The sequence below is a fragment of the Desulfomicrobium escambiense DSM 10707 genome (assembly GCF_000428825.1).
GTDB lineage: Bacteria > Desulfobacterota > Desulfovibrionia > Desulfovibrionales > Desulfomicrobiaceae > Desulfomicrobium > Desulfomicrobium escambiense.
The window spans coordinates 1-55455 of the sequence record NZ_KE386803.1; the positions used below are offsets into that span (position 1 = coordinate 1).

Genomic DNA, 55455 nt, shown 5'->3' on the forward strand with positions numbered 1-55455 from the left:
CCGACGAGCTCTGGGTGGGCCCATTCTCGGTCGCCAGCTGCTTGAGGTTACCCATCATGTCGTGGAAGAATTTGCAGAACTTGACGCACACAACTGATTAAAATAAAAAAGCCCGGAAATTCCGGGCATTTTTGTTGCGATGGTGGGCCAACCAGGGGTCGAACCTGGGACCATCCGGTTATGAGCCGGGGGCTCTACCAACTGAGCTATTGGCCCGCCTGTGACGGTTTGGAGTTGTTATGTTTCCGCGGCCTTATTTGTCAAGGTTGGCGCGTCGGCTTTCCTTGACGTGGCTGATGGCCGCTCGGCCGGCCAGGGCGCCTTCGCCCACGGCCACGCTGATCTGCAGGAAGCGGCCCACGCAGTCGCCGGCGGCGAAGACTCCGGGGATGTTGGTGCGCTGTTCGCGGTCCGTGTCGATGAACTGGCCGTTGCGCACGAGGCCCAGGCTGTAGGCGAAGTCGTTGGACGAGGCCTGGCCCATGGCGATGAAGAGCCCCTGGGCGTCGATCTGTTCCCCGCCGTCCATGACCACCTGCTCCAGACCGCCGTTTCCGGCCAGGCTCGTGATCTTCGACTGCAGCACGGGTATGCCGCTTTCACGCAGGCGCCAGAGGAATTCCTCGCTCATTTCCGGGGCCTTGCCCTGAGTGCAGACCTGCACGCTCGGCGTGTACTGCAGCAGTTCGAGGGCCTGGTTGGCCGCAAAATTGGCTTCGCCCACGACCATGACCGGCTTGCCGCGCATGAAGTATCCGTCGCAGCTAACGCAGTAGGACACGCCCTTGCCCTCGTAGTCGCCGAGATTGGCGATGCCCGGCCGGACCCTGGACACGCCCGTGGCCAGGACGAGGGCCGTGGCCTCGATCTCGCCGTCCTCGGTCTTGGCCACAAACTTCTGGTCCCCGTTATGGTGCATGGCCAGCACGCGGTCGCAGCGCATCTCCACGCCGAATTTGGCGGCCTGGGCGCGTCCCCGCTCGATGAGCTCCTTGCCCGTGATGGGCTCGGTGAAGCCGAAGTAGTTGTCGATCTCGTAGTCGCCCGCCACCTTGGGGGCGCAGCCGACGATCAGGGTGCGCATGCCGGCGCGGGCCGTGTAGATGGCGGCGGAAAGTCCCGCAGGACCCTGTCCGATGATGAGGATGTCGGTCTTTTCCATATGAAACGCTCCTGTCGTAGGGTTTGGCGAACTGATAAGACGGGGGAGCCGCCAAGGCAATGCGCCGGCGTCAGATTTTGCGGGGTGAGCGGGACAGACAGTGGCGCAGGGCCCGGCCCAAGGCCCCCAAATCCACGGGTTTGGAAATGACCCGGCAGACCCGCGCGGGACGAACGGTCAGTCCGGGAGTGGGGGAGGCCGAGGCCAGCACTACCGGGGCCTGGGACCCGGCCGCGCTCAGGGCCGCGCACAGCTCCTCGGTCTGTCCGGCGGTGCCGTCCTCGGTCAGCACGAGGTCCAGGCGGCCGGGCTTCGCGGCGACGGTTTCGACTCCCCGGCCAGGGCTGTCGGCCGGGATGGGCTCGTAGCCGAGCCTGGTCAGACAGGCGCAGGTCGCGGCCCGGACTTCGGGGTCCGACTCGACGACCAGGATGCGCTCGCCGCAGCCCATGATTTCCGGAGGCGCCGCAGCCTCGGCGCTTTCCGCGGGCGCATGGGGGCTGGCCGGCAGGCAGACCTGCACCGTCAGGCCGCCGGACTCGTTGCGGGCGAAACGCAGCTTGCCGCGCAGGGTCTTGACGATCTTCTGGGTCACGAAGAGCCCCAGGCCCGTGCCCTCGTCCTTGGGCTTGGTGGTGAAGAAGGGTTCGCACAGCCGCGGCAGGTCCTCGTCGGGGATGCCGGGTCCGTTGTCGGACACGGTGATGACCGTCAGCACGCTATCCGGATCCGTGACCAGCAGCTCTGGATCCTGGTCCGAGTGCCGGCGGACCGTGATCACGATGCGCGGATCCGGCGATCCGGCCAGGGCGTGCACGGCGTTGTTGGTCAGGTTCATGAGAATCTGCTGCAGGTGAACGGGGTCGCCGAAGAGGGCGCCCGGCTCGGGGTCGAGGCTCGCTTCGATGGCGATGTGCTGGGGCGTCGTCCCGCGGATGATCTCCAGGGCCTCGAGCATGGCGTCGCGGATGGGGAAGCGCGTGAACTCCTCATGCATCTTGCCCGTGAAGTGCAGGATGCTGCGGATGAGGGACGTGCCGCGCTGGCAGACGCGCAGGATGCGTTCCAAGTCCTCCTGGTCCGGGGCCTCGCCGGCTTCGATGGCCCCGCGGACAAGCTCGGCCGAGAAGACGACGGAGGACAGGATGTTGTTGAAGTCGTGAGCCATGCCGCCGGCGATGGTGCCGATGATGCCCAGCTTCTGCTGTTTGAGGAACTGATGCTCCAGTTCGAGGTTGGCCTTCTGCAGTTCCAGGGTGCGTTGCTGGACCTGGCGCTCCAGGCCAAGGCGGTATTCCTCGTTCTCGCGGATGAGCGCCGCCCGCTCCAGGGCCTTGTCCACGGCGTGGTGCAGGACCGTGGGCGAGACGATGGGCTTGACGAGATAGTCCCAGGCCCCCAGGCGCAGGGCCTTGACGGCCTCGTCCAGCCCGCCCTCGCCGGAGATGACCAGAACCGGCACGCGCTCGATGACGTCGGACAGGTGCGAGAGAAGGTCCAGGCCGTTCATGACCGGCATCTTCAGATCGACGATGAGCAGGTCCGGCCGGCGGGCCCGGAAAAGGTCGAGGCCCTCCAGGCCGTTGCCGGCCTGCAGGACCTCGAATCCGCGTGACTTGAGCACCGTGCCGGTGGTGGCGCGGATGAACGCGTCGTCATCCACCACCAGAACGGTCGTGGGGCGTGTCTCGGGCATCCTAGAACTTGTAGCCGATCATGCGCAGGAGCTTGGAGCGCTTGGCCTTGTCCTCGTCGGTCTCCACGCCCTTGGAGGCGAAGCCGTCGACCACGCCGAGGATGCCGCGCCCCTGGTCCGTCTGGGCCACGATGGCCTGGACCGGGTTGGCCGAGGCGCAGAAGAGGCGCACGACCTCGGGCACGTTCTGGATCGTGTTGACGACGTTGATGGGGTACATGTCGCGCATGAAGAGGATGAAGCTGTGCCCGCAGGACAGGGCCTGGGCGTTTTCGGCGGCCAGCTGGACCAGATCCGGGTCCGTGCCGGAGGTGCGGATCAGGCAGGCGTCGGAGGCCTCGCAGAAGGCCAGGCCGAACTTCGCGCCGGGCACGGTGTTGACCATGGCCTCGTGCACGTCCTCAACCGTTTTGATGAAGTGCGACATGCCGAGGATCATGTTCAGGGACTGGGGGTTCTTGATCGGGACGATGGTCAGCTCCATCGGATGCTCCTTGGTGTGGAATTGGCTACTTCTGGACCCTGGACGAACCGTCGCTGGAGCGCAGCACGCGCACCCGTTCGCCGGGCGAGAACTGGACATCTGCTTCCTGGACGATGGACAGGACCTGCCCGGTGTCGAGTTCGACCATGATTTCAAGGCCGTTGCGTCTGGTCAGGCCTTCCTCGGACACGGCGCCCACGGCCGCGCCGCCCAGGGCGCCAATCACGCCGCCAACGACCCGTCCTGCTCCGCCGCCGACTTGGCTGCCGAGGACGCCGCCGGCCACGCCGCCGGCCACGGTCCCGAGGCCGCTCTGGGTGCCCTCGATCTGGACGCTGCGGACTTCACGCACCGTTCCGTAGTTGACCGTCATTTCCTGCCGCGCCTGGTCGCGGGAATAGACCTGCCCGGACCGGCTTGATGCGCAGGATGCCAGAAACCCTGTCCCGACAAGCAGAACGAGGGCGATGATGCACGTCATGTTGCGTTTCAGCATTGTTCGCTCCTTGGTTTCGGTGATCGGAAATGTCCGGCGTCCATGCGATGCACGGCCGAAACGAACCATACTCCATAAGTATAGGCGCTTGGCGAGGCGGGTCAAGGCAGGCCCCCGCCGGGAGGCTCACTGGCCGGGCATGGCCGGCTGCGCTGACTGGGCGACCCTGTCGCTTGGCCGCAGCGCGTCGTGGAGCACATTCTCGGGGTCGGCGATGTTCTTGGCCCGCAGCACCTTGAGGAGCTTTTCGTAGAGCGTGTCGAGGTCCACGTATTGGGCCACGGACTTGTACTCCGGAAGGGTCAGCACCGAGGAGTAGACGGGCAGATTGTCCGCATCGTGGCCGTTCAGGATGACGAAGGAGAACGCGCGTTCGCCCTGTTCGAAATCCAGCTTGAACTCCTTGATGTCGGTGTTGGTGATGGTGCTCAGGTTGGAGATGGACTTGGCCCGGGCGAAGATGCCGGTCAGAATGCGCAGGCTGTCCTTCTTGACCTGGGCCAGGGCTTCGCGCTCGGACAACTCGATGAGCAGGATGGACTTGTTCAGCTCGTAGTAGAGGTCCTCGAAGATGCCGTGCTGCTTGAGCTCGTCGTAGAGGGTCTCGAACTCCGTGTGGTTGATCTTGCGGAAGTGGGCCATGTCCGGCCGTTCGTTCTCGACGGCCTCGAAATCCTCGCACACGTAGGGCACGATGGACGTGGTCTCGTAGAGGTAGAATTCCAGACCGATGGACCCTTCCTCGTCAAGCATGGCGGACACGGACAGGTCAGCCAGCAGGATGCCGCCGTCGATGTCCAGGCCGTAGCCCTCGTAGGCCTTGCGCAGTCTGGCGTCGGAGGCGTCGATGACGTAGTTGTAGATGGGGTAGGCCAGGCCGTCCTGGTCGTGGATGGCCAGCTCCTTCCAGGTTGAAAAGCGCGTGGAGACCATGTGCTGAAAAACCTTCTTGATGAATTTTTTCAGGCACATGGTGAAAAGCTTCAGTTCCTTGGCCCGGGAATTGGGCTCGTCGGATTCCTTGCCGGACGGCAGCTCGTCGAAATCTTCCTCTTCTGGCTTCATGCGTTTCCTCGTTTTCGTTCGCCGTAGGCCTTGGCCAGGCCGCCGTGGGATGTCTCCCGGTACAGGCTCGGCAGGTCGTGCCCTGTCTCTTTCATGACTCGCACCACTTCGTCAAAGGGGATGCGGTGGGAACCGTCGGACAGGAGCACCATCTGCGCGATGCTCATGGCCTTGGTCGCGGCCATGGCGTTGCGCTCGATGCAGGGGATCTGGACCAGCCCGCCCACGGGGTCGCAGGTCAGGCCCAGATGGTGCTCCAGCCCCATCTCGGCGGCGTACTCGATCTGGCGGATGGTGCCGCCCATGAGCTGGGCCGCGGCCGCCGCTGCCATGGCGCAGGCCGAGCCGACCTCGCCCTGGCAGCCGACCTCGGCCCCCGAGATGGACGCGTTGTTCTTGATGACCAGGCCGATGAGCCCGGCCGTGGCCAGGGCCTGGAGGATGGCCCGGGGGCGGGATTCCATGGTTTCCTTGAGGTAGCGCAGCACCGCGGGCAGGACGCCGCTGGCCCCGCAGGTCGGGGCCGTGACCACGGTGCCGCCGGCGGCGTTCTCCTCGGACACGGCCAGGGCGTAGGCGGCCAGCAGGCCCGTGCGGCGCAGCTCGGCCCCGCCCAGGATGGCCTTCTGCTGGTACGAGCAGGCCTTGCGCGCCAGGCCCAGGCCTCCGGGCAGCACGCCTTCAGTGGTCAGGCCGCGCTCGATGCAGTCCTGCATGGTGCTCCAGACGGTCTGCAGGAAGTCCCAGACCTCCTCGCCCTCGTGCCGGGCCACGAACTCCCAGTAGGTCATGCCCTCCTCGGCGCACAGGTCCATGATTTCGGTCAGGGTATGCAGGTGGTAGACCTCGGGCGGGCGGCTCGACACGTCTTCGTCGCGCAGGGCGCCGCCGCCGATGCTGAAGACGGTCCAGGACTCGATGACATTTCCGTCGCCGTCCAGGGCCATGAAGTCCATGGCGTTGGGGTGCTCGGGGCGCCGCAGGCCCGGGGACCAGACGATCTCCACGGGCAAGGGGGCCAGGGCCTGGGTCACGGCCTTGTCCGTGAGATGCCCCTTGCCCGTGGCGGCCAGGCTCTCGTAGAGCACGACGCGGAAACCCGCGGCCTGGGGCACGCGGGCCCGGAAACGCTCGGCCGCCAGCTTGGGGCCCATGGTATGGCTGCTGGAGGGGCCGGCCCCGATGCGATACAATTCCCGGATGGATTCCATCCGCACCTCGCCAAAAATTGTGGTTGACCGGTCGAAAAAACCTGGGCCATGGAGTGCGCACGGGCCAAAGGGCCGCGGGCGCTGGCCCTTGGACTAGCCGTACCGCACAAATCCGTCAACAAGGAGCCGAAATGAAACGACCGGAACTCGAGTTCCCGCTCCACTGGGAATACAAGATCATCGCCGTGCGCACCGACGAGGCCTTCGCCGCTATCTGCGAGGTCATCCGCAGCCATGGCTTCGAAGAAAGGCCCGCGGCCAGCAACGTCTCGCGCAACGGGTCCTACGTGACCTACACCGTGCGCATGCACCTCGAAACCCGCGAGGTCCTGGACAGCCTGAGCCGCGCCCTGGCGGCGTGCGAGGGCGTGAAGTATCTCCTGTAGAAGACCGCGGCAGATGGGGAAAAACGGTAATGTGACAAAAGGCTTTTTTTCCGCTTGACGAGCAACGGGGAAACTCGTAGAAGCCTCTTCGTTGTCGGCGCGAAACAAGTTTGTATAGCTAATATGTTGACATGCTTCGCCTATTCCGACCCGTGGGCCAATAGCTCAATTGGTAGAGCATCTGACTCTTAATCAGCAGGTTCAAGGTTCGATTCCTTGTTGGCCCACCAGCTGCAAAAACAAGCCCCGCCGAGGAAACACTTCGGCGGGGTCTTTTGTTTCCGTCTTTCCAGGGCTGACAGAAGAACTTCTCCCTCCACTGTTGCGCACAATCTATCTGGAAGCGGTGCCACACTCTGACTTCGGCTCACCTTCCGGGGAAGAAGACTGCCGTGGTGCCAACCGGTGCTTCCATTTCGCGACAGCTACACTCCCCGCGTCCGTCCCAGCCTCGGCAACAGCGCTAAAACCAGGGCGCTGGTGGCCACGCCGACCAGGGCCAGGGTCAGGATCTTGTTGTCCCAGGGCAGGGCGATGAACCACATGGCCGTGGCGCCACCCACGAAGTAGGTGAACATGATGAGCGACGCCGCCGAGCCCGCGTCCTGCCGGACCTGTTCGAGCAGGAAGTTGCTGCTCGGCGGGCGGGTCATTCCCAGGCTCATGGTCAGGAAGGCCATGGGCACGGCCATGCCCCAGGGACCGAGTTCCGCGCAGAAGGCCAGGGCCACTGCTCCGGCCAGGATGCCGGAGTACCCCATGATGATGATCTTGAATCCGGGCACATGCCGCTTGAGCAGGCGGCCGCAGATCCAGAAGCCGAGCATGAGCGCCGCGGAGTTGAAGGCGAAGAAGTAGCTGTAGACCTGTTCGCTCAGGCCGAAGTGGTCGATGAAGATGAATGCGGACCCGCCGATGAAGCAGAAGAGCGGGGTCATGCCGAGGGCGATGAGGGTGCACAGCGTCATGAAACGCAGGTTCGAGATGAGCTTCACATACGCCTTCAGGACCTGTCCGAGGCTTCGGCCCGTGGCCGGCGCGGGTTCCTTCAGCCTCCACACGCCCCACATGGACACGACGCCCAGCACGACCTGGGTGTAGAAAATGACCGGCCAGCCCGCGACGTTCAGGATGAGCCCTCCGAGCACCGGGGCCAGCATGGGCGCCAGGGACACGATGACGGCCATGTGGGCCATGACGCGCTCGCGCTCGGCCCCCTCGAAGCAGTCCTTGGTCATGGCCAGGGACAGGGTCGCGGCCGAGGCGGCGCCCATACCCTGCAGGATGCGGCCGGCCACGAGCATCCACGGGCCGTCGGCCGCGGCGCAGACCAGGCAGGCCAGGATATAGATTGAAATGCCGGCCATGAGCACGGGCTTGCGGCCGTAGCGGTCCGAGATGGGGCCGTAGAAGAGCAGGGCCAGGCTGAAGCTGACGAAGAAGGCCACCAGAGTCAGGTTGATGGTCGCCTCGGTGGTGTTCCACAGGGCCGTCAGGGATGGCAGGGCCGGCAGATACATGTCCGTGGACAGGGGCGGAAAGGCGGCCAGCAGGGCCAGGATGAGCAGGGCTCGGATTTTGGTCGGGGCTGATGTTGTCATGGTCGTCGTGTGGTGAAAGGGTGAGGGGCTGCCCTACTCCGCAGCCCGCTGGCAGGCAAGAAAAAAGCCTTTGCGCCGCATTCCGGCCTTCTGGAACGCGGCCTGCAAGAGACGGGGTGCAAGGAACTTTTTTCCGGAGGCATCCCATGACCATCGCGCCCCTGGCCGTTCTCGGCATCGCCAACGCGGCATTCTCTCTCATCGGCTCCCTGGCCGACGCAGTCAGCCGTCCCGACCCAAGGCCTTCACAAGCCACGCAGCAGGCGTATCCGCAGGCCCAGGAATCCGTCTGGCACCAACTCGGCAAGGGCATCGACGTCCGCGCCCTGACGCGGGACGAACTGGCCGCCGTGTCGCAGCAGCTCTACCGCAGCGGGGCCATCGGCCTGGACGACCACGCCGCCATGAGCCTCGACCCGAGCTTTGCGGGCTCCGCCGAACTGCTGACGTCGCCCGACGGCAGCGGCCGGGTGGACTGGATGGCCGAATTCCAGGCCCGTCTGGCCCGCCATCTGGAGCGGGGCGACGAAAGCTCCGCCGCCCAGGATCGGCGCGTTCTCGACATTCTGGGCCGCCTGCAGGCCGGCGGCAAGGGCGTCACGTCCATTAGGGTCTGAAACGGCAGAGTTTGCCCGGCTCCTTTCCCCTCGAAGGCCATGCTCACGGAGTCTGATCCGAAACGGCGGGGCGCGTCAACGCCCGTGCAAACAGTGACGGGTGTGCCCAGGACGGAAAAAGCGGCGCGTCCAGGGATAAGGGCGCGCCGCTTTTCGGAAATTCAAGGAAAGGGGGACGCTGTCAGATGATGTCCTTCCTGGGCTTGAGGGAAATGAGCTCCACTCCTGCCTGGTACATGCCGGACCACCCCCCCATCTGCTGGTTGCACCAGCGCACCATTCCTATCATGAAGTCCGGCCGCTCGTAATCGATGGCGCCGCTCGCCTCGTCGGCCGGGAAGACCTTGATCAGCACGTCTTCGACGGGCAACGGGTAGTCCAGTTCAAGCAGGAGCCCGTAGGCGCTGTGGTTGATGATGCGGGCGGGGAAAGGCGAGTCGTAGGCGGGCGAGATGATGCCGCACCGCCTGAGGCTGGCCGCGCGCGGGTATTTTCTGTTTTCCGAGTTGTCTGACATGGTTGTCTCCGGCTTGATTGACACAGGTGTGACGCTCCGCGTCGAGAGCATGCTGCCGCCAAGTCCGCCGGGTCAGGGGTCGGGCCTGGCCGCGGCTCATTCTGACAACGAGTCGGTATCATTCTCTATTCACGTTGCCAATCCTTGTCTGACATTTTTATTCCCCAGATGTGCGTTTCGGGGTCCGCTCGGGCCGCCAGGCGCAGGGCCGGGCTGCGGCAGGGCGGCGCAGAAACGCGCACGGGCGATCATGCGCAGCGCGTGATCGCCCGTGAACCGCAGCCTCTGGAGACACGTCTAGATCAGCACGTCCACAGGCTCCGCCGGAGGTTCGGTTGCGGTCTCCGCGGCTGGCTGGGTCCCGCTGCCTCCGACCATGGAGTTGTAGATTTCCAGAAACTTGGCGTAGGCCTGCCCGTTTCCCTTTGGCGGTGAAAGGGGAGGCAGAGCCTGGGTGTCCGTCACGCTCTGCCGCAACCCGGCCATGAGGCGCGTGAGTTCCTCGCGCACAAGATCGTTTGCGGTCGGGGTTTCCGCAGGCTGGCCCGTCCCTTCGACGCCCTCTTGGTCCTGGGGCGGCGGGGTGATGGTGGTGCTGAGGTCCTCGGTGTTCTTGACCGGCGCTTCGGCCTCGGCCGCGATGTCGGCAGCCATCTCCGTGATGGTGTCGGCGGCGGTGCCCTTTGTCGGCTCGGCCAGAGGTTCGGTCAAGGTTTCTGCTGCCTGTCCGGCGGGTTCCGCCAGGGACAGCAGGGCGGCTTCGAGGGAGTCCAGCGCGCCGTTCAGATCCGTTTCCCCGTTGCGGAATTTCGTGAGGATTTCGTCGGCGGCCTGCTTGAAGCCATCGGCCAGGGCGGCAAGGTCATCCTCCGTCATGCCATCTGTTCCGAGCAGTGCTGCCAACGGCCCCCCGCTGGTGTCTCCGAGTTTGGCAATCAGATCCTGCACGCCGCTTTCCAGTGACCGCCCGGCATTGGCGGCTCCCGCCGCCTGGAGTTCGTCGAAGAAATTGATGCGCAGGCGCACGTCGGCCACGCCCTTGAAGTGCCCTTCCTGCAGGAGGCGGATGACCCCTCTGGCGGCCCCGCCTTCGTCATCCGCGCCCGCCGCACCCACGGCGGACGGCTTGGCCTTGGCCGCTTCCCTGGCTGCATGCCTGGCCTCCAGGACGCTCATGTCGCCCTGTTCCGGCCGGAGCTGTCCCCATGCCTGCGAATTTCCTGCACCGTGCACGTTCATGGCCTTGCCTCCTCTGAAACTGATACTCTTGCCATGTAACCTTTATCGGCATTGTGCGTGATTTCTTTACGGCGGGCGCACCCCGCATTTCATGCAGACATGGCGTTTACATTGTCCCGGCCATCGGGTAGGGCGCCCTTGTTTCGCACGGCGTTTGGAAATGTAGTGTGAAATGAGAGTGTTATGATCGAAAATCGATAATGTGTAGTAGATCGGCAAGGAGCCTGCAGTGTCTCAGGAACTGAACAAGAAATTCGGTCTGTTCACCGCCATCGCCATGGTGGTCGGCATCGTCATCGGCAGCGGCGTGTTCTTCAAGGCGGAGAAGATCCTCACCGCCACGGGCGGGAATCTGCCGCTGGGCATCCTGTCCTGGGTCATCGGCGGGCTGATCATGATCTCCTGCGCCTGCACCTTCGCCATCATGGCCACCAAGTACGAGCGGGTGAACGGCATCGTGGACTACGCCGAGGCGGCCATGGGTCGAACCTACGGGTATTATGTCGGCTGGTTCATGGCCATGATCTACTACCCGACCCTGACCTCGGTCCTGGCCTGGGTCTCTGCTCGCTACACCTGCGTGCTCTTCGGCTGGGACATCACCGGCGGGCAGTGTATGACCATCGCCGGCTTCTACCTCGTGGCCAGCTACGCCCTGAACGCCCTCTCGCCCGTCCTGGCAGGGAAGTTCCAGGTCACGGCCACGGTCATCAAGCTCATCCCCCTGGCGCTCATGGCTGTGGTCGGCACCGTCTACGGCATGGGCAACGGCATGATCATGCGCAACTTCACGACCGTGGTGACCGAGGTCGAGCCCACCGTGGCCCTGTTCACCGCCGTGGTGGCCACTGCCTTCGCCTACGAAGGCTGGATCATCGCCACGAGCATCAACGCCGAACTCAAGGACTCCAAGCGCAATCTGCCCATCGCCCTGGTGGCCGGGACCTTCGGCGTCATGCTCGTCTACATCCTCTACTACGTGGGCCTGGCCGGCGCCGTGACCAACGAGACCCTCATGGCCGGCGGCCAGGAAGGGGCCAAGCTCGCCTTCGAGACCGTGTTCTCGAATCTCGGCGGGACGCTGGTCTTCGTCTTCGTCATCATCTCCTGCCTGGGCACCCTGAACGGCCTCATGCTCGGCTGCACGCGCGGCATCTACTCCATCGCCGCCCGCGGCGAGGGCCCTGGCGTAGCCATGTTCCGCCAGATCGACCCCGTCTCCAACATGCCGACCAACTCGGCCATCTTCGGCCTGCTGCTCTCGACCGTCTGGCTGGTCTACTTCTACGGGGCCAACCTGACGGACCCGTGGTTCGGCTTCTTCTGCTTCGACTCTTCCGAACTGCCCATCGTGTCGCTCTACGCCATGTACCTGCCGATCTTCGTGTCCTTCATGCGCAACGAGGGCGACCTGCCCGTGCTGACGCGCTTCGTGCTGCCGGCCCTGGCCCTGTGCGGCAGCCTCTTCATGATCTACGCCGCCTGCTACGCCCACGGCATGGCCGTAGTGGCCTACCTTGCCATCTTCGCCGTGGTCATGCTGGCCGGGGCGGTGCTGGCGAAATCCAGAGCCCGGGCCTGACAGGCTGCGACGCATCGGGATGGCCGAGCATCCCCCGCAAAAAGCGAAACCCCCGACCGATGGCCGGGGGTTTCTTTTTTCAGCGCAGTTCCACCGCCCACGATTCGAGGGGCGGCATCGTCGTGACGAGCTTCTCGCGCTGCAGGAACTCCGAGAAGCGCAGGTAGCGGGTCTGATCCAGGGCTCCCGGACGCAGGGCGAAGCGGGGCAGGGTGTCGCGCCAGGCGCGGCGGTTCAGTTCGTCGTCCAGGGAGGCCCGGTCGCCGGAGACGAAGAGCTTCCAGCTCTCCTCGGGATGGTTGACCAGGAACTGCACGCCTTCCTCCAGGGCGTCGACGAAGCGGCGCAGCCTCGGGTCGGCCGTGTTCTTGGACGCGGCCACGAGGATGAGTTCGTCGTAAGGCGGCACGCCGTGTTCCTCCACGAAGAAGGCCCGGCCCGGACGGCCCTCGATGTCCATCTGGTTCAGCTCGAAGTTGCGGAAGGCGCCGATGACGGCGTCGGTCTGGCCCGTGAACAGGGACGGGGACAGGGAGAAGTTGACGTTGACGAGCTTCACGTCGCCCAGGGTCAGGCCTTCCTTTGCAAGCATCGCCTTGAGGATGGCCGTCTCGAAGCCGCCCACGGAATAGCCGATGGTCTTGCCCTTGAGGTCGGCAATGGTCTTGATGGGGCCGTCCTTCAGGACCACCAGCGAGTTGAGCGGCGTGGCGACCAGGGTCGCGATGCGCGTCAGGGGCAGGCCCTCGGCCACCTGCACCTGGTGCTGGTGCTGGTAGGACACGGCGATGTCGGCCTGGCCGGCTGCCACGAGCTTGGGCGGGTCGTTGGGGTTGGACGGGGCAATGAACTCCACGTCCAGGCCGTGCGCCTTGAAGAAGCCCTTTTCCTGGGCCACGAAGAGGGGCGCGTGGTCGGGGTTGACGAACCAGTCCAGGAGCACGGTCAGCTTCTCGGCCTGGGCCGTCGTGGCGAAGAGGAGGAGGGATGCGAGGATGATGAGTTTTTTCATATTGCGTCCTTGTGGTTAAAGTATTGCGGATGGTTTGGGGTATGGGGTGTGGCAGGGCGGCCGCGCACCGGTCCGCTGCGGCCCGACACGCTGGGGCGGTTCCTCGGGCGGTGCGGAGACGAAGATGGATCCCCGCCTCCGCGGGGATAACACCGATATGGGCCTTGGGGTGGACGCTTTGGACGTCGTCAATGATCCTGCGCACCACTTCTGAGTCATTCCCGCGAAGGCGGGAATCCATGCCTTTGCAAACGCAATCCTGCGCACCACTTCTGAGTCATTCCCGCGAAGGCGGGAATCCATGCCTTTGCAAACGCAACCCTGCGCACCACCTCGAAGTCATTCCCGCGAAGGCGGGAATCCATGCCTTTCCTTCCACTGCGTCGCGGGCTCCCCAATTCCGCGAGTTTGACTCGGGGATATGGCGCACAGGTGTTTTCATTGCCCTGCATCCCTCGGCTGCCAGAAGACCAGCCTGTCCAGCAGCCGGTCCACGAGAAAATAGAGACTCAGGGACGCCGCCGCCAGAACGGTCAGGGCGGCGAACATGAGGTCGATCTGCATGCGCGCGTTGGCGTGCAGCATGAAGTAGCCCAGGCCCCGGCTCGAACCCACCCATTCGCCGACCACGGCGCCGATGGGGGCAACGGCCGTGGCCACGCGCAGGCCGGCGGCGAAGGACGGCAGGGCCGAGGGGATGACGATGCAGGTCAGGACCTTGAGGGGCCTGGCGTCCATGATGCGGGCCAGCTCCAGCAGGTCGGCGTCGGTGCGGCGCATGCCCGAGTAGAAGGATGAGGCCACGGGGAAGAAGATGATCAGCACGGCCATGGCCACCTTGGAGGCCATGCCGTAGCCTAGCCACAGCACCAGGATCGGGGCCATGGCGAAGACCGGGATGGCCTGGCTGGCCACCAGCACGGGCAGCATCCAGCGCTTGAGCAGCGGCGAAAGGATCATGGCCAGGGCGGCCGAGGAGCCCAGGAGCGTGCCCAGTCCCAGGCCCAGCAGGATCTCCGTCAGCGTTGTGCCCAGATGCCCGGCCAGGACCGGCAGGTGCGCGGTCAGGGCACGGGCCACGGGCAGGGGGCCGGGCAGGATGTAGGGAGGGACGCCGGTCAGGGCGACCAGCAGCTGCCACAGGCCCGTGAGGCCGACCAGCAGGGTCAGGGGACGCAGGGCCTTCACGCGGCCTCCGCATTCATGAGCCGGGCCAGCAGCTGCGCATACAGGGCCGCCAGTTCCGCACCGGGTTCCCGCGGCGTCCGTCCCGCGGGTTCGACGATTTCCATGACCCGCGCCGGGCTGCCGCCCAGGACCACGATGCGGTGTCCCAGGCGCAGGGCCTCCATGGGATCGTGGGTGACCAGGACCACCGTGGCCCCTGAGGTCAGCTTTGCCGCCAGATTCTGCAGCCGCACGCGGGTCAGGGCGTCCAGGGCCGAGAAGGGCTCGTCCATGAGGATGACCGGCCGCTCCTCCATCAGCGTGCGCAGCAGGGCGCCGCGCTGGCGCATGCCGCCGGACAGGGCGGCGGGGAGCTTGTCCTCGCTGCCGGCCAGGCCCGCCTCGCGGATGAGGGCCAGGGCCTTGTCCCGTTTTTCCCCGCACAACTCGCCGCGCAGCCTGGCGCCCAGCAGGACGTTGTCCAGCAGGGACAGCCAGGGCAGGAGCAGGTCATTCTGGCTCATCCAGGACACGGCCGTGTCCGAGCCCTCCTCGAAGCGCACGGAGCCCGAAAAGGCGTAGTGCGGCGTTCCGGCCATGATCCTGAGCAGGGTCGACTTGCCGCAACCGCTGGGGCCGAGGATGCAGGTCGTCCGCCCGCCCGGGATGGTCAGGTCGAGCTCCCGGAAGATGGGCCGTCCTTCGAAATCGAAGGACAGGCCGTCCAGGGTGATGGCGGATGCGCCGGGCGCCTGTGCGGGGTGCGCCGGGCCTGGATGGCTTGAAGTCTCAGGCATCACATGAAGAATTTGTAGAAGTGGTGCACGGGCCCGTGCCCTTTGCCGATGACGTACCCGGCGCCGGCGCGGATGGCGCCGCTGATGTACTCCTTGGCGTTGCGCACGGCCGTCTCCACGTCGTGGCCTTTGGCCAGGTTCGAGGCGATGGCCGAGGACAGGGTGCAGCCCGTGCCGTGATTGTTGCGTGTCGGGATTCGCTCGCCGCGCAGGGTCACGACGCGGTTCTCCGGGCCGATGAGCAGCGTGTCGTCGCTGTCGCCCGACTCCAGGTGCCCGCCCTTGACCAGCACGTTTTCGCAGCCCAGGGCTGCCAGGTCCATGACCGCGGCGCGGGCCGCCTCGGCCGTGTCGATGTCGTGGCCCAGCAGGACCGAGGCCTCGGGCAGATTGGGCGTGATGAGGGTGGCCAGGGGGATGAGTTCGCGCTTCAGGGCGTCGATGGCCTCGTCCTGCAGCAGTTTGTCCCCGCTCTGGGCGACCATGACCGGGTCCAGGACCACGATGCGCACGCCGTGGCGCGTCAGGCCGGCGGCCACGGTGCGGATCAGCTCCGGCGAGAAGAGCATGCCGATCTTCACGGCGTCGGCCCCGATGTCGCCCAGCACCGCGTCCATCTGCGCGGCCACGAAGTCCACGGGCACGGCGTGGATGCCCGTCACTCCCAGGGTGTTCTGGGCCGTCAGGGCGGTGATGACGCTGGCGCCGTAGCAGCCGTTCGCGGCTATGGTCTTCAGGTCGGCCTGGATGCCGGCGCCGCCGCCGGAGTCGGAGCCGGCGATGGTCAGGACGCGTGCGTATGTCTTGGGCTGGTTCATGATGCCTCCCGTGCCCTTCGGATGATGTTTAGAAGCTCGGCCGCGGCCCTTTCGGGGTCGGCCGCGGAAACGATGGCCGAGACCACGGCGATGCCGTCGCACCCGGCCCGGATGACGTCGGCCGCGTTGGCCGGGCCGATGCCGCCGATGCCCACGACCGGCAGGGACACGGCCGCACGGATGGCCGCGACGCCGGCCAGGCCCAGGGGCGGGGCCGTGTCGGTCTTGGTCGGGGTGGCGAAGACCGGGCTCACGCCGATGTAGTCGGCGCCTTGGGCCTGGGCGCGCACGGCGTCCTCCACGCACTCGGCCGACACGCCGATGAGCATGTGCGAGCCCGTCAGGCGGCGGGCGTCGGCGACAAGCATGTCGGTCTGGCCCAGGTGCACGCCGTCGGCGCCCACGGCCAGGGCCACGTCCACGCGGTCGTTGATGATGAGCGGCACGCCCGTCCCGGCCAGGATGTCGCGCACGGCCCTGGCCTCGCGCACGAACTCCCGCGTGCCGCAGCTCTTTTCGCGCAGCTGCACGCAGGTCGCCCCGCCGGCCACGGCCGCCCGCACGATGTCGGCCGTGTCGCGGCCCAGAGACAGCCCGCGGTCCGTGACCAGGTAGAGGGAGTAATCAGGCATGGCGCTCCTCGCGGATGCGGCACGAGGCCGCCAGTTCCTCGGGGGTGATGGCGTAGAGGGCGTCCAGCAGGTGGACCTGGAAGGAGCCCGGCCCCTCGGCCCTGGCCCCGGCGCGCTCCCCGGCCAGTCCGAGGAAGGCCAGTGCGGTGGCCGCGGCGGACAGCGGGTCCGGGTCAACGGCGTGGAAGGCGCCGACCAGGGCCGTGGCCGTGCAGCCCGTGCCCGTGACGAAGGGCATGAGCGGGTGACCGCCCTCGATGAAGAACGCGCGCCGGCCGTCGGTGACGAGGTCCGTGGGGCCGGTGATGGCCAGGGTGACGCCGAGTTCCAGGGCCAGGCGGCTGGCCACGCGCGCGGCGTCCTCGACGGAGTTGCAGGAGTCCACGCCCTTGATGGCGGCCGACTGGCCGGAGAGGGACAGGATCTCCGAGGCGTTGCCGCGCACCACCGAGACCTTGGTTTCGGCCAGGATGGTTCTGGCCGCATCCGTGCGCAGCTTCGTCGCGCCGGAGCCCACGGGGTCCAGGACGATGGGTTTGCCGAGTTGCGTGGCCTTTTTGCCGGCCTTGAGCATGGACGCGACCCAGGCGTCGGTCAGGGTGCCGATATTGAGCACCAGGGCCCCGGCGAAGGCGGCCATCTCCTCGACCTCGTTCTCGGCGTGGGCCATGACGGGCGACGCGCCGCAGGCCAGCAGGGCGTTGGCCGTGGCGTTCATGACCACGAAATTGGTGATGTTGTGGATGAGCGGCTTGTCCCGCCTCACGGCGGTCAGGTTCGCGGCGGCTCTGCGGGCCGGATCGGACATGGGGATACCTCGCACTGCTTGAAGGATGGGAGCGGTGGAGGCGAGGACTGTGTGGGGGCGCCGGGAGACCCGGCGGAAGTCTTGCAATTCCCTTCGCTGGCACGACCCAGATCAGGTTCAACGGGTATCATCTCAGGCTCCTCGCCACCCCTGCAAAAACTGCTTCCCGGCTATGGCAAGCCCGGCGAGGTGTCAAGGGTGCGCTACAGCCCCATGCAGCAGTTCCTCCCGGCAGCCTTGGCCTTGTACAGGGCCTCGTCGGCCCGCAGCAGGGTCGCGTCGATGTTTTCGCCGGGACGGTGCAGGGTGTAGCCGATGCTGATGGTCGGCGCGGGGGGGGCGTCGACGCGCGGGGCTTCGTGGACGCTTCGGCGCAGGCGCTCGGCCACGGCAGGGGCGTTCTCCTGCGCACATGCCGGGAACAGGAGCAGGAATTCCTCGCCGCCCCAGCGTGCGCAGAGGTCGTATTCGCGCAGGGTGAGTTCCAGGGCGCGGGCCACGGCGTGCAGCACGCGGTCCCCGGCGGCGTGTCCGAAGCTGTCGTTGACGGCCTTGAAATGGTCGATGTCGGCAATCATGACCGCAAAGGTGTTTTCCGGCCTGCGGGCGGCCTGGGCGGCTGCCTCCTCCAGACGACCCGTCATGTAGCGGCGGTTGGGCAGGCCCGTCAGGGAGTCGTAGTTGGAGGCGTGCTCCAGGCGTTCCTTGAGCTGGTGCAGCATGGTCTGGTACTGGTCGCTGATGCGCACGATCTTTTCCAGCTGCCGGACCTTGCGCTCGTATCGGGTGAGGTAGGCCTGGCTGCGATCGCGCTCTGCGGCCTGGAAACGGTCGGCGATGTGGGTCAGCCTGTCCAGGAGACGCTGCTGGTCGCGGTAGCGCTGGAAAAGCCCGGTCAGCGCGTCCTTCCATCCGTCGGGGGGCGTCTGGGCCGAGAGGATGGACTCGATCCGCTCCTCCAGGCTGTCGTTGCCGGTGCGTTCGCTCATGGTCAGGGCCTCGGGGCGATGGTGAACGGGAAGGAGCAGTCCTCCTTGAACTCTTCTGCCAGTTCGCCGACCCGCTCGTTTTCCGGGTCGTAGCTCCAGTGCACGCTGACCTGGCGCCCCCCTTGGTGGGCCTCCTCCAGGCGGTCGAAGATGTCCATCATGGCCCGGATGCTGCTTGTGTTGAGGTAGATCAGGGCAAGGTCGCAGGCCAGGGGGCCGCTGTCCTTCGCGAGGAAGCCGTCGATCCAGTCGATGATCGGCTGGAAGAATTCGAAGGGGTTTTCGGGGTAGGAGTCCCCGGCCATGGTCAGGCGCCCATCCTGGACGCTCGTGCGGACCAGTGGGGTGCTGGGGGTCTGGGCAAGGTCTATGTCGTTCATCTCGTACTCGTTTTGTTGTTTCAGAGCATGACGCGCAGGCTCAGGAAGCTGCGCCCGGAGTCGATGTCGCGCAATGTGGCCGCCAGCGGGCAGGAGGCCTTGCGCGCCATGTCGATGAGGCCCAGGCCGGCGCTGCCGTTCAGGGCTTCCCTGGGCTGGCGCAGCTGGGTCTTGAAAAGGGCCTTGAGGGCGGCGCGGTCCATGGCCGCCAGCTCCTCCACGCGCCGCACCAGTTCCCGGCCGTCCTGCGGGGCCACGACGTTGCCCGCGCTGATGACGTAGCGTCCGTCCTCGCGGGACACGACGATGGCGGCGTTGGTCGCGCCCGGAAGCTCCGGATGCTGATCGGCGTAGCGGCGGATGTTCTGGGTCATCTCGATGTAGACCGCGAAGATGTCGGCCACGGCGCTGGGCGCTTCCTGCTGGTGCTGGAGGTAGTCGCGCAGGGCGCGCCCGATCTCCTCGATGAGGGCGGCGTTGATGGGGCCGTTGAAGCAGACCATGATCTGCTTGCGGTCGAATATTTCCCGCAGGTCGTAGAGGTCTGGGGTGGTCATGAGTCGGTCTCCTTCGTGGGGGCGGGCGTCTGCTGGTCGAAGCGGAAGGCCAGTACGGTGATGTCGTCGCGTTGCGGCTTTTCCCCGCGGTAATCGTTCAGTGCCCCGGTCAGGGCCGCTTCCTGGCTCTCCAGGGGGAGGGTCGCGTTGTCCCGCAGCCAGGACGTGAATCCGCCGCGGCCGAAGGGCAGGCCCTTGCCGCCGCCGGACTGGTCCAGGATGCCGTCCGTGACGAGATAAAAGACGCAACCCGGCTCCAGGTCAAGGGTCAGTTGCGTGAAGGTCCTCGGTTTGCGGTCGTTGATCCCGCCCCGGTCCCCCCTGAAATTCCTGATTTCCCCGCCGCAGGCCGCGAAGAGGTCGATGTGGGCCCCGGCGAAGCGGACCGTCCGGGAAGCCCTCTCCACGTAGCACAGCCCGATGTCCATGGACGTCGCCAGGCGCTCCAGGCGCTGCGTGTCGGGCAGCATGTCCCGCACGGCCCTGTCGGCGCGTTCCAGCAGCGCCGCCGGCTGGCCGAGGCCGAGTTCCACGGTGGCGCGCTCCAGGGCGGCGTGGGCGATCATGGTCATGAACGCGCCCGGAACGCCGTGTCCCGCGCAGTCCACCACGCCGAAGAGGCATCCCCCCTCGTCCTCGCGGTAGAGGTAGAAATCCCCGCCGACCACGTCGCGCGGTAGCCAGACCACGAAATAGCGGCCCTGCATGCGGGTGTCGAGCTGCCGGTCGGGCAGGATGACGCGCTGAATGAGGCTCGCGTAGCGGATGCTCTCGGTCAGCTGGCGGTGGGTGGCGGCCAGCGTGGCGTGGGTCGTCTCCAGTTCGGCCGTGCGTTCGGCCACCCGCCGCTCCAGGTCCTCGGTATGGGCCTGGACTTCGGCCGCCATGGTGTCGAAGGCCTGGGACAGGGCCCCGATCTCGTCGTCGCGATCCGACCGCATGCGGATGCCGTACTGCCCCTGGGCGATCATTCCGGCCGAGGCGGTCAGGGCCAGCAGGGGTTGCAGCACGAGCCGGTCGAAGCCCAGGGTCAGGGCCAGGATGACCATGAGGACGATGACCCCGCCGCCGATCAGAGCCAGGCGGATGAAACCAGAGGACAGGACTTCGGCCGCCTCGGGGTTGACGCTGCTGACCACCGTCCAACCCAGCTCCGGAAGATGGGCCAGGGCCATCATCCGGCGGCCGTCGGGAGTGATCTGCTCCATGACCTCGACTCCCCCGGCCCGTCGCCGCACTTCGGCCAGCAGCCGGGACGCGGTTTCGCGTCCGGACTCGGTGCTCAGGCCGGCGAAAAGAGTCCGGTCCGAGTCCTGTTTGTCCAGGGCGCCGTATTCGATCCGCGACGGGTCGGGATGGGCCACGATGCGGCCCGCCGTGTCCACGATGAAGCTCATGCTTCCCTGGGTTCTGGGTGCGAGCATGCTGGCGAGGAACCGGTCGAGCCGCATGCCGGTCCCCACGAGGCCGAGGGGGGCTCCGGCCGCATTGCGGACCTGCACGTTGATCCAGAGGTTCGTGACCTTCAGCGTCGCGTCGGGGTTGACGTTCAGTGTGTAGGGGACCGCCTGCTCCATGGTCGAGAAATACCACGAGTCCCCGGTGTTGTTGCGGTCCAGGGTGTAGCGGTAGACGGCGCGGGGCCGCTCCGCATCCGCATAGTAGTAGGCCAGGGTGTGGTGGTGGATGACGAAATAGGCCCCGTCGGCGAAAGCCGGGCGGAAGCCGGCGGCCTCGGCCAGGAAACGCCCCCTGGCCAGAGGGTCCTGCTCGGCCAGGAGCCAGTCGCCCAGGGCGGTCAGGCCGGCGAAGCGCTGGGCGATGGCCAGCTCGCGTCCGACCAGTGACTGGATCTTCTCCCGTGTCAGCTGCGCTTCGGACACGGCCAGCCTGCGGCTCAGGTCCGCGGTCAGGTCGTGCAGGATGCGCTTGCCGACGGCGGCCGACATGAGGAGCACCGCCACGGAGATGGCCAGGAGCAGGATGCCGATCTTGCGGCGGAGTCCCGGTTGGCGTCGGGTGTGACCCGATGAGGATGTGGGGGGGTGGTGCATCTGAACCTCGGGCGGCAGTGTCTGACGTCCGCTTTGTATATGATTTTCAGCATAGTGCAATCACCAAAGCGCGCGTGGAGACGCGCACGGTCGCCTGTCGCGGAGCCTCCGGGCTTGTGCTCCGCATGGTTCATGCCTAAAGTCATACGTATGATGCGTGCCGGGTTCGGCGGGAATGGCAGGTATGTCGGTGTATGACGGGAAGAGGGCGGTCATGGGTACATTTCACAATGGTGGTTTCCGGGGCCTTCTCGGAGTCCTGCGGTCGAACTGGCCGTCGGGACTGCTGATCGCACTGGCGCTGTGCGCCCTTTCTCGGGACGCCGCGGCCCAGTCTCCTCGTCCCGAACCCGTCCGGGTGGGCAGCGTCTTCGCCATGACCGGCCCGGGCGCTGAGGAGAATTCCCCCAACTACCGCATCGTCAAGCTCGCGGCCGACAAAATCAACGCTACGGGCGGCGTTCTGGGCCGACCGCTGGAAATCGTGGAGTTGGACACCATGAGCTCGGCCCTCGGCGCGCGCCAAGCCGCCCATGACGCCATCAAGGCCGGCGTCGTGGCCGTGGTCGGCCCTTCCTGGAGCTCCCAGGCCATGGCCATGGGTCCGGTCCTGCAGCAGGCCGGCATCCCCATGCTCGGCGCCACCACCACCGCCCCGGGCGTTACGGCCATCGGGGATTACATCTTCAGGGTCTGCTACACCGATGACTTGCAGGCCAGGATTCTGGCACGCTTCGCCAGACAGGATCTCGGCGCCGTCCGCGCCGTGGTCGTGACCATTGCCGGCGACGTCTACAGCGAGGGGCTGAGCGCGGGCTTCACGCAACATTTCACGGCCCTGGGCGGGGTCGTGGCCGGACAGGTGCGCTACCTCCAGGACGCCATGGATTTCGCCGCACAAGTTGAGGCCGTCAGGCGCGAGGCCCCCGACCTGGTCTTCGTGGCCGGGTACACGCGGGATTCGGGCCTCCTGCTCAAGCAGGCGCGCGGCGCTGGTTTGGGCATGCCGTTCCTGGGCGGCGACGGCTGGACCGCCCTCGAACACTACCCATACCTCGACCCGGCCAGGGGCGAGAACTACTACGTCTCGCACTGGCACCCCGCCGATGCGTCCCCGGCCAGCCGCGAGTTCGTCGAATTGCTGCTGCGCGAGTTCGGGCCGGACGCCCTGGAATCCATCGACGCCGGCAACGCCAACGCCTACGACGCCCTCTGCCTTGTGGCCGACGCCATCCGGCGCGCCGGCAGCGCCGAACCGTCGGCCATTCGCGACGCCCTTGCCGCCACGGACGGCTTTGCCGGCGTCACGGGGACGATCTCGTTCAGAGGGTCCCGAGATCCCGTCAAGCCCCTGGTCGTTCTGCGCATCACGCCGGATGCCGTCGAGTTCGTGAAGAAGGTGGAGCCCTGATGGCGAGAAAAAGCATCGCTCAGCGCATGAACCGGGACATCATGGTGACCATCGCGGTCATCGCGGTCCTTTTCGTGGTCATGGGAAGCCTCATGCAGTTGCGCTGGAAAAACGACAACATCCAGTCCGTATGCCGTTTCCTGGACATGCTCGTGGCCCGCGAGCAGAGCCAGATGGCCAACGAGCTCTTCGAACGCAGGTATTCGGCTCTGGGGATGCGCGTCGCGCAGATAGGCGCCCTGGACGAGGTGCTGGAGGTTGTGCTCTACGACGCTTCCGGCAAGCCCCTCGTCCGCGTTGCGGGCGGGGCGTCCGACCTCTCCACGGCGGACGTGCCGGTTCTTGACGCCGTCCGTCCGGAACCGGGCGAACCCTACCGCTTCGAACACGATTTTTTGGCCCTGCGCTTCACCAAGGCCGTCACCGCCGCCGGGGAAGTCCTGGGCTGGGTCCGAATCAGCCATGACCTGTCTCTCCTGCGCAGGCAGATGCTCAGTTTCTTCGCCTTCTTCTTCGTGCTGCTGACCATCACCCTCATCTGCATGCTGACGCTTCTGCGCAGGAGGCTGCGTCAGTCCGTGGTCGTCCCCTTGCGGGAACTCGGCTCATCCATGCGGGCCACGGACTCCGAAAGCCTGTCCCGCGGCGTGTCTCTGCGCCAGGGCGACCTCGAGATCGCGAACCTCGGCGAGGCCTTCGAGGAGCTCCTGGCGCGCCTCGACCGGTCGTATCGCGAACTCGACGAGGCCAATGCCGCCCTCCGGCGCAGCGAAAGCCGGCTCTCGCGGGCCATCGGTGCCAGTACCGACGCCATCTGGGAGTGGTCCTACGCCACGGGGGAAACCTATTACAGTCCCCGCTGGTACGAGATGCTCGGCTACGCCGACCAGGAACTGCCCATGAGCTATGAGACGTGGCGCAGCCTCTGCCATCCCGGCGACTGCGAACAAACCGAGAGGGAGATTCTGGAGGCGGTGAACTCCAGGGGCCTCAAGTCGTACCAGGCCGAATTCCGCATGCGGACGCGGGGCGGGGGCTGGAAGTGGATTCTGAGCCGGGGCGACGTCATCGAACGCGACGGGGACGGCAACCCCGTTCTGCTGAGCGGCACCCACACGGACATCTCCGAGCGCAAGCAGGCCGAGGAAAGGCTCAGGCAGTCCGAGGAAAAATTCTTCCGGCTCTTCCGGCTCTCCCCTGACACCATCGTCCTCGTCAACGTCGAAACCGGACAACTCGTCGATGTGAACGATTCCTTCGTCGTGCTTTCGGGGTACTCGCGCGCCGAGGCCGTGGGCCGGACCTTCCTGGAACTTGGCATCTACCGCGATCCGGGCCAGCGGGATCTGCTCTACGGGCTGCTCGAACGCGACGGCACGGTGCGCAACCTTGAAATCGACGTGCGGCGCAAGGACGGTTCCGTCACGCCCTGCGCCGTCTCCAGCCAGCTGATGCAGATCGACGGGACGACACATCTGCTGGCGGTGGTGCGGGACATCTCGCAGATGAAACAGATGCAGGAACTCATGATCCAGAGCGAAAAGATGCGCTCCGTGGGCGGCATGGCAGCCGGCATCGCGCACGAGATCAACAATCCCTTGGGCATCATCCTCCAGGCGTCCCACAATCTCGTGCAGCGCATGCGCCCCGATTTCCCCAAGAACATCGAGGCGGCCGGGCGCATCGGCCTCAACATGGAACTTCTTGAACGTTACATGCGCGAGCGCAAGCTCGACGTGTTCATTGCGGACATCCATACGGCGGGCGTGCGGGCCGCGGAGATCATCCGGCGCATGCTCGATTTCAGCAGGATGAGCGAAACCGGGCGCACGTCATGCGACCTGCGGCGGCTGATCGAGCAGTCGGTGGCCCTGGCGGCCACGGACTACGATCTCAGGAAAAATTATGATTTCGGCCGTATCAGCGTGGAAATCGAGGTCGAGGATGGCCTGCCGCCCGTCGCCTGCACCGAGACCGAGATCGAGCAGGTCCTGCTGAACCTTCTGCGCAACGCTTCCCAGGCAATGGCCACGGCCGCTCCCCCGACCGCGCAGCCGAGAATCCGCATCCATGCATCCGCCCTGCCCGAAGGCGTGCGCATCTCGGTCGAGGACAACGGCCCCGGCATGGACGCCGACGTCAGCCGCCGGGTCTTCGACCCGTTCTTCACGACCAAGGCACCGGGGCTGGGCACGGGGCTCGGCCTGTCGGTATCCTATTTCATCGTCACCAAGAGCCACGGCGGGGATATGCGCGTCGAGTCCGAGCCTGGGAAGGGGGCGCGGTTCATCATCGACCTGCCTTCCGCCAAGGAGGAGACATGACCCTTTACGACAAGGTTCGTCTGGCCAGGGAGCGCTTGTCCGACGCCCTGGCGCGTTTCGGGGTCCGTGCCGCCGTGGGCTGGACGGGCGGCAAGGACTCCACCGTGGTCCTGGCCCTGTGGCGGGACGTGCTGCGCGAGGCGGGCGTCGGGGAGGCGCCTTTCGCCATCAACCTCGACACCGGCTGCAAGTTCCCGGAGGTGCTGGCCTTCCGCGACAGGCTGGCGCGGGATTGGGGCGTGGACGTGACGGTGGTCCGCCCTGAGGTCGACCTGGCGCGCTACCCGCTGGCCGCGGACCCGGTGCGGTGCTGCGGGGACCTCAAGATCAGGCCCCTGAACGAGGCCGTTTCCCGCCTGAAGATTCCCGCCCTGCTGACGGGCGTGCGCGCCGACGAGAACCCGGATCGCGCCCACCGGCCGTGGTTCGAGGACCACGGCGACCATGTCCGCATCCTGCCTATCCTGGAATGGACGGAGCTCGACGTCTGGACCTTCCTGGTGCGCGAGGGCATCCCGTGGTGCCCGCTCTACGACCACGGCTACCGGTCCCTGGGCTGCGTGCCCTGCACCTCCCGTTCGGGCCGCGGCGAGCGTTCTGGCCGCGACGCGGCCAAGGAGGAGCGCATGGCGCAGCTCAGAAGCCTGGGGTATTTTTAGGCTTTTCACTTCTTCCTGAACCAATTCATACGTCGTGCCCACAGAGGCGGGTTCCCATCCCTGCAGGGAGGGGCCGTCTCAGGGCGGTCGCGCTCCAGCCCGTCCCGGGCGGGGGCGTCGAAACTCCTTCGCGGGCCTCGTAAGGCGGAAACGTCGAGTGTCGGTGCGGAAAGGGTGGGGCAACGCGCCTGGCGACGTTTTCGCCAACGATGCCGGGCTCAGTCGGACAGTCGACGCTCCCCGCCCGGGACGGGCAGGAACGCTCGGGGCTGTGCGGTGGACGGGGGATCAAGAAAATTTCAAGGAAATTTCACGGCAGGAGCACGCTGACTCTCCCCCTGCCAAGGGGGAGTACCCGAAGGGGGAGGGGGTATTCTTCCCGGAACCGGACTGGGCTGCGTCGGATGAGCACGAGTCAACCACCCCGCCCTCCGGGCACCCCTCCTTGGCAGGAGGGGAGTTGAAGTCCGATTCAGATCGCGACCCGGTTCAGTTTTCCTGCGCCGCGCACGCCTCCAGGGCGGCGATGTCGGGGATGCAGATCACGCCGCGTCCTTTCAGTTCGATGACGCCGTCCTTGGCCAGGGCGTTGAGCAGGGAGGACACGGTCTGGCGCGAGGAGCCGATGATGCTGGCCATCTGTTCGGTGTTGAGGCCCAGGGAGACCATGCCGCCGTCCTCGCACTTGCCGCAGTGCCGGCACTCCCGGCAGCGGGGCAGGCGCCTGGCCTCGTAGGCCAGGAACTCCACGAGGCGGTTGCGCACATCCTTGAAGGCCAGGGTGTCGATGACGGAGATGGCGTGGGAGAGAAGGTCGCCCAGGACGTGAATCATGGCCGAGTTGAAGCTCGGCATGGAGCCGAGGTGGCGCCGGACCTCGGCCACGTCGGCCACGAGGATTTCGAGGTCGTCCAGGGCCTGCACCCAGGCCCTGGTGTGCGTCGCGTAGACGTCCCCCGCGTCCAGCACGGCCATGGTGAATTCCTTGTCACGGTAGGCCAGCAAGACGCGGGCCCTGCCCCGGGTGACGATGAAGATCCGGTTGTCCTGCCTGGGGTGGAAGACCATTGCGCCGCGGACGAAGGCGCGGGCGTGGAACGCTTGGCGGACGGGCGCCATCTCGGGGCGTTCGAGATCCTGCAGCAGGGTGGTGTCGGTCAGGCGCATGAGCGGCTCCGGGTTCGCATCCGAAGGGAGGCGGCTGCCCGGGCCGGACAGCCGTTGCGGTCTTCATGCGTCCTTCGCGGCGTCATGTCCAGGCCGGGACCGCTCTTGCCCGGTCAGGACAATGCAAGCATGAGCCTGGCGCAGACTGCGTCGATGCCCGGTCCGTCCTCCAGGCCGAGAACGCTCGCCTGATCCAACTGGCGGGCGGTCAGGCTGGCCAGGGCCGGGACGTGGACCACTGCGCTGGGGAGGCCCTGCAGGTCAGGAAGCCGCGGCTCCCCGATACCGCGGTTCACGGCCAGCACCTGGCGCGAAAGACCCAGTTCGGCGGCCAGGGCGCCCACGCGCGCCGCCGTCTCCAGGGACCTCCTGCTGGGCTCGCTGACCACCACCAGCCCGTCAACGCCCTCCACGGTTCCCCGTCCCAGATGCTCCACCCCGGCCTCCAGGTCCACGAGCACGACGCTTCGCTCCCGCAGCATCAGGTGCGCCAGCACGGACTTGAGCAGGGCGTTGGCCGCGCAGGCGCAGCCGTCGCCGGCCCCGGTGATGGAGCCCATGGTCAGCAGGCGCTTGGTCCCCGTACGGCCGTTTCCGGCCTTCGCCACAGGCAGGTTGACGCTCAGTTCATCGGGCAGATCGGAGACGTCGGGGTTGAGGCTCAGGAAGCCCGAGCCGATGCGCTCCCGGATCAGATCCTCGCGGGCGCTCAACGGATCGGGCAGGTCGCCCGCGTCCAGCCCGCTGGCCTGGCCCAGGCTCAGGGCCGTGTCCGCGTCCACCAGGATGACGTCATGCCCGTTCCGGGCGAGATAGTCGCCCAGCCAGGCGCACAGCGTCGTCTTGCCCACGCCGCCCTTGCCGGCGAATGCGATCTTCATGCGTGCCTCCTTGTCGGCGGGGGAGCCTGCGCTCCCCCTTTTTGCATCCCGACGGTTCGGTCCGGCTAGGCGGACCAGCCCAGGGCCAGCCGCTTGGCCTTGATGCGTTCGTTGATCATCTCCGCCGCCTTCAGAGGGCCGGACTCCACGGCGAAACAGGCACCGAACACGTCGTCCAGGCCCTTGAGGGCCAGGGTCGTGATCATGTCGCTGCCCAGGATGTGCGGCGGCAGGCCGAGGTGGGTGTAGATGCCGCTGGCCACGGCGTAGAGGCCGATGGCCGCCGCCTTCTCGGAGTACCACTCGGGGGCGCTGGCCGCCACGGGCAGGTCGCTGATGTCCAGTCCCGCGTGATTGGCCAGGACCGCGCAGAGGTGCAGGATGCGCGAATTGTCCACGCAACTGCCCACGTGCAGCACCGGCGGGATGCCCAGAGCCCGGCAGATCCCGGCCAGCCCTTCGCCGGCCTGGTCGGCCGCTTCGGGTTCCAGCAGTCCGGCCTTGCCCATGGCCACGGTGGCGCAGCCCGTGACGACCACGAGGATGTCGCGCCGGATCAGTTCCCGGGCCAGGTTCACGTGCACATGGTCGTGCTTGAGCTTGGGGTTGTTGCAGCCCACGATGCCGACCACGCCGCGCACCTTGCCGGCCTGCAGGGCCTGGATCAGGGGTTCGGGAGTGCCGCCCAGGGCCTCCAGGATGGCCTCGTTGGAGAAGCCCGAGGTGATGGAAACCGGTTTGGACGGGATCTCGACCTTGGCCGGGTCGCGCAGGGCGAAGGCTTCCACGGCCATGAGCACTGCCTCGCGGGCCTTTTCGCGGGCGTTTTTGTAGCTGAACTCCATGTGGACGCCGCCGGGGAATTTGGCCTTGTCCGACGTGGACACGAACTTCGTGTGATAGCAGCCCGCCACGTTCACCAGGCTCGGCATGATGCACTGGTAGTCGACGATGACCATCTCCACCGCGCCGGTGACGATGGCGAGTTCCGTCATGAGGTGGTTGCCGGCCATGGGCACGCCCTGGCGCATGAGCACCTCGTTGCCCGTGCAGCACAGGCCCGCGATGTTGATGCCCGTGGCGCCGGCCTCTTTGGCCCTGGCCAGGATTTCGGGTTCCCGCGCCGCGGCCAGGATCATCTCCGAGACGATGGGGCTGTGCCCGTGGACCAGGATGTTGACCTGGTCCTCCTTCAGCACGCCCAGGTTGACCTCGGCTTTGACGGGCTTGGGGGTGCCGAAGATGATGTCCGAGACCTCCGTGGCGATCATGGACCCGCCCCAGCCGTCGGCCAGGGCCGCGCGACCCGCGTGCAGGCAGATGGACACGGGGTCGCAGTCGACGCCCATGTGCGTGCGGTGGAGCATCTCCACACATTCGCGGTCGATGCCGCGCGGCGAGCAGCCGAAGCGCTCCCAGACCACCCTGCGCTTCTGCGGGGCGCGGCCGCTGAAGGCCACGCCGTGGGACCGGCAGCCGTAGTCCTCGAAGAACAGGTCGGCCAGTGCCTTGGCCCGCTCGCGGACGGAGAGGCCTTCGACCGCGATGCCCAATTCCGTGCAGATGCGTTCGAGCTTGGCCTCGTCACGGATGCCGTAGTCCGTGGTCTTGCCTTCACCGATGGCGGCCAAGGTCTCCAGCAGGTCCCTGCCGTGGTCCGAGTGTGCGGCCGCGCCGGCGGCCACGAAGCGTCCGAAGTTGCGCGCGACGGTCAGGTCGCCGTCGGCGCCGCACACTCCGTGCGTCTTTTTCGGCCCCCTTGGGGTTGATGCGGCAGGGGCCCATGACGCATTTGCTGCAGGTCAGACCCTGGTCGCAGAAGGTGCAGTGGGGCGTCTGTTCTTTGAGCCGATCCCAGATGAGATTCACTCCCTCGCGCCGCGCCTTGGCGATCATCTTCTGCGCGTCTTCCCACGGGCTCAGATCGAAGATTTCCCTTTCCTTGGCCATGCGAACCCTCCTTCAGTTTAACGGCCTGCGCCGGGTCCTCGGATGAATGGATGCAGCCTTGCCGCCCTGTTGCGGCTCATGGGACTGCCGTAGGCCATAGAACGCCTTTTTGTCTGTCGCCTAGCTGACAGGAGGGGCGAATTTTCGGATTTCCCCCACCTTGGCTTTGACCGCCAAATTCATTACGCTCCCCCGCCATGACACAGACAGACGCATCCATCCTCGCCCCCCGGCGCGCGACCCGCACCATCTCCGTCGGGGGGGTGGGCATCGGCGGGGGCAACCCCGTGCGCGTGCAGTCCATGACCAACACGGACACCCGCGACGTCGAAGCCACCCTGGCCCAGATCGACGCCCTGGCTCGGGCGGGCTGCGAGATCGTGCGCCTGGCCGTGCTCGATCTCGAAGCGGCCGTGGCCTTGAAGAAAATTTGCGCGGCTACGGGCGTGCCCCTCATCGCCGACATCCATTTCGACTCCCGCCTGGCCGTACAGGCCGTGGAGGCGGGCGTGAAGGGCCTGCGCATCAACCCCGGCAACATCGGCGGCCCCGACAAGGTCGACCGCGTGGTGCACGCCGCCCGCGCGGCCGGCGTGCCCATCCGCATCGGCGTGAACAGCGGTTCCGTGGACAAGGATCTGCTGAAGAAGCACGGCGGCCCGACCCCGGCGGCCATGGTCGAGAGCGCCATGGAGCATGTGCGCCTGCTGGAGGAACGCGGCTTCCACGACATCAAGATTTCGCTCAAGTCGTCGAGCGTGCTGGGCACAGTGGCCGCCTACCGGCTCATGTCGAAGACCGTCGACTATCCCCTGCACATCGGCGTGACCGAGGCCGGCACGGCCATGCGCGGGGCCGTCAAGTCGTCGGTGGGCCTGGGCATCCTGCTGGCCGAGGGTATCGGCGACACGCTCCGGGTTTCGCTGACTGCCGATCCCGTCGAGGAGATGCTCGTGGCCTGGGAGATCCTGCGCGCTCTGGGCCTGCGGGCCAGGGGGCCGGAGATCGTGTCCTGCCCGACCTGCGGGCGGACCGAGATCGGGCTCATGGAATTGGCTGCGGCCGTGGAGGACAGGCTGCGTGGGGTGGAGGAGGTCTTCACCGTCGCGGTCATGGGCTGCGTGGTCAACGGCCCCGGCGAGGCCCGCGAGGCCGACATCGGCGTGGCCGGGGGGCGCGAGTCCGGCCTCATCTTCCGCAAGGGCGAGGTGGTGCGCAAAGTGAAGGGCCGGGCCGAACTGCTGCCGGCCTTCATGGAAGAGCTGGAGAAATTTCTGGACGAGCGGCGGGGCGGGGCGTGAGGCGGCCTCTTCCGGCGTCCGTGGCCGAGTGAGCAGAAAGGGGGGAACATGCCGGGAAAGGATATCAGGGACCGCGCCGCAGGCGCCGTCATGGGAGCCTTCATCGGGGACGGTCTGGGGCTCGGACCCCATTGGTATTACGACCTGGACGAGTTGCGTCGCGACTACGGCGACTGGATCACCGATTACACGGACCCCATGCCCGGCCGCTACCACGACGGCATGCGGGCCGGGCAGCTATCCCAGTCGGGCTTCATCCTGGAGCTGACCGCGCGCTCCCTGGTCGAGTGCGGCGGCTACGACGAGCCGGATTTCTGCCGCCGCATGGACGAGGAGCTGTTTTCCCTCCTCGACGGCTCGCCCGTCAGCGGGCCGGGCTTCTACACCAGTCAGTCCATCCGCGATGCCTGGCGGCGGCGCGTCCGGCAGCGCCTGCCTTGGGGACGCACGGCCGGCCCCGCCGACACCACCGAGGCCATCGAGCGCACACTGGCCATCGCCGTGCGCTACGCCCTGGACCCGACCCGGCTGGCCGAGGCCGTGTCCGGCAACGCCGCCCTGACTCAGAACGACGAGACGGTCCTGTCCTTGACCGTGGCCTACGGCGCGGTGCTGGGACAACTGGTGCAGGGGCACCCTCTGGACGCGAAAATTTCCGGCCGGCTCATGAAGCTGGTCAAGAGCGGCGAGCTGCCGTTCCACGCGGTGACGCGCGACAACCTCCAGCCCCCGCGTCCCGGCGATCCCGATCCGCCGCGGGCCGGCCGCTTCGCCTCGCCTGACGCCCTGCTGTCCCCGGCCTTCTTCGCTGCGGCTGCCGCGGACCCGACCGTGCGCATCGAACCGGCCTGGAAGGTCTCCCTGGTCTACGGCATGCCGTGTGCCATCTATCACCAGCTCCCGGCGGCCTACTACCTGGCGGCGCGCTTCCGGGACGACTTCGAGTCCGCCGTGCTCCACGCCGTCAACGGCGGCGGCCAGAACCAGGCCCGCGCCATCCTGACCGGCGCCCTGGTCGGGGCCCAGACCGGCCTCTCGGGCATCCCGTGGCGCTTCGTGGACGGCTTGGCGCGGGGCAGTGAGCTGCTGGAACTGGCCGAACGGCTGGCGGAGCAGACGGCCGTCTGATTCAACTGTCGGATTTATTGTCGGGAAAATATCGTACGCACCAAGAATTCAACCATTTCTTTACATATTCATATCGAGGAGACATTTCATGCTGTTCAGCAAGTTCTACGCGCCCACCCTGAAGGAGACCCCGGCCGAGGCCGAGGTCATCAGCCACAAGCTGCTGCTGCGCGCGGGCATGATCCGCAAGCTGACCAGCGGCATCTACACCTACATGCCGCTGGGTCTTCGGGCCATCAACAAGGTCGCAAACATCGTGCGCGAGGAGATGAACCGGGCCGGGGCCCAGGAAATCTCCATGCCCATGGTCCAGCCGGCCGATCTGTGGCAGGAGAGCGGGCGCTGGGAATTCTACGGCAAGGAGCTCCTGCGCCTCAAAGACCGCAACGGCCGCGACTACTGCCTCGGGCCCACCCACGAGGAGGTCATCACCGACCTCATCCGCGGCGAGGTGCGCTCCTACCGGCAGCTGCCCCTGAACCTCTACCAGATCCAGACCAAGTTTCGCGACGAGATCCGCCCGCGTTTCGGCCTCATGCGCGGCCGCGAGTTCATCATGAAGGACGCCTACTCCTTCGACAAGGACGACGAGGGCGTGAACGCGAGCTACCAGGCCATGTATGACGCCTACGAGCGCATCTTCACCCGCCTGGGCCTGCAGTTCCGCGCCGTGAGCGCCGACTCGGGCGCCATCGGCGGCAGCTTTTCGCACGAGTTCATGGTCCTGGCCGACACGGGCGAGGACACCCTGGCCGTGTGCACGTCCTGTTCCTACGCCGCCAACCTGGAGAAGGCGGAGCTCAAGCCCGGCGCGCCCTGCACCGAGACGTGCGCCCCATTTGAGCAGGTGGCCACCCCCGGCAAGCACACCGTCGAGGATGTGGCCGGCTTCCTGGCCGTGCCCACGGCGCAGATCATGAAGACGCTCCTCTTTGACGTGGACGGACGTTCCGTGGCCGTGCTCCTGCGCGGCGACCGCGAAGTGAACGACGTCAAGCTCAAGAACATGCTCGGCGCCACCAACGTCGACCTGGCCAGCCCCGAACAGGTCCAGGCCTGGACCGGCGCGCCCGTGGGCTTCGCCGGGCCGGTGGGTCTCAAGGTCGACGCCATCTACGCGGACTTCGAGATCGCCTCGGCCACGGATTTCGTCTGCGGGGCCAACGCCGCCGACGCGCACCTCCTGCACGTGGACCCGCGCCGCGACATCACCCTGTCGACCGACGTCACGCCCACGGGCTACGCCGACCTGCGCTCCATCACCCTGGACGACCCCTGCCCGGCCTGCGGCGGCCCCCTGACCATGCCCAAGGGCATCGAGGTCGGCCACGTCTTCAAGCTCGGCACCAAGTACTCCAAGTCCATGAACGCCACCTTCCTCGACGAGAACGGCAAGGAGCAGGTCATCATCATGGGCTGCTACGGCATCGGCGTCAGCCGCGTGGTGGCCGCGAGCATCGAGCAGAACAACGACGCGAACGGCATGATCTTCCCGCCGTCCATCGCCCCCTTCGAGGTCACGGTCCTGGCCATGTCCACCAGGGACGAGAAGGTCATGGCCCAGTGCCGCGCGATCCACGACTGGCTGGAAAGCCAGGGCATCGACACCTTGTTCGACGACCGCGACGAGCGCCCCGGCGTCAAGTTCAACGAGGCCGACCTCATGGGCTCCCCCATGCAGATCGTCATCGGCGGCAAAGGGTTGGAGAAGGGCGTGCTGGAAGCGAAGAACAGAAAGACCGGCGAGAAGCGGGAACTGCCGGTGGCGGATTGGCAGAACGCCGTTCTGGAATGGAGGAAGGAAGTGATGAAGGAGTGGGGACTGGCGTAATGATGATGAGGTTGCCGTGTCAGAAAAGAAGGTGCAGCATCAACTCCGGGAAAACAATCTGCCTTCGCTTCGAACCTTTCGGCGTGAATTGCGCAAGCATCTGACCCCGGCCGAAGCAAAATTGTGGGCGCACATCAAAAGCTCGCAACTCGAAGGCAGAAAATTCAGACGACAGCACAGTGTGGGCAGGTACATTCTTGATTTTTACTGCCCGCAAGAGCGATTGGCCGTTGAACTGGATGGTGAAGTGCACAGCTTTGTCAGTGCGCAGGAACGTGATTTGGAGCGGGACTGTTTTCTGAATACACAGGGAATCAAGGTGTTGCGCTTTGAAAACAAGGTAGTGTTTCAAGATGTTGAGGCTGTGCTGATTGAGATTCATCGGCATTTTGGGTGGTTTCTGGACATGGAGACGGAGTAAGAGGCAACCACCCCGCCCTTTGGGCACCCCTCCTTGGCAGGAGGGGAGTTGGAATGTTCTGCGGGCGGGTTTTGATGTTTTGCGCCAGACTGATGTCTCGAATGCGAGGGTTCGATCTGGAGAATGACGTTGCCCGCACGCGTGAACTGACTCTCCCCCTGCCAAGGGGGAGTCCCCGCAGGGGGAGGGGGTATTCCCCTTTGCTAAGACTGATTCGGAGCGTGTGCGAAGCAACCACCCCGCCCTTCGGGCACCCCTCCTTGGCAGGAGGGGAGTTTGGGTTGTTTCCGGCTGGATGTTGTTGCTTTATGCGTCAGATGTTTGTGCGGGATGCATGGGCCTGGCCTGACGGAACACGCCCCACGGCAAGCGCAATCTGATTCTCCCCCTGCCAAGGGGGAGTACCCGAAGGGGGAGGGGGTATTCCTCTTGAACCGGATTTTTTCAGGCTTTTTCAATTTGTGACGCACTGCGTCACAAATTGCTTTAATCATCCGGATTGACCGTTCACCCTAAAAAATATTTAGCGTTCCTATGCACATATTCTCCGTCCGCACCCTGACCCAGGCCATCAAGGACGTCCTTGAGGGCGAATTTCCCTTTGTCTGGGTGCGGGGGCAGGTTTCGAATCTTTCCAAGCCGCCTTCGGGGCACGTCTACTTCTCGCTCAAGGACGAGGAGGCGACGCTCAATGTCGTGTGGTTCAAGGGGGCCCAGCCCAAGGCCGGGAAGGATGACGGGGAGCGGGTCAATCCGCTGACCGGCGAGGTGGAGAGCGGGGCGCCGCTCACGCTGGCCGACGGGCTCGAGGTGCTCGTGGCCGGGCGCATGAACGTGTACCCGCCGCGCGGGGCCTACCAGCTCGTGGCCGAGCTGGTGCAGGGGCAGTGCATGGGCGAGCTGGCGGTGGCCTTCGAGGCCATGAAGGCCAAGCTGGCGGCCAAGGGGTATTTCGACCCGGAGCGCAAGATGACGCCGCCGCGCAACCCGCGCCGGGTGGCCGTCATCACCGCGCCCCAGGGGGCGGCCCTGCAGGACTTCCTGCGCGTGGCCGGGGACCGGGGGTACGGGGCCGTCGTGCGGCTGTATCCGAGCCTGGTGCAGGGCGACAGCGCGCCGGCCCAGATAGCCGCGGCCCTGGCCCGGGCGGACCGGGACGGCTGGGCCGAGGTCGTCGTGCTCATCCGCGGCGGCGGGTCTCTCGAAGACCTGTGGGCCTTCAACACCGAGCCCGTGGCCGAGGCCCTCTTCCGCTGTCGTCTGCCCGTGGTCTGCGGCGTGGGGCACGAGGTGGACACCACCATCGCCGACCTCGTGGCCGACCTGCGCGCGGCCACGCCGTCCCACGCGGCCCAGGTGCTGTGGGCCGAGCGGGCGGTGCTCAGGCAGCAGGCCGACGAGATTTTTCTGGCCTTGGCCCGGGGCATGGGGCGCTTTCTGGACGAGCGCGAGGGCGCGTTGAACCGGCTGGCGCAGGGGCTCGTGTGGAACTCGCCGGCCCGGCGCATCGAGCGCGGGGGGTTCGAGCTGGAGCGCCTGGCGGACCGGCTGCGCCAGGCGGCCCTGCGCATGGCCGGGGAACGGCGCGAGGCCTTGTCCCGCCTGGACGAGCGCCTGCGTCGCGCCTTCGGTCCGGCCCGCATCATGTCCCTGCAATCCGAGCTGGACCGGACCCGCTCGGCTCTGGCACAGTCCGCTTCGGCCCTGGTCGGCCGTCGCCGGGACGCCCTGCGCGACCTGGAGGGCCGCCTGGCCGCCCTGGACCCGGCCGCGCCCCTGGCCCGAGGCTACGCCCTGGTGCGGGGCCGGGACGGGTTTGTCCGTTCGCGCCTGGACGTGCGGCCCGGCGACACGATCCGCGTACAGGTCTCGGACGGCGAGTTCGGGGCCGAGGTGCTGCCCGAGGAGCTTTCATGATGTTTCGTTTTCTTATCGTGTTTTTTCTCCTGGCCGCTGCCGTGCCGCTCGCGTCCGCCCGGGCCGCCCAGCTGCGGGTGGAGTGTCCCGAGGTCATCGGCATCGGCCTGCCCTTCGTGGTCCGGGTCGAGTCCGACACGCCTCTGGACAGGCTTCTCGTGGAGTGGGACGGGCGCAAGCTCCAGGTGCCAGCCGCCGGCGAGCGGGGCGTGGAGTTCCTGCTCGGCTCCGACGTCCTCAAATCCAAGCCCGGTCCGCGGGACCTGCGCGTGACCAAGCTGGGCCTGAGCCCCGTGTCCGTGTCGACGCACGTCCTGGTCGAGAAGCGCGAGTTCCCCGAGCAGCGCCTGACCGTTCCGCCGGACATGGCCACGCCCCCGGCAGCCGTGCAGGAGCGGATCAATCGCGAGCAGGCCGAGGTGCGTGAGACCCTGGCCAGGATTTCGGCTGTGAACCATCTTTCCCTGCCGCTCATGCGCCCGGTGCCGGGGGCAGTGAGCAGCGCCTACGGGCTGCGCCGTTTCTTCAACGACCTGGAACGCAACCCCCACCGCGGGCTGGACCTCAAGGCCGCCCTGGGCGAGCCGGTGCGAGCCGCGGCCGCAGGGCAGGTTGTGCTCGCGGCGGATCATTACTATGGGGGACGCTCGGTTTTCATCGACCATGGTCTGGGCGTCTATTCCGTGTACATGCACCTCGACGCGTTCCGGACGGAGCAGGGGGCCATGGTCGAGGCCGGGCAGGTCATCGGCCTGGCCGGGCAGACCGGCCGGGTCACGGGGCCGCATCTGCACCTGGGCTTCTATGTGCTGGACATGGCCGTGGACCCGTCGGCCCTCTTTTTTCCCAAGACCGGGCAATAAACGCAGGACAGGATATGGCGAAGACACTGAGTTTCGAAAAGCGGCTGGAACGGGTCAGGGAGATCACGGCTTTGCTTGAGGGCGGGGATTTGCCCCTGGAACAGGGGGTCAAGCTCTTTCAGGAGGGCGTGCGCCTGTCCCGGGAGTGTTCGGCCGAGCTGGAGCAGGCCCGCGTCATCGTCGAGAACGCCGGGCAGGAGCCCGGCCCGGAAGCGGGAGGGGACGCATGACGCCGCAGGACATGAAGGCCGAGCTGAAGGCCCTCGGCGCGCTGGTGGAAGGGCGCCTGGCCACGGTTTTCGCTGACGGGGGCACGCCGGCGCATCTGGTCGCCTCCATGGACTATTCCCTCATGGCCGGCGGCAAGCGCCTGCGGCCCGTGCTCTGCCTGGCCTGGGCGGAGCTTGTCGGGGGGCGTCTCGACGAGGTGCTCGATTTCGCCTGCGCCATCGAGTGCATCCACACCTACTCCCTCATCCACGACGACCTTCCTGCCATGGACGACGACGACCTGCGCCGGGGCAAACCCTCCAACCACAGGCAGTTCGACGAGGCCACGGCCATCCTGGCCGGCGACGGTCTGTTGACCGAGGCCTTCACTTTGGCCTCGGCCCTGATACTGCCGGCCGAGCGGGTTCTTAAGGCCATATTTCATCTCTCGACCGCGGCCGGCCCGCGTGGCATGGTCGGCGGCCAGGTCCTGGACATGGACCTCACGGGCAAGGGTGCAGACCTCTCGCTGCTTCGGACCATGCACGCCATGAAGACCGGGGCCCTCATCGAGTCGTCCTGCGTGACCGGCTGCATTCTCGGCGGCGGGGACGAGGCCGCCCTGGCCCGGGCCTCGGAATACGGCCAGGCCGTGGGCCTGGCCTTCCAGGTCACGGACGACATCCTCGACGTGGTCGGGGACACGGCCGACTTGGGCAAGCCCGCCGGCAGCGACGAAGCCCGAGGCAAGTCCACCTATCCGGCGCTCATGGGCATCGACAGAAGCCGCGCCCTGGCCTGCGAGAGCGTGGATCGGGCAGTGGGCGCCCTGGACGGCTTTTCGCACCCGCGCGCCGATTTCCTGCGCGCCGTGGCCGGGTACATTCTGGATCGAACGCATTAGGAGCATCCATGACCGAGCAAACCCTGCAGGAACTTTTTCCCACCCTGGCCGGCATCCGACAGCCCGGCGACATCCAGAGGCTGGACGAGAAGGGCCTGACCAGGCTGGGCGAAGAGATCCGCCGCATGATCATCCAAACCGTCTCGTCCACGGGCGGCCATCTGGCCCCGTCCCTGGGCGTGGTGGAGCTGACCATGGCGCTGCTGCGCGTGTTCAACCCCGCCCATGACCGCATCGTCTGGGACGTGGGTCATCAGGCCTACGCCTACAAGCTGTTGACGGGCCGCCTGGCGCGTTTTCACACCCTGCGCCAGCTCGGCGGCATCAGCGGGTTCCCGCGCCTGGGCGAGAGCCCCTTCGACCACTTCGGGGTGGGGCACTCCTCGACGTCCATCTCCGCCGCCCTGGGCATGGCCGCGGCCCGCGACCTGGGCCGACGGGACAACAAGGTCGTGGCTGTCATCGGCGACGGCTCCATGACCGCGGGCCTGGCCTACGAGGGTTTGAACCAGGCCGGGGGTCTGGGCAAGGACCTCATCGTCGTCCTGAACGATAACGAGATGTCCATCTCCCGCAACGTCGGCGCCCTGTCGTCGTTTCTGAGCCGCAAGCTGTCCATGCGCTGGGTGCAGCGGTTCAAGAAGGAGGCCGAGGCCATCATGCGCCAGATCCCCAAGATCGGCGACGACCTGGCCGACTACGCGCGACGCAGCGAGGACTCCTTCAAGAGCTTCTTCACCCCCGGCATGCTCTTCGAGGCCTTCCGCTTCACCTACATCGGCCCCATCAAGGGGCACGACATGCGCCAGCTGACGAGCGTCCTGGAGCAGGCCAAGGGGCTCGAAGGCCCCATCCTGGTCCATGTCCTGACCAAGAAGGGCAAGGGCTACGAACCGGCCGAGACCAATCCGACCTATTTTCACGGCGTGGGCTGCTTCGAGCCCGAGACGGGCGTGGCCCGCAAGTTCGGCGTCTGCTCGCTGCCGACCTACACGGACGTCTTCGGCACCACCCTCTGCGACCTGGCGGCGAGGGACGACAAGATCGTGGCCATCACGGCGGCCATGCCCGAAGGCACGGGCGTGGCCTGCTTCTCGGAGCGCTACCCCGACCGTTTCTTCGATGTCGGCATCTGCGAACAGCACGCCGTGACCTTCGCCGCGGGCCTGGCCTCGCAGGGCGTGAAGCCAGTGGTGGCCATCTACTCGACCTTCATGCAGCGCTCCTACGACCAGATCGTGCACGACGTCTGCCTGCAGAACCTGAACGTGACCTTCTGCCTGGACCGCGGCGGTCTGGTCGGCGAGGACGGGGCCACGCACCACGGCGTGTTTGACCTGTCCTACCTGCGCCACATCCCGAACCTCATGCTCATGGCCCCCCGCAACGAGCCAGAGCTGCAGCACATGCTGGCCACGGCCCTGGCTTACGCAGGCCCAGTGGCCGTGCGCTACCCGCGCGGCGTGGGCGAAGGCGCGGCCCTGGCCGAAAAGCAGGAAATTCTGCCCATCGGGCAGGGCGAACTGCTGCGCGAAGGCACCGACGGCGTCATCGTGGCCCTGGGCAGCCGGGTCACTCCGGCCCTGGATGCGGCACGGGTCTTCGCCGAGGAGACGGGGAAGGAAGTGGCCGTGTTCAACGCGCGCTTCGTCAAGCCCCTGCCCGAGGAGCAGCTCCTGGAGCTGGCCGCGTCGCAGCCCTTCATGCTGACGGTGGAGGAGAACGCCCTGGCCGGCGGCTTCGGTTCGGCCGTGCTGGAGCTTCTGTCCGACCGCGGCGCCCTGGGGAGCTTGCGGGTCAAGCGTCTTGGGGTGCCGGACCAGTTCGTCGAGCACGGCAGCCAGAAGGAGCTGCGGGCTCGGCTCGGCATCAACCGCGACGGCATCCTGGAGACGTTGCGCGGCCTGATTTAAGCGCGTTGCGTCACGGCCACGAAAAAAGGCGTCCGAAAGGGCGCCTTTTTTCGTGGAATATTGCCCCTCCGGATAACGCATGGAACGTATTCGGAGGGGGTATCTTGAAACGCGGACCTCGATCTGGAGTCGTGCCGCGTCCGTGGCGGGAAGGGCGGACCTGGCACCGCAGTCGGTCTTTCAGGTCCTGTCCCGTCGTTACTTCTTGACCACGAGCACCGAACACGGCGCGTGGGTCACGACCTGGCTCGAGACGCTGCCGATAAGGAAGCGTTCCACGGCCCCGGCGCCCTTGTTGCCGATGACGATGAGGTCGATCTTGTTCTTTTCGGCGTACTTGACGATGGCGTCGGCCGCCGACGGGCTCTCCTCGACCACGACATCGACCTTTGCTCCTGCGGCCTTGGCCTGCTCCTGGGCGCGGCTGACGGTCTTCTGCACGCCCTCGCGCATCTTATCCAGAAACTCGCCCGAGATTTCACCGAGATACAGGTTCGTGTACGGCGCGTTGGAGACGGTCAGGGCCGTGAGGGCCGCGCCTTCCTGAGCCGCGAGCTTCATGGCCTTCGTCAGCACCAGCGTGGCGTATTCCGACTGATCGATGGCTGCCAGGATCTTCATGACGTCCTCCTTTTCTCGTTGGGAAACTGTTGTGGGGAAAATGCCCCTTTCAGCCTGTTTAGTAGCTCCTCGGACCCGGGACCTGGAATATCTTGGACTCGGTCTTGTCAGGATGCTTGGTCGCCAGATGCTTGTATCTGTTGAGGGCCCGGCCGGACAGCAGGGCCAGTATGGTCGAGAGATCCGAACCTTCGTCGATTTCTCTGAAATTCTCGTTTTCGAGCATGCGCGGACTGAGCCGGTAGGCAGGATCGCCGTCCGGGTCGAAGGTCACGTCCCCGGGCTCGATCTCGATCCGGTCCCCGATGGCTTTCTCCAGAAAACTGTGGACGGTGCGTTCGAAGAACTTGCGCACGTCTTCCGTCGATTCCGCCGCGTCGATCTGGGTGCGATAGCGTGGTTCGACCTCTTTCTGGTGCATCTTGAAGGACATTTGATGTGTCATGTGTTCCTCCTCTGAGTATGTCACCCGGCCGGAAAGCGGCCCGGGACCGTCGTCTGGGGTGCTGCGGCGCGAGAGGGAGGTGGTGCGGCCAGTGCGGGATGTCAGGCGGAAATGCAGGCGGTATTTGAGAAAAACATAACGCTCCGGGAACCTTTTGGCAATGATTTGCTGAAAATCGTTCGCTTCGATGAAACTTTCAGTGAAATCAGGCGGCCGGGAGCAGATAATGGAGACTGGCCCGCAGGCAGGCTATGGGCAAAGACGCGGCGGAAAATGATTGCCCTGGCCACAGGGCGAACGGCATTGGAGTCCGGACAGGCTCGGCTGGCCATGCTTCGGCCGCCGCAAGCGAGCGGGTGAGGGGCGGGAGGTCGGCGGGTTTGGCGCTCCGGGTTGCAAAGATGGCTTCGATTGCGTAGCTTGATCGAGTGTCGGATCAGGCCGTGTTGTCACTTGCCGAATACGTGTGGGGCGAAGCATTGAAAAACGAAAGAAATATCAAGATACTCCTTTTTCTCCTGTTGTTCGTGTGTGTTCCCATCTGTTTCGCGATGGCGGACGAGCTGCTGCTTTCCGCACAAGAGGCGCAGACGCTGATTGAACAGAACAAAGGCAATGATAAATTTGTAATTCTGGATTTGCGCAGTCCGGACGAATATCGCCAGGGGCATATTGAAAGCGCGCGGCCGATGAACTACTACGCAACGAATTTTCAGCGCATGGTCTCCCTGCTGGATCGCGACGCGACGATTCTGCTCTACTGCCAGAAGGGCAGGCAGAGCACCCTGGCCCTGCGGGCGATGACGAAGCTCGGCTTTTCGAGGATGTACATCCTGGATGGCGGGATCGCTGAATGGGTCAAGGCAGGGCTGCCGCTGGCCGGGCCCTGACGAGGATGCAGCGCGGCGCGCCTCAGTCGCGCAGGGGGAAGGGCAGGGGCGGCAGGGTCCACGTGTGGTGCGTATGCGTGAAGGGGCAGGTCAGGCTCATGCTCACGGCCAGAAGCTGCAGTCCCTGCGGGCAGGCGTTGTCGCGGCCGTAGCGCGGGTCCCCCATGACCGGATGCCCCAGGCCGGCCAGGTGCCGGCGGATCTGGTGCTTGCGGCCCGTGTCGATGCGCGCAGTCAGCAGCGCGCTCCCCGAGTCCTGATCGCACCGCAGCACCGTGAAGGCGGACCGGCTTTCCCTGCCGTCCATGGGTTCGCCCACCGTCACCTCCGTCCAGTCCGGGACGCCGCGCACGATGGCCATGTATTCCTTGTGGACACCTCCCTGCCGGAACAGCTCTCCCAGTTTCGCCGCGGCCGCCGAGTCGTGGGCCAGGAGGATGAGCCCACGCGCCTCGCGGTCCAGTCGGTGCACGGGGTGCAGTTCGTTTCTGGCCCCGAGGGCGGCCTGGGCAAGGCGGGGCAGGGCGCAGTGGTCCGCGAAGCGGGTGCCCTGGGACAACACTCCCGCCGGCTTGTTCCACACGGACCAGCGCCTGCCGTTGAAGACGAGTTCCGGCCCGGCCGGGACCAGGGCCAGCAGGGCAGGGTCGTAATTCATTTCCAGGCTGTCACCCGGTTTCACTTCGGCCGTCGCCCGGCGCAGGCGCGACGCCTTGCGGCCGGGCCGGCGCCACCACACGCCCCCCTTGGCCATGCAGTCCTTGACGCGGCCCTTGGGCAGGCCGGTCAGGCCGGCCAGGGCCTCGCAGGCCGTTGAGGCTTCCGTGACAGCCAGGGTGCGGGAAAAGGCTTCGGGCATCATGGCTTGCCGAATCCGGGTCCGAATTTGTCGATGTGCAGTTCGCCGCCCGTGGCCCAGTTTTCCCGGTCGAACTCCTCGATCTGGATGGAGACCAGCTCCGGCGGGAGATCCAGAGACTGCGCCACGGCCCTGGTCACTTCGGCCGCCAGCCTGCGCTTGCAGTCGATATCGCGGCCCTTGGCCATGCGGATGCTGACGATGGGCATGCTATTTCCGTTGCGCCAGATAGGGCATGTAATCTTCGCGCACCGGGCTGAAGACCTCGATGGCGAGAGCCGTTTCGTGGACGACGGCGCCGTGCTCGACCCCCGAGGCGATGCACCAGCTGTCGCCGGGGCCAAAATGGTGCTCCACGCCCCCGATGGTCATGGTCATGCTTCCGGAGACGAGGTAGCCGGTCTGCTCGTGCACGTGGGCATGCATGGGCAGGAAGGACTTCTCCTGCAGCTCGAAGCGGGCCATCAGGGTCTTCTCCCCGTGGACGAGGGTGCTGACCCGGATGCCGGGGATGAGGTCGTGCCAGGCGGCGGTGTCGTTGGTGGTGATCATGCGCGTGCTCCTCGGAGTGATGGTGAGGCCTTCCCATATACGATCGATTATCCCTTGACAAATTCCCCCTCCGCAGGCAATCGACTGACCCATGAATACCACGGTCACGACCCTTTCCCTCCTTTGGTGGCGGCATGAGAAACATGCCGTGGGATGCGTCTTGGCCTGAAAACCTGACCCGTAAGGGAAGAAGCGAACATCAGCCGCGGCAGTGCAACACTGACCGCGGTTTTTTTTTACCCGCACTCCAAGGAGATACCCCATGACCATGCCAACTGCCGACGGATTTTTCGGCTCCTACGGCGGCCAGTACGTCCCGGAACCCATCAGGGACATCCTGAACGAGCTGGCCCAGGCCTTTGAACGCTACCGCAACGACCCGGATTTCATCAAGGAATACGAGTATTACCAGCGGCAGTTCACCGGGCGGCCCAACCCGCTCTACTTCTGCGCCAACCTGACCAGCCGCTGCGGCGGGGCCAAGATCTACCTCAAGCGCGAGGACCTGAACCACCTCGGCGCCCACAAGGTCAACAACACCATCGGCCAGATCCTGCTGGCCAAGCGCATGGGCAAGAAGAAGATCATCGCCGAGACCGGCGCTGGCCAGCACGGCGTGGCCACGGCCGCCACGGCGGCGCTCATGGGTATGGAGTGCACCATCCACATGGGCGCCGTGGACGTGGAGCGCCAGAAGCTCAACGTATTCCGCATGCAGATGATGGGCGCCAAGGTCGTGCCGGCCGAGAGCGGCCAGAAGACCCTCAAGGAGGCCGTGGACGAGGCTCTCATGGCCTGGGTCCAGGACCCGCAGAACACGTTCTATCTGCTCGGCTCGGCCGTGGGTCCGCACCCGTACCCCCTCATGGTCCGCGAATTCCAGTCCATCGTCGGCCGCGAGGCCAAGGCCCAGATCCTGGAGGCCGAAGGGCGCCTGCCTGACTACTGCATCGCCTGCGTCGGCGGCGGCTCCAACGCCATGGGTCTCTTCTCCGAATTCATCCCCCATCCCGAGGTCAGGCTCGTGGGCGTGGAGCCTGCGGGCCGGGGTCTGGGCTACGGGCAGCACGCAGCCACCCTCTGTCTGGGCGAACCCGGCGTCATGCACGGCTTCAACTCCTACATGCTGAAGGACGGTCAGGGCGAGCCGGCCGAGGTCTACTCCATCTCCGCCGGCCTCGACTACCCGAGCGTCGGCCCCGAGCACGCCCACATGAAGGACACGGGTCGGGCAGAGTACGTGCACGCCAGCGACAAGGAGGCCCTGGACGCCTTCTTCCTCCTGTCCCGCACCGAGGGCATCATCCCGGCCCTGGAGTCGTCCCACGCCCTGGCCCACGCCCTGCGCATCGCGCCGGTGCTGTCGCCGGAGACCATCATCATCGTCAACCTCTCGGGCCGCGGTGACAAGGACGTGGACCAGATCGAGCGCATGGTCGCCAGCGGCGAAGTCGTGCCGCCGACACTCTAGAACGGCGCAAGGCCCGGTCGGTCTCCCCGGCCGGGCCTTGATCGCGGTTGCGCGCAACGCGGCCTGCGCAGGTTTACCTCACCAGCCCCACTGGCACGCCGACTTCGAGCTGCATCAGGGCGTCGCCCAATTCCAGCTTGTCCAGTTCCCTCCTGAAGGCGTCCACGTTCTGGTCCAGGACTGGAAAGGTCCCCCAGTGCATGGGCGCGACCTTTTTGCACCGAAGCATCATGGTCGCCATGGCGGCCTGGGCCGCATCCATGGTGAAGACGCCGCCGATGGGCAACAGGGCCAGATCGATGCGATAGAGCTTGCCCCACAGGGCCATGGACGAGAAGATGCCCGTGTCCCCGGCGTGGTAGACCGTGTAGCCGTCCTCCAGGCGCACGATGAAGCCCGTGGGCACGCCGGCCTCGCAGGAGTGGTGGGCCTGGGTCATGGTCACGCTGACGCCCTGGTGGGTCACGGTGCCGCCGATGTTGAAGCCGATGCCGTTCAGAATCTGGCTGTCGGGCAGCCCCTGGCCCTTGAGCTTGGCGGCCAGTTCCACGATGCAGCCCAGCGACGCGCCGGTGCGCTTGCAGATGTCCAGGGCCTGGCCCACGTGGTCGCCGTGGTCGTGGGTCACCAGGACCAGGTCGGCCTCGACGTTCTTGGCCGTGGTTTTGGCCGAGGGGTTGCCGTCGAACCAGGGGTCGATGAGGATGGTTCTGCCCTTGGATGTTATGGCGAAGGCCGAGTGGCCGTGCCAGGTCAGCGTGTTCATGTTGCCTCCTTGTGGTCGTTGAGGGCGGACCCGAGTTCCGCCATGATGCCCGCGGTCAGGTCCAGAAGGTTCCCGGCCGCCGGGGAAAAAGACTTGAAATCCGTTCCGGCCCTGGCCAGATCCTCCACCTCCTTGGCGGCCAGCCCTTCCGGCGTCAGCCCCATGTTCAGCAGCAGCCCCTTGACGGCGTGGGCGTGCCGACCGGCCTCGGCCACATCGGCCCCGGCCAGGCAGACCTCCAGGCCCGCGCTGTGTTCCGTCAGGGAATCCAAAAGGCTCTGCACCAGCGGCATGGCCTCATCCCGCTCCAGTTCGTACTGGGCGCTCAGGGCGGCCAGGATGCGCTCGAAGCAGCCCCTACCGCAGACCGAATCGGATGGAGCGGCCTCATCCGTGGTGGCCAGGACGTCATGCCCGGCCTGGCCCGGCGCCGATTGTGCGGCCAGGGCTTCTGTCCCGTCTACGGAGCCCGCGAATGTGCCGAGTACGGCGTGCACCTCTTCGGCGCGCAGGGGCTTGGTCAGGTAGCCGTTCATGCCGATGTCCATGCAGCGCTGTTTGTCCTCCAGCAGGGAATGGGCGGTCATGGCCACGATGGGCGTGAACGTCCCCTCGATCTTTTCGCGCAGGGCCCGGATGAGGATGCTGCCGTCGAGGTCCGTTGGGGCGGGGCGGCCCTGCTCGCAGGCGCGGATGACCTGCGTGGCCGTGAAGCCGTCCATGACGGGCATCTGCAGGTCCATGAAGACCAGGTCATAGGTGTGGCGGCCAAGCATGGTCAGGGCGTCGAGGCCGTCGCGGGCGTGGTGCATGGATTGGCCCATGCGCCGCAGCAGGAGTTCGGCCAGTTCCCGGTTGGTGGGAACGTCGTCGACCAGGAGGATTTCCAGGGGCCGCAGGCTGGTCAGCTCCTCCCCGGTCGGTTCGTCCGACGCGAGTTCCAGGCGCAGCCCGAAGACCCCGGCCAGGGCCTTGAGCAGTTCGTCCTGCATGAGGGGCTTGGCCAGCACCGCCTTCACGCCGCCAGGTCCGACGGTCACGGAGCGGTCGCCGATCTGGGTCAGGACGATGGTCGGCTTGCCGTGGAGGGTTCCGCCGGGGTCCATGAGCTCCATACAGGCGAAGTCGCCGAAGTCCGTGTCGAGGATGACGAGGTCGAACCCCTCGCCCTCAAGCCCCAGGCAGTCCATGCATTCGGCCGTTTCGCAGGGCAGGCCCCAGAATTCGAGCAGGCGGCGGACCTGGCGGCGGATGAGACGGTTGTTGGCCACGACCAGGACCTTGGCCGCGTTGTCGAAGACTCCGGCGTGGGTCGTGTCGGCCGGGGCGACAAGCCCCATGCGCGCCGTGAACTCGAAGGCGCTGCCTTGGCCTGGGGCGCTCTCCACGTTGATGTCGCCGCCCATGAGCCGCACGAGCTTGCGGGCGATGGACAGGCCCAGCCCCGTGCCGCCGTAGACGCGGGTGGAGGAGCTGTCGACCTGGGTGAAGTCCTCGAAGATGGCGGAGAGCTTGTCCGGGGGGATGCCGATGCCCGTGTCCTCGACGCGGAAGCGCAGCAGGCACGAGTCTTCGCGGACTTCAGCGACCTCGCAGGAGCAGCAGACATGACCTGACGGCGTGAATTTGAGGGCGTTGCCGAGCAGGTTGATGAGAATCTGGCGCAGGCGGATGGGGTCTCCGCGTACTTCGCGGGGCAGGTCGCAGGGCAGGAGGCAGACGAGTTCGAGGCCCTTTTCGGCGGCGGTGAGACCGAGGGTGCCGACGGTGCGTTCGATGGCGGCGCGCAGGTCGAAGTCGCGCGGTTCCAGTTCGAACTGACCGGCCTCGATCTTGGACAGGTCCAGGACGCCGTTGATCAGGTCCAGCAGGGCTTCGGAGGCCGTCTTGACGATGTTCAGGGCGCGGCGTTGCTCGGCGGCCAGTTTCGTGTTCAGGACCACGTCCGTCATGCCGATGATGGCGTTCATGGGAGTGCGGATCTCGTGGCTGAAATTGGCCAGGAACTGGGACTTCACGCGGCTGGCGGTTTCGGCCTGTCGTCTGGCTTCGTCCAGCTCGGCCACCAGCCGGGCCAGGTGCTCCGCGCTTTCGGGCAGGTGCGTGCTTTCGGTGTTCATGAGGATTCTCCCCGGCGCGGCGCCTTGGCGGCGTCCGCTGCCTGTGTGCGCGGGCGCGACTGCGCGAGCTTACCCGAAACCGCCTCCGATTCCAACCGCGGGACCCGGTCCGGCGGCGAAACGGCTGCAGTCCGAAATTTGAAATCTCAAATTGTTTTCTTTTGCCGGAATCTTAGGTAGGGTTGCAGAGATTCGAGCATCGTTAAACCGATGGATGTCATTTGCGCATGAACACACTGCCCATACGCGTCGCCGTTTTCCTGTTCTGCATTTTCGCGGCCTGCCCGACCGGCGCCTTTTCCGCCGAACCCGAGACCATCCGCCACAAGGTCGTCGCCGGGGACACTATCCGCGGCCTGATCCTTGAAACCAACTGCATCTCGTCGATGTCCGAGTACACGCGCGCCCGCGAGGCCTTTGCCGGGCTCAACCCCGGCCTCTCCCATTCCGAAATGCTCAAGCCCGGAACCGAGGTGCCGGTCCCGGTCCTCTTCAGGAACAAGGGCTGCCTCGATTTTCGCGAGCAACGCGTGGTGCGGGTCGACTTCGAGAGCCGGGGAAACATGGAGAAAGTCTTCGTCTATCTCGACGGCCCCGTGTTGCCCGATGTCTTCACCCTCAGGCAGACGCAGCCCGTGCGCGTGGTCTGCGATTTCGACGGCGCCCTGCCCGAGGCGGGGCTGCAGCGCGACGTCGATGTGCAGGGACGCATGATCCGCAGGATTCGTCTCGGGCACGAGGACAAGCCCTTCAAGCGCGCCCGGGTCGTGCTCGACGTGGACGACGCCGTGGCCGGCCGCGTCGAACTGGAATTCTTCGAACAGACCAGCCTCTTCGTCCTGACGATCCACGAGGCCGCGAAAAACTGACCCTCCTTCCAGAACCCCTTCCCGGGCTCTTCCGGCCCGCCCGCAAGGACACCGCATGTACGTCCACGTCCCGCCCGAGGAGATCGAGCCCCGGTCCCTGGCCATCATCGACGCCGAAGTTCCCGAGCCGCGCCCCTTCGCCGGAGAGCAGTGGGCCGTGGCCCGGCGCATGGTCCACACCACGGCGGATTTCGACCTCCTGAACCACATCCGCTTCCACCCGGACGCCGTGCGCGCCGGCATGAACGCGCTGCGCGCGGGCGCGGACATCGTCACGGACACGCGCATGGCCCTCTCGGGCATCCCGGCCCGCCGCCTGACCCCGCTGGGCTGCGCCGCGCGCTGCCTCATGGACGAGCCGCGGGTGGCGGCCAGGGCAAAGGCCGAGGGCGTGACGCGGGCCTGGGCGGCCGTGGACGAGGTCATGGACTGCGGCGGGGCGGACATCTTCGTCATCGGCAACGCGCCCACGGCCCTGTACCGCCTGCTGGAGCGCGTCGCCCTCGGCGCGCGGCCGCCGAAGCTCGTCGTCGGCATGCCCGTGGGCTTCGTCAACGCGGCCGAGTCCAAGGAACTGCTCCTGGCTCAGGACGCCATCCCCTACATCGCCGTGGCCGGCCGCAAGGGCGGGTCGAGCCTGGCCGCCAGCGTCGTCAACGCCCTGCTCATCCTCGCCGCCGGGTAACGTCCGCCGCAAAAAAAACCGCCCCGGCCGGACGTTCGGCAGGGGCGGTTCGCATTTTCTGGCCCAGGCCCTTCAGACTTCTTCGACAATGCTCATGGACACGTTCAGGACGATGTCCGAAACCCTCTCCTGGAAGCCGCGCATGTGCCCCGAGCGCAGGTGCCTTTCCAGGGCGGGTCGGCTGGCCCATCTTTCCACGATGGTCACGCTGTCCGGGTCGTAGCGCTGGCTGTCCATGCCCATGCGCACGTCCCGGGTGGGGAAGTAGTCCAGGCAGCCGGCCTCCTGGCGCACCAGCGTCGCCAGTTCGCGGAATTCGCGCAGGAAGAGCGGGGATTGTCCGGGCTTCAGGGCGACGCGCGCCGTGACGTGAATCATGCGTCCTCCTTGCGGGCGGCCTGGCCGCTCAGCAGATAGACGCCGAAGATCACGGCCACGCAGCCCGTGGCGAAGCAGAAGAGGCCCGCCCCGGCCTTCAGCAGGAAAAGGGGCAGATGCAGGTGGCGATACAGAACGGAGCGTTCGGGCCTGTTCGGGTCCACCAGCACGGTCACGGTGCGGTTTTCGGCCTGGGCCGCGCGCAGGGTTTCGTGCAGGTCGGGCTGGGGGCACTCGTCCCCGATGCACGAGAACTGCCCTTCGTGGCTTCTCTCCCCGAACTCGTAGGCGTAGCGCGCCACGGTCTGGTTGCCCAGGGCCTGGTCGGGGCCGGAGAGGTGCTCCACGGCGATGACCCGCGCGGATTGGGGCGTCCAGGTCTCGGCGGCGCGGAAGGTCAGGTAGCTCTGCCCGGCGTCGAGGAGAAAGCGGGTGCCCAGGATGACGAAGGGGATGCCCAGGAGCAGCAGGATCAGTTTGCGCAGCGTCGAAAACATCCGGCTAATCCTGGGGCTCGAAGCCGATCTTGCGGATGGCGTTCTTCACGGCCGCGAGGTCCACGTCCGGGCCGGCGTCGAACCTCGCCTGGCCGGGCGTTAGGGTCACGGAGACGTTGGCGATGCCGGGCATGGACGAGAGCAGCTTGGTGACGGAGCCGGTGCAGTGGGCGCAGGACATTCCTTTGATGGCGATGGTCGGCATGGTTTCCTCCTGTGTTTCGGACACCATGGCCCAAAGCACCGTGGAAGGCAACGGCCGGAGGGGCACTGGACAGCCGGGGAATTCTGCGCCAAGGTCGGGTGAACAACCAACGCAGGACAGCCATGCTTTTTCGTAATACCAAAGCCCGCCTCAACCGCCGCAAACTCAGTCCCGACCTGGAATCCGAATACTGGAAGCGCTACCGCATCCGCCTCAAGGACAAGGCCGCCGTCGACGGCATCGCCCGTGCCGGAGCCCTCGTGGTCCGCACCCTGGACATGATCCAGGCCAGCATCCGCCCCGGCGTCACCACCGACACCCTGAACACCCTCGTGCACGAGTTCACCCTGGAGCACGGCGCGACGCCTGCCCCCCTGGGGTACCGGGGTTTCCCCAAAAGCGTGTGCGTGTCCGTCAACGACGAGATCTGCCATGGCATCCCCGGCCCGCGCGTCATCGCCGAAGGGGACATCGTCAACATCGACGTGACGAGCATCCTGGACGGCTGGTACGCCGACGCCAACCGTACCTTCCTCGTGGGCGAGGTCTCTCCCGACGCCAGGCGCCTGGTGGAGGTCACGGCCGAGTGCCTGGCCCGCGGCATGGCCGCCGTCAGGCCCGGCGCGACCCTGGGCGACGTGGGGCACGCCATCCAGGCCCACGCCGAGGGCGCCGGCTACTCCGTGGTCCGGGAACTGGTCGGGCACGGGGTCGGGCACGCCTTCCACGAGCCGCCGCAGGTCAACCACACGGGCCGGCCAGGCCTGGGTATCGTCCTGGTGCCGGGCATGGTCTTCACCATCGAGCCCATGATCAACCAAGGCGGGATGGGCGTGAAGCGCCTGGACGACGAATGGACCGTGGTCACGGCCGACGGCAGCCTGTCGGCGCAGTTCGAGCAGACGGTCCTGGTCACGGAGAAGGGCGTGCGCAGCCTGACGCCGTATCCTCTGGAGAAGGCGGCTACGGCGTAATCGTTCCGGCTTCGGTGGCCGCGCATCCGGACCGATTCTGGCATCGGGCGCATGTCGCCGGGCCGGAGTTCAGGTCGGTGCGACTCTGCCGCGTTATCCCCGCGAAGGCGGGAATGACGCAGTGAGGGGGCGGTCTGCCCGGGAATTGGCAAATGCTGCCCTGCAAGCCAAAAACGGGTTGCCCGGAACGAAATTTTCTCGACCTTTCCGGCAGTCTTCGCGGCATCCGCAAAAAGCCCGCCCCTGTGCATTCAGGGAGCGGGCTTCGCTTTTTGCGACGGGCTTGCCGAACAGTCGTGTTGTCCGGCCGGTCCGTCATCATGCCGTCATCGGTTCGTCATTCGTCGCGGCGGCTGACCTGCACGGCGTCATGGCCGCATTCGACGATGCATGACCCTCCCTGGTGGCGTGCCGCGATGAGCGTCGCGCCGTTGCCGGCGTTGCAGGCGGAGCGGGCGTCGACGATGCGGTCTGCTGCGTCGCGGCAGGCCGCGCCCAGCAGGGCGTTGAGGTCTCGCATGCCGTGCGCGGCATCCCACAGGAACGCCCTGGTGCCGTAGGTGTTCCGGCTGACGCCGACCACCTGCCCGCGCTCGGTGATGGACAGGGCCCTGCTCGCGGTGTCGCCCTGCAGGACGCCCAGGTCCCTCATGCCGCTGGCGGGATCCCACAGGAACGCCCTGGAGCCTGCCTTGACCTGGCAGACGCCGACAACCTGGCCCCCGGCGTTGATGGCGTAGGCCATGCTGTCGGTGTCACCGGGCAGGACACCCAGGTCGGTCATCCCTGCGTCCGGATCCCAGAGGAAGGCTCGGTTGCCGGACGATGTGGCGCAAAATCCCACCACCTGACCTTTATCGTTGAGGCCGTAAGCCTTGCTGCCTTTCCCGCCTGGCAGGACGCCCAGGTCCGTCATGGCGCCGGACGTATCCCACAGGACGGCGCGCGGTCCGGCCGGCGTCGTGCTGAACCCGGCGGCCTGCCCCCTGTCGTTCACGGCGTAGGCGATGCTGCGGTCGCCGCCGGGGAGGGTGCCCAGGTCTGTTATCCCGTGTCCGGCAGCCCACAGGAAGGCGCGTTCCGACCCGCTGCCGACGCTGACGCCGACAACCTGGCCCTGGTTGTTCACGGCGTAGGCCGTGCTTTCGGCGTGCCCGGGTAGAACGCCCAGGCGCGTCATGCCTTTTGTGCCATCCCACAGAAAGGCGCGCGTTCCTTCCGCGGTGGAACTGAACCCCGCAACCTGGCCGTTGCCGTTCACGCCGTAGGCGAAACAGCACGACCCGCCGGGTGCATTGAGGTTTTTGACAGAGGTCGGCCCTTCCGCCTGCGTCTGGCAGACCAGGCCGACGAGGGAGATCATGGTGACCGCGATGCCGTAAAGAAGCTTTTTCATACGGGTCTCCTCCTTGGATCAGGTTCAACGCTTCCGCGCTGCGATCAATCCGGCAAGGTTGCGCCCGACGATGTCAGGGCCGTTCGGCAACCGGGCCCGCATCGGCCGCGGCGGTCGCCCACGCCATTTTCTGCCGCATGGGGAAGTACGCCTGCCTGCCTTCATGCTGCAGAATGATCTGCGTGACCTGGGACCCGTCGGACATGAAGGTCACGGTTCCCTGGACCGGTGCGGCGGATCCGGGAGGCGCCCCGTAGACGTAGACGAACTTGTTGAACCGATACAACGGGCAGTGCAGGCCGAGGCAGTCGGCGTGCAGCACGAGTTGCCCTCCCCGTTTTCGTGCGTCTTCGATGAAAACGCACTTGCCCGGACCCAGACTGTAGGCTCCGGCGAAATTGTCCTCCGTGAATTCCTGGTCGTCCACGCCGGGGATGCAGCGTGTCTCGGCGCCATCCTTGAACTGCGCAGGGCTCAGGTCTGCGGCCAGGGCGGCGCAAGAAATGAAAAGCAGCAGAAAGGTCAGTATAAGCTTTGTCATGATACAACTCCTTGTCGTATCGGAATTTCCGATACATGCGGGCATGTCGCCGTACGTTTGTGATGATGGTTTGGCGTGTCGCCGGTTGCCGTTACATGCTGTTCCTGATGCGCCATCCCGAACGTTTCGCCGGCCTTCGCGGCTTGGCCCATGCGGTGGATGTCTGATCGGGATGGGCCGATGAGCGTGAGACGCGTTTCATTTTTCACCTCCTGTGCCCAAGGTTTGTGACAGTGCCGGGTTTACCGTGCGAATCTATCGTGGGGGGCAAGGCGGTTTGTCCGCTTCGCGCGGCAAGCGCGTTCCCCTCGGAAGACGAGTCTGTCGACGGTGCCCGGCGGAATATTGTGCCGGTGAGTTCGCCACTTCAATCGATCAAGGTCGCATCGTCGTTTTCGGTGCGGGCGGAATGGTATCGGTCAGAGTGAGGACGCGGGCGGAGACGGGCGCGTTGAGGATATGAGGTCGAGGGCCAGGAATGCGGCATGCCAGGGACGTGTGCGATTGCGCGGTTAGGTTGATCACGTCGGAAGGAGTTGTCTGGACGATTATGTCAGAGATACTATGTTGATTCCGCTTTATTATGCTTTATTTGTCACAATTCGTGCATTTGAGTATCGCGTGTCTTATATTTATATTTTGATTAATTTTATCACATTTTTTGTACGATGCAATAGGTAATAATTTTTTTTTAGAGTCATACATCAACGACATACATTAAATAAAATTTTTGTACAACAGTGCAAATATGTATAAATATTTGCATGTCATACATGTATGACAAATCGCATAAATAGAATTATAAAGTAGATCGAATGGAGAAATTGAGAAAAAATTTTTAAACAGGTGCGGGGTGCGTCAGATTTGGTGCGCGAAGAGATCTGTGGTGTAGAGCGGTTGATCGGCCTGGTTGTCGACCTCTGGGCAACGAGGGATGGGTGCGCTGTCGGGCCGTGGAAGCGGAAAGGCCCGCCCCGTGATGCGGGGGCGGGCCTTATTGGAAGAAGTGGCCGGGAAGCCGTCTTCCCGGCCTTCCGATGGAGGAGGGCCCTTAGGCCTTGCTTCTGGATCTCGAGCCGAACAGCTTGGCGAACATGGCCTTGCGGTCCAAAAGGCCGGGTATCTCCGCGTCGGCCACCGCGTAAGGGTGGTACGACTTGGGGTCTGCCTGGTACAGATAGATGACCCTGGTGGACTCGGCGTCGCCCAACACCGCGTCCGGGTATTTCTTCTGCACTTCGGCCAGCCTTTTTTCGGCCAGGGCCAGCATTTCGTCCCGATCTCCGAAGTTCATGGTTCCGGTGGGGCATGACTGCACGCAGGCGGGCTTCAGGCCGTTCTGCACGCGGTCAAGGCACATGGTGCACTTGGTCATGACCTTGGTTTCCGCGTTCTGGCGCGGGATGTTGTAGGGGCAGGCCTCGCGGATTTCGTCGAAGTCCGGGAGATCCTTGGTTCTTTCCGTGAAGATGACGGCGCCGGTGGCCTCGTCATGGATGATGGCCTTGTCGTCGTAGGCGTCGGCGGTCATCTTGCACGGGGGTTCGGTGCAGTGCCGGCACTGTTCGGGGAAGAACAGCCAAGCGGCCATGAAGCCCTTGTCGTCGGCCACTTCCTTCATGTGCACGGTCTTGTAGGTGATGGCCGAGACGTCCATGGGGTTCTGATGGGACCCGTGGTTTCTGGTTTCCTCGGCCGGGAGTTTGTTCCACTGCTTGCAGGCTATCTGGCAGCCGCGGCAGGCCGTACATTTGGTCAGATCGACGAAGAATGATTTTCCTGACATATCGACTCCTTACGCTTTCTTCACGTTGACCATGAAGGCCTTGCTTTCCGGGATGCCGGTGTTCGGGTCGCCGACAGCCGGGGTGAGCAGGTTGGCGGCGTCTCCGCCGTCCTTGGGCCAGACCCAGCCGAAGTGCCAGGGAATGCCGACCACGTGGACCGGGTTGCCCATGACTTCGAAGGGCTTGAAGCGCTTGGTCACGATGGCGATGGCCCAGAGCTGGCCGCGCGGGTTCTCCAGGATAACCTTT

55 protein-coding genes, 2 tRNA genes and 1 pseudogene (1 of these 58 only partly in view) are annotated in these 55455 nt (G+C 66.0%); 21 read left to right on the plus strand and 37 right to left on the minus strand.

The window, feature by feature from the left end:
* Positions 1-140 precede the first annotated feature (140 nt).
* The 7 genes from G394_RS0115995 to G394_RS0116025 all read right to left on the minus strand — a co-directional run bounded on the left by G394_RS0115995 (position 141) and on the right by G394_RS0116025 (position 6114).
* Positions 141-216: transfer RNA gene (locus G394_RS0115995), tRNA-Ile, on the minus strand.
* A gap of 37 nt (positions 217-253) precedes the next feature.
* Positions 254-1162: an NAD(P)/FAD-dependent oxidoreductase gene (locus tag G394_RS0116000; protein ID WP_028578510.1), complete on the minus strand. Its 909-nt coding sequence runs from the start codon at positions 1160-1162 to the stop codon at positions 254-256.
* Between the two features lie 70 nt (positions 1163-1232).
* Positions 1233-2858, minus strand: a complete 1626-nt coding sequence (locus G394_RS0116005) for a response regulator (RefSeq protein ID WP_028578511.1) — start codon at positions 2856-2858, stop codon at positions 1233-1235.
* A gap of 1 nt (position 2859) precedes the next feature.
* On the minus strand, positions 2860-3342 hold the full coding sequence (locus G394_RS0116010) for an adenosine-specific kinase (RefSeq protein ID WP_028578512.1): 483 nt from the start codon (positions 3340-3342) through the stop codon (positions 2860-2862).
* Between the two features lie 25 nt (positions 3343-3367).
* On the minus strand, positions 3368-3838 hold the full coding sequence (locus G394_RS0116015; protein ID WP_245578365.1) for an outer membrane lipoprotein: 471 nt from the start codon (positions 3836-3838) through the stop codon (positions 3368-3370).
* Positions 3839-3964: 126 nt separating this feature from the next.
* Positions 3965-4903, minus strand: a complete 939-nt coding sequence (locus tag G394_RS0116020; protein ID WP_028578514.1) for a hypothetical protein — start codon at positions 4901-4903, stop codon at positions 3965-3967.
* Positions 4900-6114 (minus strand): L-serine ammonia-lyase, encoded by a 1215-nt coding sequence (locus G394_RS0116025; RefSeq protein ID WP_028578515.1) that lies wholly within the window; start codon positions 6112-6114, stop codon positions 4900-4902. The genes G394_RS0116020 and G394_RS0116025 overlap by 4 nt, the downstream gene beginning before the upstream one ends.
* Before the next feature lie 131 nt (positions 6115-6245).
* On the opposite strand from G394_RS0116025, the gene G394_RS0116030 reads away from it, so the two are divergent.
* The gene (locus G394_RS0116030; protein WP_028578516.1) at positions 6246-6500 is read left to right on the plus strand and encodes an HP0495 family protein; all 255 of its coding nucleotides are present in this window, start codon (positions 6246-6248) and stop codon (positions 6498-6500) included.
* Between the two features lie 154 nt (positions 6501-6654).
* A tRNA-Lys gene (locus tag G394_RS0116035) sits at positions 6655-6730 on the plus strand.
* A 195-nt stretch (positions 6731-6925) separates the two neighbouring features.
* On the opposite strand, the gene G394_RS0116040 is transcribed toward G394_RS0116035, so the two are convergent.
* Entirely contained in the window at positions 6926-8101 is a 1176-nt protein-coding gene (locus G394_RS0116040) for a multidrug effflux MFS transporter (protein WP_028578517.1), read from the minus strand.
* Between the two features lie 146 nt (positions 8102-8247).
* Between G394_RS0116040 and G394_RS0116045 the strand changes: the two genes are divergently transcribed.
* Positions 8248-8718: a hypothetical protein gene (locus G394_RS0116045; protein WP_028578518.1), complete on the plus strand. Its 471-nt coding sequence runs from the start codon at positions 8248-8250 to the stop codon at positions 8716-8718.
* 181 nt (positions 8719-8899) lie between these two features.
* Here G394_RS0116045 and G394_RS0116050 read toward each other — a convergent pair whose 3' ends face one another.
* A complete protein-coding gene (locus tag G394_RS0116050) occupies positions 8900-9235 on the minus strand; it encodes a hypothetical protein (protein ID WP_028578519.1) in 336 nt (111 codons plus the stop codon).
* Positions 9236-9532: 297 nt separating this feature from the next.
* The gene (locus G394_RS0116055; protein ID WP_028578520.1) at positions 9533-10474 is read right to left on the minus strand and encodes a hypothetical protein; all 942 of its coding nucleotides are present in this window, start codon (positions 10472-10474) and stop codon (positions 9533-9535) included.
* 229 nt (positions 10475-10703) lie between these two features.
* Between G394_RS0116055 and G394_RS0116060 the strand changes: the two genes are divergently transcribed.
* Positions 10704-12056, plus strand: coding sequence for an APC family permease (locus tag G394_RS0116060; protein WP_028578521.1), 1353 nt, complete (start codon positions 10704-10706; stop codon positions 12054-12056).
* A gap of 79 nt (positions 12057-12135) precedes the next feature.
* Here the strand turns inward: G394_RS0116060 and G394_RS0116065 are convergent, their stop codons facing one another.
* The 10 genes from G394_RS0116065 to siaA form a co-directional block, all read right to left on the minus strand.
* Complete coding sequence (locus G394_RS0116065; RefSeq protein ID WP_028578522.1) at positions 12136-13068, minus strand: ABC transporter substrate-binding protein; 933 nt, start codon at positions 13066-13068, stop codon at positions 12136-12138.
* 438 nt (positions 13069-13506) lie between these two features.
* A complete protein-coding gene (locus tag G394_RS0116075; RefSeq protein WP_028578523.1) occupies positions 13507-14256 on the minus strand; it encodes an ABC transporter permease in 750 nt (249 codons plus the stop codon).
* Positions 14253-15032 (minus strand): ABC transporter ATP-binding protein, encoded by a 780-nt coding sequence (locus tag G394_RS0116080; RefSeq protein WP_051307258.1) that lies wholly within the window; start codon positions 15030-15032, stop codon positions 14253-14255. The genes G394_RS0116075 and G394_RS0116080 overlap by 4 nt, the downstream gene beginning before the upstream one ends.
* On the minus strand, positions 15032-15850 hold the full coding sequence (gene thiD, locus G394_RS0116085) for a bifunctional hydroxymethylpyrimidine kinase/phosphomethylpyrimidine kinase (protein ID WP_028578525.1): 819 nt from the start codon (positions 15848-15850) through the stop codon (positions 15032-15034). Before thiD ends, G394_RS0116080 begins: the two co-directional genes overlap by 1 nt.
* Positions 15847-16482, minus strand: a complete 636-nt coding sequence (gene thiE / locus G394_RS0116090; protein ID WP_028578526.1) for a thiamine phosphate synthase — start codon at positions 16480-16482, stop codon at positions 15847-15849. The genes thiD and thiE overlap by 4 nt, the downstream gene beginning before the upstream one ends.
* Entirely contained in the window at positions 16475-17290 is an 816-nt protein-coding gene (thiM, locus tag G394_RS0116095; protein ID WP_028578527.1) for a hydroxyethylthiazole kinase, read from the minus strand. The genes thiE and thiM overlap by 8 nt, the downstream gene beginning before the upstream one ends.
* Positions 17291-17493: 203 nt before the next feature.
* Positions 17494-18279, minus strand: coding sequence for a biofilm regulation diguanylate cyclase SiaD (gene siaD, locus G394_RS0116100; protein ID WP_028578528.1), 786 nt, complete (start codon positions 18277-18279; stop codon positions 17494-17496).
* Positions 18280-18281: 2 nt separating this feature from the next.
* On the minus strand, positions 18282-18659 hold the full coding sequence (gene siaC, locus G394_RS0116105; protein WP_028578529.1) for a biofilm regulation phosphoprotein SiaC: 378 nt from the start codon (positions 18657-18659) through the stop codon (positions 18282-18284).
* Between the two features lie 20 nt (positions 18660-18679).
* A complete protein-coding gene (gene siaB, locus G394_RS0116110; protein WP_028578530.1) occupies positions 18680-19216 on the minus strand; it encodes a biofilm regulation protein kinase SiaB in 537 nt (178 codons plus the stop codon).
* Positions 19213-21270, minus strand: a complete 2058-nt coding sequence (gene siaA, locus G394_RS19610) for a biofilm regulation protein phosphatase SiaA (protein ID WP_051307259.1) — start codon at positions 21268-21270, stop codon at positions 19213-19215. The genes siaB and siaA overlap by 4 nt, the downstream gene beginning before the upstream one ends.
* 214 nt (positions 21271-21484) lie before the next feature.
* Between siaA and G394_RS19615 the strand changes: the two genes are divergently transcribed.
* The 3 genes from G394_RS19615 to G394_RS0116130 are packed head-to-tail and all read left to right on the plus strand — an operon-like array spanning position 21485 to position 25664.
* Positions 21485-22681 (plus strand): ABC transporter substrate-binding protein, encoded by a 1197-nt coding sequence (locus G394_RS19615; protein WP_169725581.1) that lies wholly within the window; start codon positions 21485-21487, stop codon positions 22679-22681.
* Positions 22681-25005: a PAS domain-containing sensor histidine kinase gene (locus G394_RS19620; RefSeq protein ID WP_051307260.1), complete on the plus strand. Its 2325-nt coding sequence runs from the start codon at positions 22681-22683 to the stop codon at positions 25003-25005. Before G394_RS19615 ends, G394_RS19620 begins: the two co-directional genes overlap by 1 nt.
* Positions 25002-25664, plus strand: a complete 663-nt coding sequence (locus G394_RS0116130; RefSeq protein ID WP_028578531.1) for a phosphoadenosine phosphosulfate reductase family protein — start codon at positions 25002-25004, stop codon at positions 25662-25664. The genes G394_RS19620 and G394_RS0116130 overlap by 4 nt, the downstream gene beginning before the upstream one ends.
* 489 nt (positions 25665-26153) lie before the next feature.
* Here G394_RS0116130 and G394_RS0116135 read toward each other — a convergent pair whose 3' ends face one another.
* The 3 genes and pseudogenes from G394_RS0116135 to cooS all read right to left on the minus strand — a co-directional run bounded on the left by G394_RS0116135 (position 26154) and on the right by cooS (position 29662).
* Positions 26154-26831, minus strand: coding sequence for a Crp/Fnr family transcriptional regulator (locus G394_RS0116135; RefSeq protein WP_028578532.1), 678 nt, complete (start codon positions 26829-26831; stop codon positions 26154-26156).
* Positions 26832-26944: 113 nt separating this feature from the next.
* Positions 26945-27712 (minus strand): ATP-binding protein, encoded by a 768-nt coding sequence (locus tag G394_RS0116140; RefSeq protein ID WP_028578533.1) that lies wholly within the window; start codon positions 27710-27712, stop codon positions 26945-26947.
* Between the two features lie 65 nt (positions 27713-27777).
* Positions 27778-29662, minus strand: a pseudogene (gene cooS / locus G394_RS19625) (anaerobic carbon-monoxide dehydrogenase catalytic subunit).
* Positions 29663-29859: 197 nt separating this feature from the next.
* On the opposite strand from cooS, the gene ispG reads away from it, so the two are divergent.
* From ispG to dxs, 9 genes are all read left to right on the plus strand, one after another.
* A complete protein-coding gene (ispG, locus tag G394_RS0116150; RefSeq protein WP_028578534.1) occupies positions 29860-30963 on the plus strand; it encodes a flavodoxin-dependent (E)-4-hydroxy-3-methylbut-2-enyl-diphosphate synthase in 1104 nt (367 codons plus the stop codon).
* Positions 30964-31011: 48 nt separating this feature from the next.
* Positions 31012-32091, plus strand: a complete 1080-nt coding sequence (locus G394_RS0116155; RefSeq protein ID WP_028578535.1) for an ADP-ribosylglycohydrolase family protein — start codon at positions 31012-31014, stop codon at positions 32089-32091.
* 88 nt (positions 32092-32179) lie between these two features.
* Positions 32180-33922 (plus strand): proline--tRNA ligase, encoded by a 1743-nt coding sequence (locus G394_RS0116160; RefSeq protein WP_028578536.1) that lies wholly within the window; start codon positions 32180-32182, stop codon positions 33920-33922.
* Positions 33923-33938: 16 nt separating this feature from the next.
* Positions 33939-34343 (plus strand): endonuclease domain-containing protein, encoded by a 405-nt coding sequence (locus tag G394_RS20950; RefSeq protein ID WP_084435762.1) that lies wholly within the window; start codon positions 33939-33941, stop codon positions 34341-34343.
* Between the two features lie 534 nt (positions 34344-34877).
* Positions 34878-36260: an exodeoxyribonuclease VII large subunit gene (xseA, locus tag G394_RS0116170; RefSeq protein WP_028578538.1), complete on the plus strand. Its 1383-nt coding sequence runs from the start codon at positions 34878-34880 to the stop codon at positions 36258-36260.
* Positions 36257-37123: a M23 family metallopeptidase gene (locus G394_RS19630; RefSeq protein ID WP_043776304.1), complete on the plus strand. Its 867-nt coding sequence runs from the start codon at positions 36257-36259 to the stop codon at positions 37121-37123. Before xseA ends, G394_RS19630 begins: the two co-directional genes overlap by 4 nt.
* 14 nt (positions 37124-37137) lie before the next feature.
* Complete coding sequence (xseB, locus tag G394_RS19635) at positions 37138-37353, plus strand: exodeoxyribonuclease VII small subunit (RefSeq protein ID WP_043776306.1); 216 nt, start codon at positions 37138-37140, stop codon at positions 37351-37353.
* Positions 37350-38237: a polyprenyl synthetase family protein gene (locus G394_RS0116185; protein WP_028578539.1), complete on the plus strand. Its 888-nt coding sequence runs from the start codon at positions 37350-37352 to the stop codon at positions 38235-38237. The genes xseB and G394_RS0116185 overlap by 4 nt, the downstream gene beginning before the upstream one ends.
* An 8-nt stretch (positions 38238-38245) precedes the next feature.
* The gene (gene dxs / locus G394_RS0116190) at positions 38246-40150 is read left to right on the plus strand and encodes a 1-deoxy-D-xylulose-5-phosphate synthase (protein WP_051307261.1); all 1905 of its coding nucleotides are present in this window, start codon (positions 38246-38248) and stop codon (positions 40148-40150) included.
* Between the two features lie 198 nt (positions 40151-40348).
* On the opposite strand, the gene G394_RS0116195 is transcribed toward dxs, so the two are convergent.
* Positions 40349-40771, minus strand: coding sequence for a universal stress protein (locus G394_RS0116195; RefSeq protein ID WP_028578541.1), 423 nt, complete (start codon positions 40769-40771; stop codon positions 40349-40351).
* Between the two features lie 58 nt (positions 40772-40829).
* Complete coding sequence (locus tag G394_RS0116200; protein WP_028578542.1) at positions 40830-41216, minus strand: hypothetical protein; 387 nt, start codon at positions 41214-41216, stop codon at positions 40830-40832.
* A gap of 443 nt (positions 41217-41659) precedes the next feature.
* Between G394_RS0116200 and G394_RS0116205 the strand changes: the two genes are divergently transcribed.
* Positions 41660-42106: a rhodanese-like domain-containing protein gene (locus tag G394_RS0116205; protein WP_051307263.1), complete on the plus strand. Its 447-nt coding sequence runs from the start codon at positions 41660-41662 to the stop codon at positions 42104-42106.
* Positions 42107-42128: 22 nt separating this feature from the next.
* Here G394_RS0116205 and G394_RS19640 read toward each other — a convergent pair whose 3' ends face one another.
* From G394_RS19640 to G394_RS0116220, 3 genes are read right to left on the minus strand one after another with little or no spacing between them, the layout of a single operon-like run.
* Complete coding sequence (locus G394_RS19640; protein WP_051307264.1) at positions 42129-42968, minus strand: RluA family pseudouridine synthase; 840 nt, start codon at positions 42966-42968, stop codon at positions 42129-42131.
* Positions 42965-43174 (minus strand): tautomerase family protein, encoded by a 210-nt coding sequence (locus G394_RS0116215; protein WP_028578544.1) that lies wholly within the window; start codon positions 43172-43174, stop codon positions 42965-42967. Before G394_RS0116215 ends, G394_RS19640 begins: the two co-directional genes overlap by 4 nt.
* 1 nt (position 43175) lies before the next feature.
* Positions 43176-43517 carry a cupin domain-containing protein gene (locus tag G394_RS0116220; protein WP_028578545.1) on the minus strand — a complete coding sequence of 114 codons (342 nt, stop codon included), beginning with the start codon at positions 43515-43517 and terminating at the stop codon, positions 43176-43178.
* Between the two features lie 262 nt (positions 43518-43779).
* Here G394_RS0116220 and trpB point away from each other — a divergent pair, with 262 nt between their 5' ends.
* Positions 43780-44988 carry a tryptophan synthase subunit beta gene (gene trpB, locus G394_RS0116225; RefSeq protein ID WP_028578546.1) on the plus strand — a complete coding sequence of 403 codons (1209 nt, stop codon included), beginning with the start codon at positions 43780-43782 and terminating at the stop codon, positions 44986-44988.
* Between the two features lie 73 nt (positions 44989-45061).
* On the opposite strand, the gene G394_RS0116230 is transcribed toward trpB, so the two are convergent.
* Both G394_RS0116230 and G394_RS19645 read right to left on the minus strand, forming a co-directional pair.
* Entirely contained in the window at positions 45062-45754 is a 693-nt protein-coding gene (locus G394_RS0116230) for a metal-dependent hydrolase (protein WP_028578547.1), read from the minus strand.
* The gene (locus tag G394_RS19645; RefSeq protein WP_051307265.1) at positions 45751-47874 is read right to left on the minus strand and encodes a hybrid sensor histidine kinase/response regulator; all 2124 of its coding nucleotides are present in this window, start codon (positions 47872-47874) and stop codon (positions 45751-45753) included. The genes G394_RS0116230 and G394_RS19645 overlap by 4 nt, the downstream gene beginning before the upstream one ends.
* Before the next feature lie 227 nt (positions 47875-48101).
* Between G394_RS19645 and G394_RS0116240 the strand changes: the two genes are divergently transcribed.
* Together G394_RS0116240 and G394_RS0116245 are read left to right on the plus strand one after the other, a co-directional pair.
* Positions 48102-48743, plus strand: a complete 642-nt coding sequence (locus G394_RS0116240; protein WP_156902659.1) for an AMIN domain-containing protein — start codon at positions 48102-48104, stop codon at positions 48741-48743.
* A 55-nt stretch (positions 48744-48798) separates the two neighbouring features.
* Positions 48799-49428, plus strand: a complete 630-nt coding sequence (locus G394_RS0116245; RefSeq protein WP_028578549.1) for a precorrin-8X methylmutase — start codon at positions 48799-48801, stop codon at positions 49426-49428.
* Between the two features lie 72 nt (positions 49429-49500).
* Here G394_RS0116245 and G394_RS0116250 read toward each other — a convergent pair whose 3' ends face one another.
* From G394_RS0116250 to G394_RS0116260, 3 genes are read right to left on the minus strand one after another with little or no spacing between them, the layout of a single operon-like run.
* Positions 49501-49806, minus strand: coding sequence for a putative quinol monooxygenase (locus tag G394_RS0116250; RefSeq protein ID WP_028578550.1), 306 nt, complete (start codon positions 49804-49806; stop codon positions 49501-49503).
* On the minus strand, positions 49803-50303 hold the full coding sequence (locus G394_RS0116255; RefSeq protein WP_028578551.1) for a DUF3592 domain-containing protein: 501 nt from the start codon (positions 50301-50303) through the stop codon (positions 49803-49805). The genes G394_RS0116250 and G394_RS0116255 overlap by 4 nt, the downstream gene beginning before the upstream one ends.
* Positions 50304-50307: 4 nt before the next feature.
* The gene (locus G394_RS0116260) at positions 50308-50508 is read right to left on the minus strand and encodes a heavy-metal-associated domain-containing protein (protein WP_028578552.1); all 201 of its coding nucleotides are present in this window, start codon (positions 50506-50508) and stop codon (positions 50308-50310) included.
* Positions 50509-50630: 122 nt separating this feature from the next.
* Between G394_RS0116260 and map the strand changes: the two genes are divergently transcribed.
* Complete coding sequence (gene map / locus G394_RS0116265) at positions 50631-51482, plus strand: type I methionyl aminopeptidase (RefSeq protein WP_028578553.1); 852 nt, start codon at positions 50631-50633, stop codon at positions 51480-51482.
* Between the two features lie 337 nt (positions 51483-51819).
* Here the strand turns inward: map and G394_RS20435 are convergent, their stop codons facing one another.
* From G394_RS20435 to fdnG, 4 genes are all read right to left on the minus strand, one after another.
* On the minus strand, positions 51820-52878 hold the full coding sequence (locus G394_RS20435) for a hypothetical protein (RefSeq protein ID WP_051307266.1): 1059 nt from the start codon (positions 52876-52878) through the stop codon (positions 51820-51822).
* 73 nt (positions 52879-52951) lie between these two features.
* Complete coding sequence (locus G394_RS0116275) at positions 52952-53419, minus strand: hypothetical protein (RefSeq protein WP_028578554.1); 468 nt, start codon at positions 53417-53419, stop codon at positions 52952-52954.
* Positions 53420-54470: 1051 nt separating this feature from the next.
* Entirely contained in the window at positions 54471-55205 is a 735-nt protein-coding gene (locus G394_RS0116280) for a 4Fe-4S dicluster domain-containing protein (protein ID WP_028578555.1), read from the minus strand.
* Positions 55206-55214: 9 nt separating this feature from the next.
* A protein-coding gene (gene fdnG, locus G394_RS0116285; RefSeq protein ID WP_084435763.1) for a formate dehydrogenase-N subunit alpha crosses the window boundary here: on the minus strand, positions 55215-55455 show its 3' portion. 2795 nt of this gene lie beyond the right edge of the window; 241 of the gene's 3036 nt are visible here — the last part of the coding sequence; its start codon lies beyond the right edge, outside the window; the stop codon is at positions 55215-55217.

Coding starts and splice junctions, on each gene's coding strand:
- G394_RS0116000 (WP_028578510.1), bottom strand. CDS start 1,162: ATGGAAAAGACCGACATCCTCATCATCGGACAGGGTCCTGCGGGACTT.
- G394_RS0116005 (WP_028578511.1), bottom strand. CDS start 2,858: ATGCCCGAGACACGCCCCACGACCGTTCTGGTGGTGGATGACGACGCG.
- G394_RS0116010 (WP_028578512.1), bottom strand. CDS start 3,342: ATGGAGCTGACCATCGTCCCGATCAAGAACCCCCAGTCCCTGAACATG.
- G394_RS0116015 (WP_245578365.1), bottom strand. CDS start 3,838: ATGCTGAAACGCAACATGACGTGCATCATCGCCCTCGTTCTGCTTGTC.
- G394_RS0116020 (WP_028578514.1), bottom strand. CDS start 4,903: ATGAAGCCAGAAGAGGAAGATTTCGACGAGCTGCCGTCCGGCAAGGAA.
- G394_RS0116025 (WP_028578515.1), bottom strand. CDS start 6,114: ATGGAATCCATCCGGGAATTGTATCGCATCGGGGCCGGCCCCTCCAGC.
- G394_RS0116030 (WP_028578516.1), top strand. CDS start 6,246: ATGAAACGACCGGAACTCGAGTTCCCGCTCCACTGGGAATACAAGATC.
- G394_RS0116040 (WP_028578517.1), bottom strand. CDS start 8,101: ATGACAACATCAGCCCCGACCAAAATCCGAGCCCTGCTCATCCTGGCC.
- G394_RS0116045 (WP_028578518.1), top strand. CDS start 8,248: ATGACCATCGCGCCCCTGGCCGTTCTCGGCATCGCCAACGCGGCATTC.
- G394_RS0116050 (WP_028578519.1), bottom strand. CDS start 9,235: ATGTCAGACAACTCGGAAAACAGAAAATACCCGCGCGCGGCCAGCCTC.
- G394_RS0116055 (WP_028578520.1), bottom strand. CDS start 10,474: ATGAACGTGCACGGTGCAGGAAATTCGCAGGCATGGGGACAGCTCCGG.
- G394_RS0116065 (WP_028578522.1), bottom strand. CDS start 13,068: ATGAAAAAACTCATCATCCTCGCATCCCTCCTCCTCTTCGCCACGACG.
- G394_RS0116080 (WP_051307258.1), bottom strand. CDS start 15,032: ATGCCTGAGACTTCAAGCCATCCAGGCCCGGCGCACCCCGCACAGGCG.
- thiD (WP_028578525.1), bottom strand. CDS start 15,850: ATGAACCAGCCCAAGACATACGCACGCGTCCTGACCATCGCCGGCTCC.
- thiE (WP_028578526.1), bottom strand. CDS start 16,482: ATGCCTGATTACTCCCTCTACCTGGTCACGGACCGCGGGCTGTCTCTG.
- thiM (WP_028578527.1), bottom strand. CDS start 17,290: ATGTCCGATCCGGCCCGCAGAGCCGCCGCGAACCTGACCGCCGTGAGG.
- siaD (WP_028578528.1), bottom strand. CDS start 18,279: ATGAGCGAACGCACCGGCAACGACAGCCTGGAGGAGCGGATCGAGTCC.
- siaC (WP_028578529.1), bottom strand. CDS start 18,659: ATGAACGACATAGACCTTGCCCAGACCCCCAGCACCCCACTGGTCCGC.
- siaB (WP_028578530.1), bottom strand. CDS start 19,216: ATGACCACCCCAGACCTCTACGACCTGCGGGAAATATTCGACCGCAAG.
- siaA (WP_051307259.1), bottom strand. CDS start 21,270: ATGCACCACCCCCCCACATCCTCATCGGGTCACACCCGACGCCAACCG.
- G394_RS19615 (WP_169725581.1), top strand. CDS start 21,485: ATGGGTACATTTCACAATGGTGGTTTCCGGGGCCTTCTCGGAGTCCTG.
- G394_RS19620 (WP_051307260.1), top strand. CDS start 22,681: ATGGCGAGAAAAAGCATCGCTCAGCGCATGAACCGGGACATCATGGTG.
- G394_RS0116130 (WP_028578531.1), top strand. CDS start 25,002: ATGACCCTTTACGACAAGGTTCGTCTGGCCAGGGAGCGCTTGTCCGAC.
- G394_RS0116135 (WP_028578532.1), bottom strand. CDS start 26,831: ATGCGCCTGACCGACACCACCCTGCTGCAGGATCTCGAACGCCCCGAG.
- G394_RS0116140 (WP_028578533.1), bottom strand. CDS start 27,712: ATGAAGATCGCATTCGCCGGCAAGGGCGGCGTGGGCAAGACGACGCTG.
- ispG (WP_028578534.1), top strand. CDS start 29,860: ATGACACAGACAGACGCATCCATCCTCGCCCCCCGGCGCGCGACCCGC.
- G394_RS0116155 (WP_028578535.1), top strand. CDS start 31,012: ATGCCGGGAAAGGATATCAGGGACCGCGCCGCAGGCGCCGTCATGGGA.
- G394_RS0116160 (WP_028578536.1), top strand. CDS start 32,180: ATGCTGTTCAGCAAGTTCTACGCGCCCACCCTGAAGGAGACCCCGGCC.
- xseA (WP_028578538.1), top strand. CDS start 34,878: ATGCACATATTCTCCGTCCGCACCCTGACCCAGGCCATCAAGGACGTC.
- G394_RS19630 (WP_043776304.1), top strand. CDS start 36,257: ATGATGTTTCGTTTTCTTATCGTGTTTTTTCTCCTGGCCGCTGCCGTG.
- xseB (WP_043776306.1), top strand. CDS start 37,138: ATGGCGAAGACACTGAGTTTCGAAAAGCGGCTGGAACGGGTCAGGGAG.
- G394_RS0116185 (WP_028578539.1), top strand. CDS start 37,350: ATGACGCCGCAGGACATGAAGGCCGAGCTGAAGGCCCTCGGCGCGCTG.
- dxs (WP_051307261.1), top strand. CDS start 38,246: ATGACCGAGCAAACCCTGCAGGAACTTTTTCCCACCCTGGCCGGCATC.
- G394_RS0116195 (WP_028578541.1), bottom strand. CDS start 40,771: ATGAAGATCCTGGCAGCCATCGATCAGTCGGAATACGCCACGCTGGTG.
- G394_RS0116200 (WP_028578542.1), bottom strand. CDS start 41,216: ATGACACATCAAATGTCCTTCAAGATGCACCAGAAAGAGGTCGAACCA.
- G394_RS19640 (WP_051307264.1), bottom strand. CDS start 42,968: ATGATGCCCGAAGCCTTTTCCCGCACCCTGGCTGTCACGGAAGCCTCA.
- G394_RS0116215 (WP_028578544.1), bottom strand. CDS start 43,174: ATGCCCATCGTCAGCATCCGCATGGCCAAGGGCCGCGATATCGACTGC.
- G394_RS0116220 (WP_028578545.1), bottom strand. CDS start 43,517: ATGATCACCACCAACGACACCGCCGCCTGGCACGACCTCATCCCCGGC.
- trpB (WP_028578546.1), top strand. CDS start 43,780: ATGACCATGCCAACTGCCGACGGATTTTTCGGCTCCTACGGCGGCCAG.
- G394_RS0116230 (WP_028578547.1), bottom strand. CDS start 45,754: ATGAACACGCTGACCTGGCACGGCCACTCGGCCTTCGCCATAACATCC.
- G394_RS19645 (WP_051307265.1), bottom strand. CDS start 47,874: ATGAACACCGAAAGCACGCACCTGCCCGAAAGCGCGGAGCACCTGGCC.
- G394_RS0116240 (WP_156902659.1), top strand. CDS start 48,102: ATGAACACACTGCCCATACGCGTCGCCGTTTTCCTGTTCTGCATTTTC.
- G394_RS0116245 (WP_028578549.1), top strand. CDS start 48,799: ATGTACGTCCACGTCCCGCCCGAGGAGATCGAGCCCCGGTCCCTGGCC.
- G394_RS0116250 (WP_028578550.1), bottom strand. CDS start 49,806: ATGATTCACGTCACGGCGCGCGTCGCCCTGAAGCCCGGACAATCCCCG.
- G394_RS0116255 (WP_028578551.1), bottom strand. CDS start 50,303: ATGTTTTCGACGCTGCGCAAACTGATCCTGCTGCTCCTGGGCATCCCC.
- G394_RS0116260 (WP_028578552.1), bottom strand. CDS start 50,508: ATGCCGACCATCGCCATCAAAGGAATGTCCTGCGCCCACTGCACCGGC.
- map (WP_028578553.1), top strand. CDS start 50,631: ATGCTTTTTCGTAATACCAAAGCCCGCCTCAACCGCCGCAAACTCAGT.
- G394_RS20435 (WP_051307266.1), bottom strand. CDS start 52,878: ATGAAAAAGCTTCTTTACGGCATCGCGGTCACCATGATCTCCCTCGTC.
- G394_RS0116275 (WP_028578554.1), bottom strand. CDS start 53,419: ATGACAAAGCTTATACTGACCTTTCTGCTGCTTTTCATTTCTTGCGCC.
- G394_RS0116280 (WP_028578555.1), bottom strand. CDS start 55,205: ATGTCAGGAAAATCATTCTTCGTCGATCTGACCAAATGTACGGCCTGC.